This window comes from Glaciecola sp. SC05 (genome assembly GCF_041380235.1).
GTDB lineage: Bacteria > Pseudomonadota > Gammaproteobacteria > Enterobacterales > Alteromonadaceae > Glaciecola.
Window position 1 is genome coordinate 173,015 of sequence record NZ_JBGIYY010000007.1, and the last position, 46,491, is coordinate 219,505.

At 44.8% G+C, this 46,491-nt stretch carries 44 protein-coding genes (1 of these 44 running past the window's edge); 25 read left to right on the plus strand and 19 right to left on the minus strand.

The window, feature by feature from the left end:
* Together thrC and ung are read left to right on the plus strand one after the other, a co-directional pair.
* Positions 1-283, plus strand: partial view of a threonine synthase gene (gene thrC / locus AB9H30_RS08425; protein ID WP_371194214.1) — the 3' end only. 1,007 nt of this gene lie to the left of the window's left edge; the window shows 283 of its 1,290 coding nt (coding positions 1,008-1,290); its start codon lies off the left edge, out of view; its stop codon occupies positions 281-283.
* 7 nt (positions 284-290) lie between these two features.
* Positions 291-968, plus strand: a complete 678-nt coding sequence (gene ung / locus AB9H30_RS08430; protein WP_371194215.1) for a uracil-DNA glycosylase — start codon at positions 291-293, stop codon at positions 966-968.
* Between the two features lie 47 nt (positions 969-1,015).
* Here ung and AB9H30_RS08435 read toward each other — a convergent pair whose 3' ends face one another.
* The 3 genes from AB9H30_RS08435 to tal form a co-directional block, all read right to left on the minus strand.
* Positions 1,016-1,195 carry a DUF3545 family protein gene (locus AB9H30_RS08435; protein ID WP_371194216.1) on the minus strand — a complete coding sequence of 60 codons (180 nt, stop codon included), beginning with the start codon at positions 1,193-1,195 and terminating at the stop codon, positions 1,016-1,018.
* A gap of 247 nt (positions 1,196-1,442) precedes the next feature.
* A complete protein-coding gene (pgi, locus tag AB9H30_RS08440; protein WP_371194217.1) occupies positions 1,443-3,083 on the minus strand; it encodes a glucose-6-phosphate isomerase in 1,641 nt (546 codons plus the stop codon).
* Between the two features lie 34 nt (positions 3,084-3,117).
* Entirely contained in the window at positions 3,118-4,071 is a 954-nt protein-coding gene (gene tal, locus AB9H30_RS08445; RefSeq protein ID WP_371194218.1) for a transaldolase, read from the minus strand.
* A 291-nt stretch (positions 4,072-4,362) separates the two neighbouring features.
* On the opposite strand from tal, the gene yaaA reads away from it, so the two are divergent.
* Positions 4,363-5,136, plus strand: a complete 774-nt coding sequence (gene yaaA, locus AB9H30_RS08450; protein WP_371194219.1) for a peroxide stress protein YaaA — start codon at positions 4,363-4,365, stop codon at positions 5,134-5,136.
* Positions 5,137-5,206: 70 nt separating this feature from the next.
* Positions 5,207-5,836, plus strand: a complete 630-nt coding sequence (locus AB9H30_RS08455; protein ID WP_371194220.1) for a glutathione S-transferase family protein — start codon at positions 5,207-5,209, stop codon at positions 5,834-5,836.
* 50 nt (positions 5,837-5,886) lie between these two features.
* On the opposite strand, the gene AB9H30_RS08460 is transcribed toward AB9H30_RS08455, so the two are convergent.
* Genes AB9H30_RS08460 through AB9H30_RS08475 form a run of 4 tightly spaced genes read right to left on the minus strand, consistent with a single transcriptional unit; the run spans position 5,887 to position 8,468 of the window.
* On the minus strand, positions 5,887-6,330 hold the full coding sequence (locus AB9H30_RS08460; RefSeq protein ID WP_371194221.1) for a DUF4426 domain-containing protein: 444 nt from the start codon (positions 6,328-6,330) through the stop codon (positions 5,887-5,889).
* 29 nt (positions 6,331-6,359) lie between these two features.
* Entirely contained in the window at positions 6,360-6,905 is a 546-nt protein-coding gene (locus AB9H30_RS08465) for a YggT family protein (protein WP_371194222.1), read from the minus strand.
* A 15-nt stretch (positions 6,906-6,920) separates the two neighbouring features.
* On the minus strand, positions 6,921-7,742 hold the full coding sequence (gene proC, locus AB9H30_RS08470) for a pyrroline-5-carboxylate reductase (RefSeq protein WP_371194223.1): 822 nt from the start codon (positions 7,740-7,742) through the stop codon (positions 6,921-6,923).
* 15 nt (positions 7,743-7,757) lie between these two features.
* Positions 7,758-8,468 carry a YggS family pyridoxal phosphate-dependent enzyme gene (locus AB9H30_RS08475; RefSeq protein WP_371194224.1) on the minus strand — a complete coding sequence of 237 codons (711 nt, stop codon included), beginning with the start codon at positions 8,466-8,468 and terminating at the stop codon, positions 7,758-7,760.
* Between the two features lie 40 nt (positions 8,469-8,508).
* Between AB9H30_RS08475 and AB9H30_RS08480 the strand changes: the two genes are divergently transcribed.
* The 3 genes from AB9H30_RS08480 (at position 8,509) to AB9H30_RS08490 (ending at position 11,195) form a co-directional block, all read left to right on the plus strand.
* Positions 8,509-9,540: a type IV pilus twitching motility protein PilT gene (locus AB9H30_RS08480; RefSeq protein WP_371194225.1), complete on the plus strand. Its 1,032-nt coding sequence runs from the start codon at positions 8,509-8,511 to the stop codon at positions 9,538-9,540.
* 30 nt (positions 9,541-9,570) lie between these two features.
* Entirely contained in the window at positions 9,571-10,689 is a 1,119-nt protein-coding gene (locus AB9H30_RS08485) for a PilT/PilU family type 4a pilus ATPase (protein WP_371194226.1), read from the plus strand.
* A 173-nt stretch (positions 10,690-10,862) separates the two neighbouring features.
* On the plus strand, positions 10,863-11,195 hold the full coding sequence (locus tag AB9H30_RS08490; protein ID WP_371194227.1) for a DUF2007 domain-containing protein: 333 nt from the start codon (positions 10,863-10,865) through the stop codon (positions 11,193-11,195).
* Positions 11,196-11,205: 10 nt separating this feature from the next.
* Here AB9H30_RS08490 and ruvX read toward each other — a convergent pair whose 3' ends face one another.
* The 5 genes from ruvX to AB9H30_RS08515 all read right to left on the minus strand — a co-directional run bounded on the left by ruvX (position 11,206) and on the right by AB9H30_RS08515 (position 14,308).
* Positions 11,206-11,634, minus strand: coding sequence for a Holliday junction resolvase RuvX (gene ruvX, locus AB9H30_RS08495; RefSeq protein WP_371194228.1), 429 nt, complete (start codon positions 11,632-11,634; stop codon positions 11,206-11,208).
* The gene (locus tag AB9H30_RS08500) at positions 11,635-12,201 is read right to left on the minus strand and encodes a YqgE/AlgH family protein (protein WP_371194262.1); all 567 of its coding nucleotides are present in this window, start codon (positions 12,199-12,201) and stop codon (positions 11,635-11,637) included. It abuts the gene before it with no gap.
* A 26-nt stretch (positions 12,202-12,227) separates the two neighbouring features.
* Positions 12,228-13,175, minus strand: coding sequence for a glutathione synthase (gshB, locus tag AB9H30_RS08505; protein WP_371194229.1), 948 nt, complete (start codon positions 13,173-13,175; stop codon positions 12,228-12,230).
* Between the two features lie 69 nt (positions 13,176-13,244).
* A complete protein-coding gene (locus AB9H30_RS08510; RefSeq protein ID WP_371194230.1) occupies positions 13,245-13,973 on the minus strand; it encodes a 16S rRNA (uracil(1498)-N(3))-methyltransferase in 729 nt (242 codons plus the stop codon).
* Positions 13,974-14,083: 110 nt separating this feature from the next.
* Positions 14,084-14,308, minus strand: a complete 225-nt coding sequence (locus AB9H30_RS08515; RefSeq protein ID WP_371194231.1) for a hypothetical protein — start codon at positions 14,306-14,308, stop codon at positions 14,084-14,086.
* Positions 14,309-14,540: 232 nt separating this feature from the next.
* Here AB9H30_RS08515 and AB9H30_RS08520 point away from each other — a divergent pair, with 232 nt between their 5' ends.
* Complete coding sequence (locus AB9H30_RS08520; RefSeq protein WP_371194232.1) at positions 14,541-15,368, plus strand: mechanosensitive ion channel family protein; 828 nt, start codon at positions 14,541-14,543, stop codon at positions 15,366-15,368.
* Between the two features lie 114 nt (positions 15,369-15,482).
* Here AB9H30_RS08520 and AB9H30_RS08525 read toward each other — a convergent pair whose 3' ends face one another.
* The gene (locus AB9H30_RS08525; protein ID WP_371194233.1) at positions 15,483-16,283 is read right to left on the minus strand and encodes a M48 family metallopeptidase; all 801 of its coding nucleotides are present in this window, start codon (positions 16,281-16,283) and stop codon (positions 15,483-15,485) included.
* 73 nt (positions 16,284-16,356) lie between these two features.
* Positions 16,357-17,508, minus strand: a complete 1,152-nt coding sequence (gene metK / locus AB9H30_RS08530; protein WP_371194234.1) for a methionine adenosyltransferase — start codon at positions 17,506-17,508, stop codon at positions 16,357-16,359.
* Positions 17,509-17,801: 293 nt separating this feature from the next.
* Between metK and tkt the strand changes: the two genes are divergently transcribed.
* The 4 genes from tkt (at position 17,802) to AB9H30_RS08550 (ending at position 23,052) form a co-directional block, all read left to right on the plus strand.
* Positions 17,802-19,793, plus strand: coding sequence for a transketolase (gene tkt / locus AB9H30_RS08535; protein WP_371194235.1), 1,992 nt, complete (start codon positions 17,802-17,804; stop codon positions 19,791-19,793).
* A gap of 52 nt (positions 19,794-19,845) precedes the next feature.
* Positions 19,846-20,874, plus strand: a complete 1,029-nt coding sequence (gene epd / locus AB9H30_RS08540; RefSeq protein WP_371194236.1) for an erythrose-4-phosphate dehydrogenase — start codon at positions 19,846-19,848, stop codon at positions 20,872-20,874.
* Between the two features lie 18 nt (positions 20,875-20,892).
* On the plus strand, positions 20,893-22,068 hold the full coding sequence (locus AB9H30_RS08545; protein ID WP_371194237.1) for a phosphoglycerate kinase: 1,176 nt from the start codon (positions 20,893-20,895) through the stop codon (positions 22,066-22,068).
* A gap of 84 nt (positions 22,069-22,152) precedes the next feature.
* On the plus strand, positions 22,153-23,052 hold the full coding sequence (locus tag AB9H30_RS08550; protein ID WP_371194238.1) for a fructose bisphosphate aldolase: 900 nt from the start codon (positions 22,153-22,155) through the stop codon (positions 23,050-23,052).
* 34 nt (positions 23,053-23,086) lie between these two features.
* Here AB9H30_RS08550 and AB9H30_RS08555 read toward each other — a convergent pair whose 3' ends face one another.
* From AB9H30_RS08555 to AB9H30_RS08565, 3 genes are read right to left on the minus strand one after another with little or no spacing between them, the layout of a single operon-like run.
* Positions 23,087-24,613, minus strand: a complete 1,527-nt coding sequence (locus AB9H30_RS08555) for an exopolyphosphatase (RefSeq protein ID WP_371194239.1) — start codon at positions 24,611-24,613, stop codon at positions 23,087-23,089.
* Positions 24,614-26,683: a polyphosphate kinase 1 gene (gene ppk1, locus AB9H30_RS08560; protein ID WP_371194240.1), complete on the minus strand. Its 2,070-nt coding sequence runs from the start codon at positions 26,681-26,683 to the stop codon at positions 24,614-24,616.
* 12 nt (positions 26,684-26,695) lie between these two features.
* Positions 26,696-27,259 (minus strand): glycine cleavage system protein R, encoded by a 564-nt coding sequence (locus tag AB9H30_RS08565; protein ID WP_371194241.1) that lies wholly within the window; start codon positions 27,257-27,259, stop codon positions 26,696-26,698.
* A gap of 17 nt (positions 27,260-27,276) precedes the next feature.
* On the opposite strand from AB9H30_RS08565, the gene AB9H30_RS08570 reads away from it, so the two are divergent.
* From AB9H30_RS08570 to prsR, 9 genes are all read left to right on the plus strand, one after another.
* Complete coding sequence (locus AB9H30_RS08570; RefSeq protein ID WP_371194242.1) at positions 27,277-29,427, plus strand: ABC transporter permease subunit; 2,151 nt, start codon at positions 27,277-27,279, stop codon at positions 29,425-29,427.
* Positions 29,420-30,958 (plus strand): phosphate ABC transporter permease PstA, encoded by a 1,539-nt coding sequence (pstA, locus tag AB9H30_RS08575; protein ID WP_371194243.1) that lies wholly within the window; start codon positions 29,420-29,422, stop codon positions 30,956-30,958. Before AB9H30_RS08570 ends, pstA begins: the two co-directional genes overlap by 8 nt.
* Before the next feature lie 13 nt (positions 30,959-30,971).
* Positions 30,972-31,778, plus strand: a complete 807-nt coding sequence (pstB, locus tag AB9H30_RS08580; RefSeq protein WP_371194244.1) for a phosphate ABC transporter ATP-binding protein PstB — start codon at positions 30,972-30,974, stop codon at positions 31,776-31,778.
* A gap of 11 nt (positions 31,779-31,789) precedes the next feature.
* Positions 31,790-32,503 (plus strand): phosphate signaling complex protein PhoU, encoded by a 714-nt coding sequence (phoU, locus tag AB9H30_RS08585; RefSeq protein WP_371194245.1) that lies wholly within the window; start codon positions 31,790-31,792, stop codon positions 32,501-32,503.
* Between the two features lie 133 nt (positions 32,504-32,636).
* A complete protein-coding gene (locus AB9H30_RS08590) occupies positions 32,637-33,932 on the plus strand; it encodes an inorganic phosphate transporter (RefSeq protein WP_371194246.1) in 1,296 nt (431 codons plus the stop codon).
* Positions 33,932-34,843 carry a LysR substrate-binding domain-containing protein gene (locus tag AB9H30_RS08595; protein ID WP_371194247.1) on the plus strand — a complete coding sequence of 304 codons (912 nt, stop codon included), beginning with the start codon at positions 33,932-33,934 and terminating at the stop codon, positions 34,841-34,843. The genes AB9H30_RS08590 and AB9H30_RS08595 overlap by 1 nt, the downstream gene beginning before the upstream one ends.
* Before the next feature lie 91 nt (positions 34,844-34,934).
* Entirely contained in the window at positions 34,935-36,059 is a 1,125-nt protein-coding gene (locus tag AB9H30_RS08600) for a beta-ketoacyl-ACP synthase III (RefSeq protein WP_371194248.1), read from the plus strand.
* Positions 36,060-36,065: 6 nt separating this feature from the next.
* Positions 36,066-38,105: an XrtA/PEP-CTERM system histidine kinase PrsK gene (prsK, locus tag AB9H30_RS08605; RefSeq protein ID WP_371194249.1), complete on the plus strand. Its 2,040-nt coding sequence runs from the start codon at positions 36,066-36,068 to the stop codon at positions 38,103-38,105.
* A 3-nt stretch (positions 38,106-38,108) separates the two neighbouring features.
* On the plus strand, positions 38,109-39,467 hold the full coding sequence (prsR, locus tag AB9H30_RS08610) for a PEP-CTERM-box response regulator transcription factor (protein ID WP_371194250.1): 1,359 nt from the start codon (positions 38,109-38,111) through the stop codon (positions 39,465-39,467).
* 31 nt (positions 39,468-39,498) lie between these two features.
* Here prsR and AB9H30_RS08615 read toward each other — a convergent pair whose 3' ends face one another.
* Together AB9H30_RS08615 and AB9H30_RS08620 are read right to left on the minus strand one after the other, a co-directional pair.
* Positions 39,499-39,801 carry a hypothetical protein gene (locus tag AB9H30_RS08615; RefSeq protein WP_371194251.1) on the minus strand — a complete coding sequence of 101 codons (303 nt, stop codon included), beginning with the start codon at positions 39,799-39,801 and terminating at the stop codon, positions 39,499-39,501.
* Entirely contained in the window at positions 39,761-40,456 is a 696-nt protein-coding gene (locus tag AB9H30_RS08620) for an AAA family ATPase (RefSeq protein ID WP_371194252.1), read from the minus strand. Before AB9H30_RS08620 ends, AB9H30_RS08615 begins: the two co-directional genes overlap by 41 nt.
* Before the next feature lie 178 nt (positions 40,457-40,634).
* Here AB9H30_RS08620 and AB9H30_RS08625 point away from each other — a divergent pair, with 178 nt between their 5' ends.
* From AB9H30_RS08625 to AB9H30_RS08640, 4 genes are all read left to right on the plus strand, one after another.
* Positions 40,635-41,378, plus strand: a complete 744-nt coding sequence (locus AB9H30_RS08625; RefSeq protein WP_371194253.1) for a glutathione peroxidase — start codon at positions 40,635-40,637, stop codon at positions 41,376-41,378.
* Positions 41,359-42,492, plus strand: a complete 1,134-nt coding sequence (locus AB9H30_RS08630; RefSeq protein WP_371194254.1) for an alpha/beta hydrolase — start codon at positions 41,359-41,361, stop codon at positions 42,490-42,492. Before AB9H30_RS08625 ends, AB9H30_RS08630 begins: the two co-directional genes overlap by 20 nt.
* Positions 42,493-43,420: 928 nt before the next feature.
* Complete coding sequence (locus AB9H30_RS08635) at positions 43,421-46,177, plus strand: SpvB/TcaC N-terminal domain-containing protein (RefSeq protein ID WP_371194255.1); 2,757 nt, start codon at positions 43,421-43,423, stop codon at positions 46,175-46,177.
* A gap of 89 nt (positions 46,178-46,266) precedes the next feature.
* Positions 46,267-46,491: hypothetical protein (locus tag AB9H30_RS08640; RefSeq protein ID WP_371194256.1), on the plus strand; the 225-nt coding region annotated here is incomplete at its 3' end.

Sequence of the window (46,491 nt, forward strand, 5' to 3'; positions counted from 1 at the left end):
CGCTATGAAGCAGCTTCAGACGCTTGGCTATATTAGTGAGCCGCATGCAGCCATTGGCTATCGAGGTCTTACTCGTCAGTTACAAGAAGGCGAGGTAGGTATATTTTTAGGAACAGCTCATCCTGCAAAATTTAGAGAAACGGTTGAAAATGTCTTAGGGCAGCCTATTCATTTACCACAAGCACTGGTCGATTGTGCCAGTAAAGCCTCCCTAAATGGCGAACTCAAAGCTGACTATCAAGCCCTTAAAGAATATATGTTTGCAACCCTAGGCGCGAAATAGGCTGGTTATGCAACACGCTCGAAATGCCCTTAATTGGGAAGATTTATTAGCGTCTGAAAAAGCGCAAGAATATTTTACGACTTTAATGCAATTTGTTGCCCAAGAACGCGCATCTGGGCAGACTATCTACCCTCCCAAGCAAGATGTGTTTAATGCTTTTAAATACTGTGAGGTAAGTAATCTTAAGGTTGTAATTATTGGTCAGGATCCCTATCACGGACCAAACCAAGCTCATGGTTTGTGTTTTTCTGTTAGGCGGGGTAATAAAGTTCCTCCGTCTTTGCGCAATATCTATAAGGAGCTTAGTCAAGATATTGAGGGCTTCAACATACCTGAGCACGGTGAGTTGACAGATTGGGCGAAGCAGGGCGTACTATTGCTCAATACGGTTTTAACAGTAAGAGATGGACAAGCGCATTCGCACAAAAATCAGGGGTGGGAAACTTTTACCGATACCGTGATAAGTCGCATAAGTGAAAACCTAGAGGGATTGGTGTTTTTACTTTGGGGCAGTCCTGCACAAAAAAAAGCAAGTTTGATTGACATGTCTAAGCACTATATATTGAGTGCTGCACATCCGTCACCGCTATCGGCACATCGGGGCTTTTGGGGCTGCAAACATTTTAGTGAGACTAATCGAATTTTGAAAAAAAACGATCTAAGCCCCATTCAGTGGCAGGTTTAATACGAACAAAAAAACCTGAAGGATAGGACATCATTCAGGTCTTCTATTTAGCGAGAGAGTTGCTCTAATTCTAATTCAAGGCTCACATCCATATCGGTGAGTTCTTGTTTTAGACGGTATTTTTCTTTTATAGCTTCGATTTCACGCCACTTGCACTTTTTGGCCTTTCCTTTGGTGGGACGAGTTTCTTTATCAATTACAGAAAGAATGTCTACTGAATCCATCATTTGGATGCTCCTGTCAACTACTTCGAACCAGCGGTGACTTGATGTCCATATTACAGCTCATCACCTAATTTCATTAACTAAGCGACACGAGATATGGTCTCGGTTAATGTGTGTTAGTTGTACCATAAAACGCATTATCTTGATATAAATAAAGTTACATTGGTGTTAAATTTTTATTAAGGTGTGAGTGTGTCGCCTCGGCCGAAGCGACCACTGTGCTTGACTTATTAGTCAAGCACAGTGACGCTTATTGATTGTTAATAAAATGTTTAATTAGCTTTTCGGTAGAGGCATCGATCCCGTCCATACTCATGTCGCCTTCAATCATGTCATAAACGTCGTTACCCAATACCTTGCCTAATTCTACACCCCATTGATCAAATGAATTCAAACCCCAAATGCAACCCTGCACTAGCACCTTGTGCTCATACATAGCAATTAATGCGCCAAGGGTTTTAGGGTTGACCTCATTAAATAACAACATATTGCTTGGATGGTTACCCGCCATGGTTTTGTGGGCAGCTAAGTTCAGTTTTTCAGCTTCGTTAAGTGATGATGTATTGAGATCATCTAAGCAATCTTCGAAGCTTTTGCCCTGCATTAGTGCTTGTGCCTGTCCAAAACAGTTCGACGCCAACATATTGTGGTGAGTATCGTCTTGATTGTGCACCTTTAGGGGGAACATAAAATCAACAGGGATTGGTAAGTTGCTCTGATGAATCAACTGATAGAAGGAGTGTTGTCCGTTTGTACCTTCACTGCCCCAAATAATAGGACCCGTGCCGTAGTCTACGGTGCGTCCGTCGAGCGTGGTCGATTTGCCATTACTTTCCATGTCGAGCTGCTGCACATATGCGGGAAATCCGCGCAAGTAATGATAATAAGGCAGTAAGGCGTGGGACTGAGCACCCATAAAATTGCGATACCAAACGCCTAACATGGCTAATATAACGGGCATGTTCTTTTCAAAAGGTGCTTCTTGAAAATGGCAATCCATTTCATAAGCACCTTTTAGTAAGGCCTCGAAGTGCTTATACCCTACTGTCAGGCTAATAGGTAATCCAATGGCAGACCACAAAGAATAACGCCCACCTACCCAATCTCCCATTGGGAATACGTTTTCTTTATCCATGCCAAACTCAACCGCAGCTTTTACATTTGAAGAAACGGCGACAAAATGCTTAGCAATGTCTTTTTGTTCAGTTCCTTGCTGTAAAAACCATGCCTTTGCCGTCAATGTGTTTTGCAAGGTTTCTTGGGTGCTAAACGACTTTGATGACATCACAAAAAGGGTTTGCTCAGCGTCGAGTTGTGCGAGCACATCTTGAATATGACAGCCGTCTACATTCGCAACAAAATGTGTTTTTATGCCTTTTTTCCAATATGGTTTGAGACTTTCAGTGACAATTTTGGGCCCCAAGAAAGAACCACCAATACCGATGCTAACAATGGTATGGATAGGTTTTCCGGTATAGCCTGTATGTTTACCGTTATGCACCATTTCGGTAAATGACTGCACTTTTGCAAGGGTCTCTAGTACCTCAGGCATCACGTTTTTACCATCGACTTTTACCGACTTGCCTGAAAAATTACGCAGAGCAGTATGCAATACTGCTCGGTTTTCAGTCACGTTAATTGCCTTACCAGAAAACATATTTTTTATTTTCTTTTTAAGTTCGCGTTGTTCTGCCAGCTCAAACAATGCATCTAAGACTTCTTGAGTGATCAAGTTCTTAGAATAATCTAGCGTAATGCCGGCGATTCCCAGTGTGTATCTATCAGCACGAGCGGGGTCTTTAATGAACATATCGCGCATATGGTGGCGTTTTACCAGTGGTGCAAGTTTTTCTAGTTCCGACCAAGCCGGCGCATTACGTAGTTTTTGCATGACAGTTTCCGAAGGTAATAGGGTGGACGACAGCTTAAAAGCGTGACTGCAAAATGCTTTCGAGTTTAACTTGGTCGGCCGCAAAATTGCGAATGCCTTCCGCTAGTTTTTCAGTAGCCATTGGATCTTGGTTCATATCCCAGCGAAATGTCGCTTCATCGAGTTTATTCGATGCTGTTTTCGACGGGCCTTTGTCAATTAATACGGGGTTTAATTCCCCCTTAGTTTGACCAAGTTCTTCAAGCAATTGGGGGCTAATAGTCAGTCTATCGCAGCCGGCTAAGGCTACGATTTCGCCAGTATTTCTAAAGCTCGCACCCATTACAACAGTCTTATAGCCGTGATCTTTATAATAATTGTAAATATGACTGACAGATTTTACGCCTGGGTCGTTAGCTCCCTCAAAATCTTCGTTGCTGCTGTTTGCTTTGTACCAGTCTAAAATGCGACCTACAAAAGGCGATATTAAGAATACGCCGGCCTCGGCGCACGCACGTGCCTGCGCAAAACTAAATAGCAAGGTTAAGTTACAGTTTATGCCTTCCTTTTCGAGCACTTCAGCGGCTTTTATACCCTCCCAAGTCGATGCTATTTTAATCAAAATGCGTGATTTATCTACCCCAACCGCATCATAAAGAGCAATCAATTCGTGTGCCTTATCAATGGTAGCTTGGGTATTAAATGACAAGCGAGCATCAACTTCAGTGGAAATACGACCCGGAATCACGCCAACGATTTCTTTGCCAATGGCGACAGCTAAATGGTCACATGCTTTATTGACCTGCACACTTATTTCGTTTGATTGTGTTTTGGCATAAGCAATAGCCGCTTCAATAAGTGATTGGTATTGCGGTAAGGCCGCAGCTTTTAGCAATAATGAAGGATTGGTAGTAGCATCTACAGGCTGATATTTTTTAATCGCCTCGATGTCACCGGTATCGGCAACTACGGTGGTCAATGAGCGTAATGATTGCAAGTGATTTGACATGTATATCCTATGTACGTGGCTTAGACAGTTTCGTGGCTTAAGCATAGCAAGTTCTGAGGGGGTATGACCAGAAATGCATAGCGCTAGCAAAGAGAAATTTTAAGTTGATGCAAGATTGCAGGCTTTGATTGGTCGTAAAACAGTTTAATAGCGTATGCTTTATGGCATATAATCACCCTATAAATGCAAACGAATATCTGATGGAATTGAGCAACAGTCGAAATTCGTCGTTACCAAATGCACTATGTTATCGCACGCTTGGGTTAATCATAAAAAGGAAAAAGAGTCACTATGCTATTGGTCGTTTCTCCTGCAAAAAATATGGACTATCAATCACCTATTCCTGCCGTCACGGCTTCGCAACCGCGCTTAATGGCGCAGACGAAAGCGCTGGTGGGAAAATGCAAAAAGCTATCGCCAGCGGATTTAAGTTCGTTAATGGGGATCAGCGATAAGCTTGCTACCTTGAACGCTAATCGCTTTAATAGCTTTGAATTTCCGTTTAGTGACCGCAATGCGCGCCCAGCCATTTTTGCATTTAACGGAGATGTTTATGCCGGCTTAGATGCGCTGTCATTAGATGATAAAGCCTTAGCATTTGCGCAGTCGCACATGAGGATCCTTTCGGGTTTATACGGAGTCTTGAGACCGCTAGACTTAATGCAAGCCTATCGCCTTGAAATGGGGATTAAACTCAACACCAACAAAGGCAAGTCATTATATGAGTTTTGGGACAAGCAAATTACTGATGTGTTGAACAAAGACCTGCGTGAGCAAGGCGACAATGTATTAGTGAATTTGGCCTCCAATGAATATTTTTCTTCAGTAAAGAAAAAGTCTTTAGATGCATTGGTGATCACCCCACACTTTAAAGATGAAAAAAACGGTGTTTATAAAATCATTAGTTTTTACGCAAAAAAGGCACGGGGCATGATGGCGCGATATATCATTGCGAACCAGTTGACCGAAGCTGCTCAGTTGCAAAACTTTTCTAGTGGTGGCTACCAGTTCGATAGTTCGCAAAGCACACAAACCGACTATGTGTTTACACGCGCCGCCCAATAAGCGCTAGAAAGTATTAATCTAGAAAGTATTAATAATAAGCTGCTATTAGGCAGCATCAAAAGGACAAAACATGCTTAAACTACTGAGTTATCCGGGCACAAGAGGCGTTAGAATTACTTGGGCCTGCGAAGAGTTGGCACTTGACTATGAGTTTCAGGTGGTCAACCTATACAAGGGCGAGCATAAACAACCTGCCTTTTTAGCCATTAGCCCCACAGGCAAAGTTCCGGTTATACAAGATGATGATTTAGTCTTGGCAGAGTCTGGTGCGATTGTTACTTATTTGGCCGATAAGGCGAATAAGTTAATCCCCAAAAGTGGCAGCAAAGCCCGTGCACTGTATGATCAAGCAATGTTCTTTGTGCTAACTGAATTAGAGCAGCCGCTGTGGACCATGGCAAAACACAAGTTTGCTTTTCCTGAAGAAAAGCGCATTCCGGAAGTCATTGCCTTAGGACAATGGGAGTTTGAAAAAGCATTGGCGATATTCAGTAAAATGCTCGGAGACAGTGAGTATCTTGTTGGAAATGAGTTTACGGTGGCCGATATTATTGCAGGGCATACACTGTCTTGGGCAGAGGGCTTTGAACAAACCTTTCCTCAAGAAAATGTTAGCGCATATGCAAAGAGAATATTGTCACGCCCTGGCTTAGCAGCTGCTAGGGACAAAGAAAAGGCGATAAAGGAAGCACTTAGTTAGTAAGTGCTTAGCGCTATTAAACATTACGCATACTGCTGGTCAGTATGCGTCTACTCTTCATACATTTTTTGTTGAAATTTAAGCACCTGAGTGGTGTTGCCTTGCTTGAGCTCAATATTAAATCGCAGCATTTCTTTGTCATCAAAAGAAACGGTGGCGAGGTGGTAAATCGCTTGTCCCTCTTTCACGGTAGTAAAATTAAGATTTTTATTCGTACCGAGTAGGTTTCTAGCACTGCCACTTACTTCTATATCGAGCGCTTCTTTACTTTGTTTGTCGAGCACCGATATATTGACTACGGCTTGAGTGGTCGACCGCGTAATATCGTTAGCACGCGCCACTTCAGGTGTTAAAAAGGTACTTGGGAAGGCTATATAGTGAACTTCCCAGTCACCAAGCGTCTTCTTTTGTTCAGCGCTAGCAGCACTCATCAATAACAAACTACTGAGTAATAGCGCGCAGGTGTAGGCAACGAGTTTAGTCATTGTTTTCATATGTAGTCTCCATTAGTAACGGTCGGCAATTAAATACCAGGACCTAAAATATCGCCAAATAACATTTTGATGGCCTGAATAGCTAAAATAGCAATTAATACAGACAAGTCTAATCCGCCAATGGGGGGAATCACTCGTCTAATAGGCGCTAAGAAGGGTTCGGTCAATTGCATCATGACCAGCTCCATCGGATTATTGCCTTGGCTTACCCAGCTTAGGATGACACGTATCAACAGCACTACGAATATAATGGTGAGTATTTGACTTATTAGCAATGCCAAAGCAGTAATCAGCAGTGGCAGTGCAGGTGGAAACCCGCCTCCAAATATAAGGCTAATTGTAATAACCTTTAAACTAGCTACTGCGAAAGCAAAGACTAAAGTAGCGGTGTCTAAAGCGCCAATCGAAGGGATTAGCCTGCGCAGAGGACCAACAGCGGGTTGGGTCGCTTTAACTACAAATTGACTTACTGGGTTATAAAAGTCTGCTCTTGCTAACTGCAGCCAAAGTCTCAAGATGACCGCCATTAAATATAGATTAAATAGCTGGTCGATTAAAAAGTAGATCGCACTCATATGTCTGTTGTTTCCTTAAAATTCTTTGGCCATTTGCTGGGCACGTGTTACCGCCGCCTGCATCGCTTTTCTGAATATGTGTGCTACCTCGTGTTTTTGCAAGGTCGCAACCGCTTCGGCTGTAGTTCCCCCTTTTGAGCTTACGTTTGCTCTAAGCGTTTCTAAGGAGATTTCTGGATTTGCCTTAATCATCTGGGCACTTCCTAGCATTGCTTGCTGGACTAAGAGTCTAGCATCATCTGGGCTTAAGCCCATACTGATTGCTTCGTCTTGCATGGCCTGTGCAATCAAAAAGAAGTACGCGGGTGAGCTTCCTGCCGCAGCAATAACGGTATCAATATGCTTTTCTTGATCGACTATCAGGGTTTCACCAACATGCCCCATCATAAATGCGGCAAATTCACCATCTTCCTGACTAACATGCTTTGGTGCGTAAATACCGCTCATCCCATAACCGAGCGACGACGGCGTATTCGGCATGACTCTAATTACTTGTTTGTGACCACCTAGCATTTCACTGAGCCGTGCGGTGTTGATACCTGCAGCAATCGATATTACCAGCTTGTTTGCTAAGCCAGTGTCTTGTAAAAAAGTGTCACAAACCGAGGCCATCAGCTGTGGCTTTACGGCCAATACAAGTACCTCAGAAAATTCGACCGCTATTTTATTTTCCTGCGTAATTTCGATACTTAGTGTACTTTTCAATTGTTCTAGTTTGGGCAGGCTAGGATTGCTCGCCATAATCGACGAGGCATCATAGCCATTTGCTACTAAGCCTTCGACAATAGCCTTTGTCATATTTCCTGCGCCGATAAAGCTAATTCTTCTAACGCTCATGTGCCTCCTGTTTATTTATGCTGTGGGTTTGTCTCGAGCGCCAAAAATACCGGTGCCTACTCTTACCATGGTGCTGCCATATTCAATTGCAAGGTTCATGTCGTTGCTCATACCCATCGAAAGGGTATCAAATTCTGGAAAGCTTTTCTGGCAATCTATAAACAGACGCTGCATTTTTTCAAAACTGTTGCGTTGTTCGGCCTCATCTGAAGTGGCTTTGGGAATAGCCATTAAGCCGCGGCAGCGTATTTTCTTCAGTTCAGAAATTTGATTAAGCAATGTAAATACTTCGCTTGCAAGCACTCCAGCTTTGTTTGCTTCATTATCAATATTTACCTGTATGCATATATTTAAGGGTTTTTGATACGCGCCGCGTTGCTCATCTAGGCGCTTGGCAATTTTGAATCGGTCGATACTTTGTATCCAATCAAAATATTCGGCAACAAATTTACTCTTGTTTGACTGTAATGGGCCGATATAGTGCCAAACGATATCGGAATATTGATGAAGCTGTTGAATTTTTTCAACGCCTTCTTGGACGTAATTTTCGCCGAACTCACGGTGTCCATTTTCATACGCTTGCAATATATCGGATACTGGTTTGGTTTTACTTACGGCCAACAAATGAATATCGTTTGCGTCTCGTGAGTACTGCTTTGCGGCAGCCAATATAGATGCGCGAACTTGTTTCAAATTTTCGGCAATGGGTGCAGTTTTTACTGTCATCAAAATTACAATGCCTCTTATATGCTTGGAGAATACAGTTTTGGATATAAACGAATTACTCGCCTTTAGTGTGCAAAACGGTGCCTCAGATTTGCATCTGACCGCTGGCCTACCTCCGCTGATTCGGGTAGACGGCGAAATGCGTCGCCTGAATGTTGACGTGCTATCGCACAAACAGGTTCATAGCCTCATTTACGATATTATGAACGACCGTCAGCGTAAAGAATACGAAGAAATGCTCGAAGTGGACTTTTCTTTTGAAATTCCCGAGCTATCGCGTTTTCGTGTTAATGCATTTAATCAGAATCGAGGCGCGGCAGCGGTTTTAAGAACCATTCCAAGTAAAATTTTGAGTTTAGATGATTTGGGTGCGCCCGATATTTTTAAACGAATCATCAATCAGCCTACCGGTATTATATTGGTTACCGGAGCAACTGGCTCTGGTAAGAGTACCACTTTGGCGGCAATGATTGATTATATTAATGCCCACAAACGCGAACACATACTGACCATCGAAGATCCAATTGAATTTGTACATCAAAACAAAATGTGCGTGCTCAATCAGCGTGAAGTCCATCGAGATACGCATAGCTTTAACGCTGCTTTAAGAAGTGCGCTGAGGGAAGATCCTGATGTGATCTTGGTGGGTGAATTACGTGATTTAGAAACCATACGCCTCGCGATTTCTGCGGCAGAAACAGGCCATCTTGTATTTGGTACGCTGCACACTAACTCTGCGCCAAAAACTATCGATAGAATTATTGATGTTTTCCCTGCCGCTGAAAAATCGATGATCCGTTCCATGCTCTCGGAATCTTTGCGGGCGGTTGTTTCTCAAACGCTGCTCAAAAAAGTTGGCGGTGGCCGAGTTGCTGCTCATGAGATTATGTTGGGTATTCCTGCGATTCGAAACTTAATACGCGAAGATAAAGTGCCACAAATGTATTCGGTCATTCAAACCGGCCAGGCGCATGGTATGCAAACCATGGAGCAGTGTTTACAAAAGCTGGTTGCACAAGGGGTAATTACTCAACAAGAAGCCGCTTCAAAATCAACCGACAAGAATGTTTAGCCGAAAAATAGTTAATAAAGAGAACTCGCTATGATGACCTTAGATGAATGTTTAAAAGCAATGGTAACAAATGATGCTTCAGATTTATTTGTAACCGCCGGTATGCCAATTAGTGTGAAGGTAAACGGTAAATTAAAGCCCATATCTGATACTAAACTATCTAAAGAAGACGCATTGTCGATTGTTCATCAGGCTATGACTGACGATCAAAAAGAAGACTTTAAGCATGAAAAAGAATGTAATTTTGCGGTAAGTTTATTTGATGTGGGTCGCTTTCGTTGTTCTGCATTTTGGCAGCGTGATGCGGCCGGGATGGTTGTCAGAAGAATTGTAATGGAAATTCCAAAGGCAAGTAGCTTAGGCCTTCCTCCTATTCTGAACGACATTATCATGGCTAAAAAGGGTCTTGTGTTGTTTGTTGGCGGCACTGGCACAGGTAAGTCTACTTCACTTGCGGCGTTAATCGGGCATCGGAATGAAAATTCTTATGGCCACATTTTGACAATTGAAGACCCAATCGAATTTTTGCATTCACATCGAAACTGTATTGTCACGCAGCGCGAAGTCGGTATCGATACCTTGTCTTTTGATGAGGCTCTCAAAAGCTCTTTGAGACAGGCGCCTGACGTCATACTTATTGGCGAGATCCGCTCCATGGAAACGATGGAATACGCGATGTCTTTTGCAGATACAGGGCATTTGTGTGTGGCCACGCTGCACGCTAATAATGCGAACCAAGCCATTGAACGAATTATGCATTTAGCGCCTAGCGAGCTTCATGCAAAACTACGTTACGATCTGAGCTTAAACATTCGAGCCATTGTGGCTCAGCAATTGGTGCCTACTGTTGACGGAAAAGGCCGGGTTGCGGCGATTGAAATATTACTAAATTCGCCACTAATTTCTGATCTGATCCAGCGTAATGAAATGGGCGCGCTCAAAGAAGCAATGATGAAGGGAAGGGAGCTTGGTATGCAAACCTTCGACATGGCTTTATATGACTTATTTAAACAAGGTAAAATCAACGAAGAGCAAGCTCTGCATCATGCAGACTCGCCTAATGATTTGCGCTTGATGATTAAATTAGACAGCAAGTCTTTTGGCAGTCCTTTGGGCTCTTTAAGTAACGTTTCAATTGATTTAGATTAGGCCTTATTTTATAAACCGCTTTACTTTGATTGAAAGTCCTTGATAATTTGGGTTTACTTAAACACCATATTATTCAAGTGCTTGGTTACAGTGGTTAGCGAGCGCACTCACGTAATATAGTCATGCAATATAGTCGTGCAATATAGTCATGCAATACATAGGCGCCCCGCTAAATGAAACGCTTTTACAAAGATTTTGATCAATTTAAAGTACGTCAAATTTACATTCTGCTCAGCGATGCAGGCATTCCCTGCACCATCAAAAACGAACTCTTGCAAGGCGCTAGCGGTGAAATTCCGCATCATGAGGCATTGCCAGAAATTTGGTTGTTAGACAATGAGTGGGAAGCCAAAGCTAGCGCATTATTAGCAGAGTTTGAGCAAGATATAAAAGCCGAAGACGTATCAGAATTTGATTGGCTGTGCGCGTCTTGTGAGCAAAGCAATGAGCCGCAGTTCAGAATCTGCTGGCAGTGCCAAAGCCCTCGCGAAGCCCAAATCGATTGATTGATCGAGGCTATTGTTCTTGTGTAGGCTCTACCAACCAGCTTTCGTAAATCAGACACGCCGAAACGCTATCGACTTTTTCTTTGCTTAATTTCTTGTATCCACCAAATTCAAACAACCTGGCTTTTGCCTCTACGGTGGTTAAGCGCTCATCTTGATAGTGCACTTTAAGATTGAATTTATGAGCAAGTCTGCGGCCAAATTTTTTCGCGTTTGCCGTAATGGCTTGAGGGGTGCCATCCATGTTTAAAGGCAAGCCAACGACTAGAGCTGAAGGTTGCCATTCTTTTAAAACTTGTGTTACCACTTCCCAGTCGGGAATACCATCTCTAGCCTGCAGTGCTGCAAGAGGAGAAGCTGTGCCGGTGATGCTCTGACCAACGGCAACACCGATGCTTTTCATGCCAAAATCAAAGGCCAGAATTGTTTGATTATTCACCTATGCATGCCCAGACTGCTGGGTGAGCTGCCAAACGTCAACGCCAAGTTTGTTTACCGCAGCCTGCCATTTTTTATGGATCGGCGTATCGAACAAAATATCATGATCAGCTTGAAGGGTCAGCCACGCATTATCTTGAAGTTCTTGTTCTAATTGTCCTGGCTCCCAACCTGCATATCCTAGTGCAATAATACTGCGCGCTGGACCGCGACTATTGCCAATTACCGATAAGATGTCTTTTGAGGTGGTAACCATGATTTCGGAATTAAGCTGCATGCTCGAATTCCATCCGGTTTGATTGCTGTGCAAAATAAAACCACGGTCTTGATTTACCGGGCCTCCACATACCACAATTTTATCTATTTTATCTTCGTCGATGTTGGCTGAATTGTCTGTTTGCGCAATCAGCTCACGAAACGTCATGCTTGAAGCTTGATTGATGACGATACCCATCGCCCCATTTTCGTTGTGTTCTAACACATATGTGACCGAGCGAGAAAAATACTCATCGTCTAAACAAGGCATGGCTACCAAAAAATGGTTTTGCAAGCTGGTTATTTGTTCAATATTCGCCACAGTGACTGATTACTCCCCTAAAGTCGTTTTTCGATAGCATCAAATAATTTGGCGCACACATTCACAGGATATGCGGCCTCGATTTCACGAACGCAAGTGGGCGATGTAATGTTTATTTCAGTGACTTTATTACCAATCATGTCTAAGCCAACAAACAAAATACCTCGACTGGGCATATCCTTAGCGATAGTTTGCGCTACTAGCATGTCTTCTTTGTTTACTTCTTGGGGAACACCTGAGCCTCCGGCAGCTAAATTTCCACGGGTTTCATTGGCGGCGGGCAAGCGTGCTAAACAATAAGGTATCACTTCGCCATCGATCAACAATATGCGTTTGTCACCTTTGCTTATTTCAGGCATGTAGCGCTGTACCATGGCGTGTTTGTTACCATTGTCGGTTAGCACTTCGCTGATCACCCCTAAATTGGTGCCATCAGGAGTGACTCTAAATATGGACGTGCCGCCCATGCCATCGAGAGGCTTGCAAATAATGTCTTTATGTTTCGCATGAAAGGCTTTGAACGCTGACTTTTGCGAGGTCACTAAGGTATCTGGGATAAACTGGGGGTAAAGCGCAGTAAATAATTTTTCGTTAAAATCTCTTAAGGCCTGCGGTTTGTTAACCACCAATGCCCCTGCTGTTTCTGCAAGTTCCAAAATATGCGTCGCATATAAGAACTCGCTATCAAAGGGGGGGTCTTTGCGCATTAAGATAACGTCCATCTCACCTAGGTTGATGGTTTGTTCGGACAATACTTGATAGTAATCTGTCACAGAGTCGGTAATGCTAATAGTTTGAGAGATTGCGAGTGGCACACCATTATCTATGCTCAAGTGTTTCTGCTGAATATAGTGAATTTGGTATCCGCGGCGCTGAGCTTCTAGCATTAGCGCAAAGCTGGTATCTTTTTTAGTATTAATCGCAGTGATAGGGTCCATCACTACTGCAAGTTTTAAATTCGCCATAATTAAATATCTCTAATCTGTTGGAAAAAACACGGCTTATCGTGTGGTGTTTTAGTCAAAGTCGAAAAGTTAAAGGTCACCATGAAGGGCTTGCAACACAGCAATGCTTGTTACTGCTGCTGTTTCAGTGCGAAGAATACGAGGCCCCATGTTTACCGCAGTATAGCCAATTTGTTCGGCAGTATAGACTTCTTGCTCAGAAAAACCGCCTTCCGGGCCAATAAGTAATTGAAACCCAGTTTCAGAGCGCGCAATACCCGACAGATAATGCTGGCTCGAGGGCGCTAGGATCAGTTTTTTCATGTTTGACTGTTTGCCAATAAAGCGGCTATATGGAACCGGCTGATGCAATATTGGTAGCCGATTTCGCTGCGACTGTTCGCAGGCTCCAATGATGATTTTAAGCCATTGTTCATGTTTTTTAGCCCAGCGGTCTTCGCTTAACTTGACGTTACAAAATTCGGTAATAACGGGCGTAATTTCGCTGACCCCTAACTCTACTGCTTTTTGTAATGCATAATCCATGCGATCGCCCTTTGATACCCCCTGAGCAAGATGCACTGAAAGCGGCGACTCTACATGCAAACTAATTTGCGCGTCGACTAAAGCAGAGCAATGTTTTTTGTGGATGATTGTTATTTGAGAAGGGAAATCTGACCCGTCACCGTTAAAAAGTACAATAGGTGAGCCTTCTTTTAAGCGTAATACGGTGCATATATAATGCGAAAGTGTCGCTTCGAGAATAACCTCGGTGTCGGGCTGAAGAGCTTGATTAGTATAGAATCTAGGAATGCGCATAATTATAAATGAAGGGTAATTAGCGCATTAGTATCGCAAATTAGCTTAGGCGATGTCGATGTAAAAGTAGAAATGAATGCCGAATCGGGTTAAAATCCATCCGATTTTGTTCAAGCAGCCTCTGTGTTACGCGACTTCATGTTGTAAGCGCTACTGTACGAACGTGAAATTGAGTCGCCTGTATTTGCAGACTTATGTTCATCAATTGGTGTGGGTGTTTCGTTTTCTTTTCGAGCATAGACGGTATTTTTACCGCGCGGCTCGGTTAGACAAAATGCGAATAAACCAATAACAATTAAAAATAATAATGTAAGTATAATACCAGAGAATTCCATGCTCTTTTGACTCCGTAATGTCACTGGTCGAATTTATACACCGATCAAAAGGTCATTGCAAGCAAATGTGTTGCAAATTTGCTACACATTTGTTAAATAACTGAAATAACAAAAAAAATTACTTACCATTTATTTTGAAAAATGCGTAAAGTGAAAAAAGTCCAAACAAAATATCACCTCAAACGCGGTGAATTTGGACTAAATTAAACATAAATACAAAGGAAATGTCATCATGTTCGACTTCACAGCAGACGATGCAACAAAATATTTAGATCTTTATATCATTCCATTCGCGATTAACCTTGTTGTCGCAATCATTATATTCGTCATCGGTAAAATGGTGGTTAATATACTGGTTAATTTAGTGGGTAAATTACTTGGTCGTGCCTCTTACGACCCAATGTTAGTCAACTTCTTGAAGAGCATTGTCAAAGCAGTATTGATGCTGTTTGTAATCATTGCTGCCTTAGGTAGATTAGGCATTGATACCACATCATTAATCGCTATCTTAGGTGCTGCAGGTTTAGCTATCGGCCTTTCTTTGCAAGGTTCATTACAAAACTTTGCTGCCGGCGTAATGCTACTAGTATTTAAACCCTTCAAATCTGGCAATTTTGTAGACGCTGGTGGTGCCATGGGTACTGTAAAATCAATCGGTATCTTTACCACCGTTATGAATACGCCTGATAATAAAGAAATTATCGTACCAAACGGCGCGATTTATGGTGGCAATATTACCAATTTCTCTGCTAAAGATACTCGCCGTGTTGACATGGTTTTCGGTATTGGATACGGGGACGACCTTAAGAAAGCGAAAGCGGTCTTAGAAGAAATGGTAATGGCTGATGAGCGTATTCTTAAGGATCCGGCTCCACAAGTTGCAGTTTCTGAGCTTGGCGACAGCAGTGTCAATTTTGTAGTGCGCCCTTGGGTTAACGCAAGCGATTATTGGGGTGTAATGTTTGATTTCACTGAAGCTGTTAAAATCCGCTTTGACGCTGAAGGTATCTCTATCCCGTTCCCGCAAATGGATGTGCATGTTCACAAAAATGCTGAATAGGCTTTTGTCCTCACAAGTATGGGTTAGGTTTGAAACCAAATCCTAGATAGCAAAAACCCAGTGATTTCACTGGGTTTTTTTATGTCTAAAAAAATGTATTGAATACGTGTCTTACTATCTGCAATTAGGTTTTACACTTACCTGATTATACAAAGCTAAGGCTGGTTTCATATTAGCGTTAAGCTTACTAATTCGAGTTTCTGGCGCCGGGTGAGTGGATAATATTTCTAAAGGTCGCTGGCCGCCACTTGCCTTGTTCATATTATTCCACAGCTTGATAGATTCGCGCGGATCAAAGCCTGCTCTAGCCATAAGGTCTAAACCAATAATGTCTGCTTCGCTTTCGTGGGTGCGGCTAAATGGCAGAGTAAGACCAACCTGCACACCCAAGCCCAAGGCCGACATGATGGCAGGGGTTTGTTGAACGCCATTGACGCTCAGGGCTTGATTCACCACCTCTTGGCTAACGCCAATTAAGGTAGATTGACTCATTCTCTCATTCCCATGTTGGGCGATTACATGGCCTACTTCATGGCCGATTACTGCCGCAACCTGATGTTGGTTTTCAGCTACCTTTAAAAGACCCGTATACACACCAATTTTTTTACCAGGCAGGGCAAAAGCGTTCACTTGATCAGATTCAAATACCACCACTTCCCATTCATCAGGAGATGCGTTTTTGTCTAGTTGCTGAATAATGTTATTGGCAATGCACTGTACAAAACGATTGGTGACCGCTTGGGTGGATATTGGCGTTTCTTGCTTCATACCTGCAAATGCTTGAATACCCGATTGCGATAATTGCTGATCACTATAGAGTAATACTTGACTGCGGCCAGTAGGTGAGGTGGTACAAGCGCTCAGTAATGAGGCAGCCACTGCAGTAAGCAGAGCATACTGTATGCGTTTTTTCATTTTATCATCCTTTACAAACTGGCGCTTACTGGCTAAATCAAGTAGGCCGCAAGCGCCATTAATTTGCTGATGATTATAGCTGAGCATCCTCGCGCAATACAGCGGCTTTATCGATTTGTTCCCATGGGAACTCTTCGCGACCAAAGTGACCATAAGCTGCGGTAGGCAGATATATCGGGCGCTCTAAATCGAGCATTTTTATTAAACCATATGGGCGTAAATCAAAATGACGCGCAATTAATTCAATAAGTGCGGGCTCACTAATTTTGCCGGTGCCGAAGGTGTCTACATTAATCGAAGTCGGTTCTACGACTCCAATCGCGTAAGATATTTGGATTTCGCAGCGGTCGGCTAATCCTGCGGCCACAATATTCTTGGCTACATAACGACCAGCATAAGCTGCACTGCGATCCACTTTTGATGGATCTTTACCAGAAAAAGCACCACCGCCGTGACGTGCCATACCGCCATAGGTGTCGACAATGATTTTACGACCAGTTAACCCGCAGTCACCCATTGGGCCGCCGATTACAAAGCGTCCGGTGGGGTTGATATGGTATTTGGTTTTTGCCGTTAGCCACTCAGCGGGCAAAGTGGGTTTAATAATTTCTTCCATTACGGCTTCGCGGATGGTTTTGTTATCGACGCTATCGCAGTGTTGAGTCGACAGTACTACCGCATCGATGGCAACTGGCTTGTTGTTTTCATAGACAAAGGTGACCTGTGATTTAGCATCAGGGCGCAACCATGCAAGCTGACCGTTTTTTCTGAGTTTTGCCTGTTGCTGAACTAAGCGATGCGAATAGGTAATTGGTGCAGGCATCAATACGTCAGTTTCATTGCTCGCATAACCGAACATTAAACCTTGGTCACCGGCACCTTGTTCTTCAGGGGAGGCTTTATCGACCCCTTGATTAATATCCGATGATTGCTTACCAATCGCGTTAAGCACCGCGCAAGATTCGCCGTCAAAGCCCATGTCTGAATGCGTATAACCAATGTCTTTGACCGTCTTACGGGTTAATTCTTCGATATCGACCCAGGCAGTAGTGTTAATTTCACCACCGACAAGCACCATACCGGTTTTTACAAAAGTTTCGCAGGCAACGCGCGCTTTAGGGTCTTCCTTTAGAATCGCATCTAATACGGCGTCTGAAATTTGATCGGCAATCTTGTCTGGATGGCCTTCTGATACTGACTCTGAGGTAAATAAACGTGAAGTCATTTAATTTCCTGAATAATAAATTTAGTTAAATATGCTCACTAATCGCCATTACTAATGGCCGAGCGTGTATATCTATCGGCAACTTTTACGTTGAACTGAGCGGTGATTGTAGTATATTTCCGTCTAGACGTCTAAAAGTCTATTTGATTAATGTTAAATACCCAAAATTGCACAAGCTTGGATCACTTCTTAGGGCATTTGTCGTAATTAATGATTGAAGTGCTCATAGCCCTGAGCCACAATGGGCGCCTTAAAAATACACTGCCAAATTCGGATTATTCAAAGGAGATTACATGTCATCACGCCGCGAACTCGCTAATGCTATCAGAGCCCTAAGTATGGACGCTGTTCAGCAAGCAAAATCTGGTCACCCTGGCGCCCCCATGGGAATGGCGGATATTGCACAGGTTTTATGGTGTGACTATTTATCGCACAATCCGAAAAATCCTAATTGGGCCAACCGCGACCGCTTTATTTTATCTAACGGTCACGGCTCTATGTTGCTTTACTCCTTGCTCCATCTTACCGGCTATGCTTTGCCAATCGAAGAGCTGAAACAGTTTCGTCAACTGCATTCAAAAACACCGGGTCATCCTGAGTATGGATATGCCCCAGGCGTAGAGACCACTACCGGCCCACTTGGGCAAGGTATTTCAAACGCGGTGGGTATGGCCTTAGCTGAAAAAGTTCTAGCCGCGCAGTTTAACCGCGACGATTTTGATATTGTTGATCATTACACTTATGCCTTTTTAGGCGATGGCTGCATGATGGAAGGGATTTCTCATGAAACCTGTTCCATTGCGGGTACCTTAGGTTTAGGCAAGCTCATTGCTTTTTGGGATGATAACGGTATTTCGATTGACGGTGAGGTTGAAGCTTGGTTCAGTGATGACACACCTAAGCGATTTGAAGCATACGGATGGCATGTCATTGCTGATGTTGACGGACACGACCCAGAGCAAATTGCTAAAGCCCTTGAACAAGCAAAACAAGAAACGACTAAACCCACTTTGATTTGCTGTAAAACGACCATTGGATTTGGCTCGCCGAATAAGCAAGGTAAAGAAGATTGTCATGGCGCGCCACTGGGCGAAGATGAAATTGTGCTTACTCGCAAAGCGCTTGGTTGGACATATGGCCCGTTTGAAATTCCAGACGAGATTTATGCTGGTTGGGACGCTAGCAGTAAAGGCGAACAAGCCGAGACGGCATGGCAAGCATTGTTTGCGAAGTATCAACAGGCACACCCTGAATTAGCCAAGGAGTTTGTCCGTCGCAAAACCAATGTGCTACCAGACAATTGGCACAAAGATGTGACCAAATATATTCATGCTCTGCAGGATAACCCGCAGAATATCGCCACTCGCAAAGCCTCACAAAACACTCTGAATGCCTATGGCCCGATGTTACCTGAACTACTTGGTGGTTCGGCAGACTTAGCCGGTTCAAACTTAACCATTTGGAGCGGTTCAAAAGGCGTGACCAGTGAAGATGCCAGCGGAAATTACATATATTATGGTGTGCGTGAGTTCGGCATGTCGGCAATGATGAACGGCATTACACTCTACGGTGGCTTTAAAGCATACGGCGCGACTTTCTTGATGTTTATGGAGTATGCCCGTAATGCCGTGCGCATGGCCGCTATCATGAAACAACCCGTTATTTTTGTGTATACCCACGACTCTATTGGCTTAGGCGAAGATGGCCCAACTCACCAACCGGTTGAACAATTGGTGGCCTTGCGATCTACGCCAAATTTAGATAACTGGCGTCCGTGCGACCAAGTCGAATCAGCGATTGCATGGAAAGCCGCGATTGAGCGCAGCGATGGCCCAACGACTTTAATATTCACACGCCAAGGCTTACCTCAGCAGGCGCGTAATCCTCAGCAGTTATCAGATGCAGAGCGAGGCGGGTATACATTGGTCGACTGCGAAGGCACGCCAGATATTATCTTGATTGCCACTGGCTCAGAGGTGTATTTGGCCGTTGAAGCCGCTGAACAGTTAAGCGCACAAGGTAAGGCAGTAAGAGTGGTTTCCATGCCGTGTACCGACGTATTTGATAGGCAGTCGGCAAGTTACAAAGAACAAGTGTTACCGGCTAGCGTTGTTAAACGCGTGGCTGTAGAGGCGCTAGCTAAGGATACATGGTACAAATATGTTGGCTTAAACGGTGCGGTAATAGGCATGGATACCTTTGGAGAATCTGCGCCGGCTTCAGACTTGTTTAAGCACTTCAATATTACGACTGAAGCTGTAGTAAAAGCAGCATTGAGTTTATAAAAGCGCGTCAAATCACCTCAGGTTATTTGGTGCAAACAAAGGATAGCAACACGTGCTTCGTATAGGCATAAATGGGTTTGGCCGAATCGGCCGCAGTGTATTGCGTGCTTTGTATGAAAATGGCATTGAAGATCGTCTTCAGGTTACCGTGATTAACGAGATTGCGGAGCCTGAGGCGATGGCGCATTTGCTAAAGTATGACAGCACACACGGCCGCTTTAAGCACCAAGTCACACATCTTAAAACAGACCAAAAAAATAAGTTGATCGTCGGTCAAGACGAGATTTCGGTACTGCATCATCACCGCCTACAAGACATAGATTGGGCTGCGCATGATGTTGATATCGTGCTTGAGTGCACAGGTTTCTATGCCACTGCCGAGGATGCACAGGTGCATATTGCCAATGGCGCAAAGAAGGTGTTGTTTTCGCAGCCATGTGGCCAAGATATGGATATAACGATCATTTATGGGGTCAATCATTTAGATCTTGAGCCAAAGCATACTGTGGTGTCTAACGGGTCGTGCACTACCAACTGCATTGTGCCGGTGATTCAGGCCTTAGATAATGCCTTTGGTGTTGAAAGTGGCACGATCACCACGATTCATTCGTCGATGCACGATCAACAGGTAATCGATGCTTATCATCCTGATTTACGGCTAACTAGAGCGGCAAGCCAGTCTATTATTCCAGTAGATACCAAACTTGCGCGCGGTATTGAGCGCATATTGCCCAAGTTTGCGGGTAAGTTTGAAGCCATTGCGGTGCGTGTGCCCACTATTAACGTTACCGCAATGGATTTAAGCGTGACGCTTCGCGATAAAGTTAATGTTGCGCAAGTAAACAGTATACTTGCAAATGCCTCTAAGGATTTCCCGCCAAATATTATTGACTACACTGAAGAGCCGCTGGTGTCGGTAGATTTTAATCACGACCCGCATTCTTGTATTGTAGACGGCACCCAAACACGGGTCAGTCATAAACAGTTGGTAAAAACGCTAGTATGGTGTGACAACGAATGGGGCTTTGCGAATCGAATGATTGATACTGCACTGCAGATGCACGCGGTAGGATACAAATAACTGACTTAGGAGGCTGACATGCCAATTCAAGCAATGACTAACTGCGATTTACACAATAAACGCGTGTTGATCAGACAAGACTTAAATGTACCAATTAAAGATGGTGTGATCACTTCTGATGCCAGGTTAAGGGCCTCTCTTCCAACTATTCAAAGCGCGCTAAAGCAGGGCGCTGCAGTCTTAATTATGTCGCATTTGGGCCGACCCACTGAAGGTAAGTATGAGTCTGAATTTTCGCTGCAGCCCATTGCGAACTATTTGTCTGAGCACTTAGGGGTAAAGGTAAACTTTGTTGCTGACTACTTAGGCAAAGCCGAGGTTTCTGCCCCAGTGGGTGAGGTAACACTGCTTGAAAATGTGCGCTTTAATCAGGGTGAAAAAAGCAACGATGACGTTCTGTCTAAACAATATGCGAGCCTGTGCGACGTGTTTGTAATGGATGCATTTGGCACTGCGCATCGTGCCCAAGCAAGTACACATGGCGTGGCCAAATTTGCCGAGCAAGCCTGCGCAGGACCTCTTTTAGACGCTGAGTTAACCGCATTATCAAAAGCCTTAGATAATCCAAAGCGCCCCCTTGTTGCTATTGTTGGCGGTTCAAAGGTGTCTACCAAATTAACCGTGCTAGCGACCCTAGCGAATAAAGTTGACCAACTTATCGTTGGTGGTGGTATTGCCAATACATTTATTGCTGCGCAAGGTCATGGCGTGGGTAAATCATTGGTTGAAACGAGTCTAATAGATGAAGCAAAGCGCTTGACCGATTTGGCCAAACAGCGCGGCGGTGAAATACCCATCCCGACGGATGTCGTAGTGGGTAAAGAATTTTCTGAAACAGCTGAAGCGATGGTTAAGTCGGTTGATTCGGTTGACGCTGATGATATGATTTTTGATATTGGCCCGCAAACTGCTCAGTATCTTGCTGATATTTTAAAAAATGCGGGCACAATTGTGTGGAACGGCCCGGTTGGTGTATTTGAATTTGATCAATTTGGTGAAGGCACCAAGGCTATCGGTCAAGCGATAGCAGATAGCCAAGCCTTTTCGATTGCTGGCGGCGGTGACACCCTAGCAGCCGTAGATAAATATGGCATTGCTGACAAAGTATCCTATATTTCTACAGGAGGAGGGGCCTTTTTAGAATTTTTAGAAGGCAAAGAGCTCCCGGCTGTGGCAATATTAAACAGACCTTAATCGTATTGATAGCGCTTTGATACGCGTTATAATGACACCTACCAATGTAGTAGACAAAACTTAAGACATAAGGACACACCGACAATGACGACGCAAGCACAGCAAGACATGTTAGCCAAAGTAAAACAAGAAGTGGGTTTTATTGCGGCATTGGATCAAAGTGGCGGCAGCACCCCCAAAGCCCTTGGGCTTTATGGTGTAGATGAAAGTGCCTATAGCAATGACGAGGAAATGTTTGCTTGTGTTCACGCTATGCGTACCCGCATTGTTACCAGTCCTGCGTTTGACGGCAAGCGCGTGTTAGGCGCGATATTGTTTGAAAATACGCTCGATAGAGATATTGAAGGCAAATCTAGCGCCAGGTACCTATGGCAAGAAAAGCACGTGGTGCCATTTTTAAAAGTAGACAAAGGCTTGGCCGACGAAGTAAATGGCACGCAAGTCATGAAGGCTATGCCAGACCTAGACGCTTTACTAGCTAAGGCCAATGCGCAAGATGTATTTGGCACTAAAATGCGTTCGGTGGTTAAACTTGCTAATGCACAAGGAATCGAAGCGGTAGTCGCTCAGCAATTTGAAGTGGGTAAGCAGATCATGGCTGCTGGCTTAGTACCGATTATTGAGCCTGAGGTGGATATTAATAGCCCTGAAAAAGCCTCAGCAGAAGCCATTTTGAAAGAAAGATTGATCGCACATCTCAATACCCTCGCAGCCGATCAGTTAGTCATGTTAAAACTTACTTTGCCCGAGCAAGCGGGTTTTTACCAAGACTGTATCGACCACCCGAATGTCCTAAAAGTGGTTGCCTTGTCGGGTGGATACTCAAGAGATGTCGCGAATAAACGTCTTAGTGAAAATAAGCAGATGATCGCAAGCTTTTCACGAGCCTTAACCGAAGGCTTGAGTGCACAGCAGTCTGATGATGAGTTTAACCACACTATGGACGCTACTATCCAAGCAATCTATGATGCTTCTGCTACCTAAAAGCTGACTGAAAAGTTGAGCTAAAAGTTGACTGCTATCTGGCAGTCAACGTGATTTCTATTTGCTTCAAGTAGTGCATCTCTTTTTCTAAGTCGGCACTTAACAATGCGTTAGCAGATAAGGTCTGCTCATTGAATATCAATTCAAGCTTGCCTTCTTTTGCTAAGCATCGACTTAAAATGTCGTTTGAGACCTGGCGATTTACATTTAATAGAATTCCGAGCCTTAAAATAGCAAGCATTCTGGTGATGCAAATTTCGGTGTATTCAATACTGCTTGGCAGTTCTGTGGCTACGATCTTTTTGCGATGAAAGCGAACAAGCGACGCCATTACTCGTTGTTGATCTTGGTTAAACCCGGGTAAATCAGAATTAGAGAGAATGTAGCCGGAGTGTTTTTGAATCCCTCTTGAATTGACTTGCAATCCTATCTCATGCAAAAGCGCAGACCACCCTAACATAAACCGAAATTTTGCGTCGGTGAGCTGCCATTCAAGCTTGACCTGATTGTAGATAAACATGCAGGTGTTGAGTACCTTGTGCGCATATTGCGTATCAACGTCATAGCGTGTGGCCAAACTTTGCGCGGTTCTCACCCTCACATTTTGCGAGGTCTGTTTGCCCTGTAACTCGGCTAATACACCTTCTCTCAATGCAGCTTGAGAGATTTCAACTTCCTTTAAATTTAGGGATTGAAAAATCGCTAGCATGATACACAAGCCTGGCACAAAAACCGCCTTACGGTCTTCTGTTAAACCTTCAAAGTCGAGTTGATCGCAATGGCCTTTTTCGATACTCCTAGCCACTAGCAACTGTAAGTCATGCTGATTGAAAGGCAGCATTTGCTCGTTTTGGTTTGGGTGCGCCACCATAGAAATGGCTTTTGCAGTACCCGAACTTGCAATGCTCCGCTGCCAGTGGAACTCGCGTAAATTTGCGCATGCTAACTCGAGGTCTTGCTGGGCTGCGGTAATGGCTTTTTCCACAGCAGAACGGGTAATTTTGCCCTCTGGGAAAAATCGTTTTTGATAGCTTACACAACCCATTTGAACACTTTTACACAACTGCGGTGCACTACTTTTTCCAACGGCAAACTCCGTAGAGCCGCCGCCAATATCAATAATAAGTCTGCTGCCTTCGGTACTGCTGTTGCTGGCAATGCCCACATAAATCAATCTGGCTTCTTCAGCGCCAGAGATAATTTCAATGGGAAACGGAAAAACTGTTCGCGCTCGCTTTAAAAATGCATTGGCATTTTTTGCTCTGCGCAGGGTATGTGTCGCAACGATGCGTATTGAATCCCCCGTCACTCCTGAGAGACTCTCAACCATACTTTCAAGGGTATCGAGCCCTCTTTGCATAGCCTCTTCAGACAAGTGAGACTTTTCGTCCAGTCCATCTGCCAATCTAACTTTATGCTTTACCCTATTTACCACTTGGACGGCATCAGCGACCACTCTTGCGACCACTAGGTGGAAGCTATTTGAGCCAATATCAAGAGCGGCGATGGTTTCGGTGGTGCGTTGTTCCGTACTATCAAAAATTTGATATAGGTTTTGCAATTAGTTGGCCTCTTTGGCGGATAGGTACTTGTGGATTTCTATTTGTGAGCGTAGCTTTTTCCGATTGCCACGTTTTACGTATGCGTTCGACTGCGCTTCATCGATAATACGGGCTTTTAGCGTATCTTTAAACTGTAGTTCCAAAATATCTAAAATCATTTGACGGGCGTCAGGATCATTTACCGGGCAGCCAACCTCAATACGATAGTCCATATTGCGCGTCATCCAATCGGCAGATGAAATATATATTTTTCTATCGCCGCCGTTTTCAAAGACCATGATACGCGGATGTTCTAAGAAACGGTCTACGATACTGATAATTTCTATATTTTCACTCATGCCTTTAACACCCGGTATTAAAGAGCACATACCGCGGATGATACCGCGTATTTTTACGCCGGACTGCGATGCACGATATAAATCATCAATCAGCTCGGAGTCTACCAAGTTATTTATTTTAAACGTTATCTGCGCAAAATGTCCCTCAGTGCTGCGCTGAATTTCTTGGCGAATGAGCGATTGAATCTTACTGCGTGCATTAATAGGTGACACCTGCAGTTGATTAAATCTGACCTTTTTATATGGATTTTGAATCATGTCCATTACTTGAATCGCTTCAAGTGCGAGCTCATCGTCGCAGGTAAACAGCGACAGGTCGGTGTATATTTTGGCAGTCTTTTCGTTGAAGTTACCCGTGCCAAAATGGGTGTAGTGTTTCATTTTGCCGCGCTCTTCACGAGTGACGATACACAGCTTACTGTGTATTTTAACGCTAGGGTTACCAAGCACCACTTTTATGCCTGCATCGGTCATGCGCTTGGACCAAGCGATATTGTTTTCTTCGTCAAATCGCGCTCTTAGTTCCACCACCACAGTGACTTTCTTACCATTGTCTACCGCATCGACCAATGAACTAATAATGCGAGATTGTGAAGCAACGCGATAGATGTTTAAGCGAATATGTTTAACCTGTGGGTCAAAGGCGGCTTGGCGAACAAATTCGGTAAAGTGTAAAAAGTCGTGGTAAGGGTAATACAATAAAATATCTTGCTTGGCGATAGCATCAAAGACGGTGTCGTATTGAACAAAGGATTTGTTTCGTAAACGCGGCAAAGGTTTGTGCTCAAGGTAAGCACGGCCAACATTAGGAAAGCTAATAAAGTCTTTGAAATTACGATAATGACCAGCGCTTTGGATGGTATCAATGTTGGATATTCGTAAGCGCTTTCGTAGATCATTGATCATTTCATTGGGCATGCCTTTGTCATGGATAATCCGCACCGGCTCTGCTATTAGTCGCTGCTTCATGCTTTCTGACATTTTCTCAACGTAGCTTTCATCAATCTCATCATTAATGGAGTATTCGGCATCGCGGGTGATTTTGAAAGAATATGCTTCTGCGGTTTCAAATCGCACAAAGCCTTTAAATATTTCTTCTACGCATAGCTTTATCACATCATCGAGTAATATGATCTGTTTCTTAATTTTGCTGCTTTGGGTGGGTAGCACCACAAAACGATTAGTTTGGTTGGTGGGTATTTCTACCACGGCATATTTGGTGTTTCGGCCTGGCCGATATAGCGCTACATCCAAGTACACCGAACTATCGTTTAAACGCTGTATAAGCTCTACTTTGTTATCTAGAAGGATGGGCGCAACGTGCAACAGCACATTGTTTCGAAAGTAATTTTTGACCCATTCTATTTGTTTTTCATCGAGCTGTTGATAGCCCAAAATATGGATGTTGTAGCGCTTTAATTCTTTGGTAACGGTTTTGTGTACATTATCAAATTGGGCAGAAAGCACTTTCACGCGCTGCTGAATTTGATGCAGCAAGTCAATCAGCTCCTCTGCGGTAGTTAGGTCGCCATCATTTTGCGAAATTGTAATCAAGCGTTTTACGTCGGCCACTCTGACGCGGTAAAACTCATCAAGATTATTACTGTAAATACCTAAAAAACGAAATCGTTCAATCAGTGGGGTATTGGTGTCAGCGGCTTCTTGCAGTACTCGTTCATTAAAAGAGAGCCAACTCAACTCCTTTGGAAAGTACATATTTTTGCTTGGCACGTCGATTCTACCTTATTTAAATTCTACAACTAGGTCATCTGTGATTTGCTCAAGGGCTTCCTTCACATCGTCTATGTTCATCTTATCATCACACGCTAAAGTCATTTCGGCAGTAAATATAGGGCTCCCCCAATTTGGTGCGCTCTCGCAAGAAGTCTCCATTTCTTTAATGCTGACGTTAAGATTAGTCAGGCTGTGGCTAATATCGTTCACTATACCTTGGCGATCATTGCCGGTTACCGTGAGCTCTAATATCTGGTTGTTGCCGGTATCGTCAATAGAGGCGGGCACTAAGGTAATTTGGAGACTCGACAGAGTATGGCAAGCTTGTATTAATGCATTGTGGTTTTCTTTGGCCAGCATCACCTCAACAAAGCCGGCAAAATGACCAGATAAGTGACAAAAGCTGCTTTTCATCCAATTGCCGTCGGCGTCTTTGATACACTTTGCTATTTCTTGCACCAATCCAGGTTTATCTTTTCCTACCACGCTTAGCACCATCGCCTGCATATTCATTACCTTTTTATTTGATTCGTATAGCATTATCGCCAACAATATTGCATTCTTATGAATCATAAATCAAAACTGTACCTATGCAACTAAATCCGCAAGAACGCATCAATATAAAGAGACTTCGTACGGATGTAATTGCCAAACACGTAGTCACTTTGTTTGGTTTGTTAGTACTGGCCATGTTCTTGCTGATCATTATTCACATGCTGAGTAATGCGATGCCGCTCCTCAAAACCCCTAAACTGCAATTTAGTAATAGCGTAGCGATACAAACCTTATCTCCAGTGCTATCAGTTCAGCAAATGGGTGATGAAGTAATCAGTATCTCCCAGCACAATTGCAAAGTAGTTTTAAACAAGGCCGATAGTGCTTCTTCGCAAACAGTCGCAGAGTTTCATCACCCCTGCGCCTCGAGTTTTATGCCGGTTAATAATGAGCAGGGATACGAGACTAACTATGCGATGCTGCGGGAAAATGGCTTAGTTGAAATATTCAGCATAAATCATTTGTCCACTAGCTTTGAGCGTCGTTTGGTGGGTTCTTTTGACATCTCTGATTTTGCTCAAGTTAAAGCTAGCTATGGTGTAAGCAACGCACAGTGGACCATCGACAAATACAATAACAATGTTGTTGTTTACACCCAAATTGACCGTCAGCGAATGGTGGTTATTTGGCATCAACTCAATCAACTTGAAGCCGCTAGTATTCAGATTGTTGAACAGGTCGAAAGTTTCAAACCGCTGCCCCGATTTAAGCAAGCTATTGTTGTCTATCAAGGCCAGTCTGTTTTAGTCAACCAGCTTGGTGAAACACTGCAGTTACTGAATGACAACACCTCAACATCGGCAAAAATACTATCGACACCCAATCAGCGAACGGTATTTGTGCCCACACAAGAGGGCGCTTTGGAAGTATGGCGCAGTATAAATGTCGATGGTGACTTTCGGATGGTACGGGCGACTCAGATTCAACATTCTGAGGTGCTGATACCCGAGCACGCAGTGTTTGACCGACAAACCATGCTTGGACTTATTAGTAATTCAGAAAACCAGCTGTTTATTTTCAACAGTGCAACGAACGAAATCGTCAATCAACAAAGTAGCGAGCACCCTATTGATTATTTGCATTGGCACAACCAGCAACTTTTTATCTTTTCTGGCTCTGACGTACATATTTATACATTGCAAAACTCTGCGGGCATCACCACGTGGAAAAGTTTGTTCTCAAAAGTCCAATACGCCGGGTATGAGAGCGAGCAGTATATTTGGCAAACCAGTCAATCGGCTGAATACGCTGAAACTAAATTTTCGTTGGTGCCGCTTATAATTGGTAGTCTAAAGGCCTCCGTTTTAGCGCTTTTTGTGGCGATCCCCCTGGCCCTAGGAGGCGCAATCTATACTGCGTATTTTGCGTCAGCAAGGCTTCGAAGCTGGGTGAAACCCAGCATAGAAATGATTGAAGCTATCCCTTCTGTAATCATTGGTTTTGTGGCGGCAGTGTGGTTAGCGCCTTTTGCAGAACGCTCTCTGATTGCCTTACTTGGCACCCTTGTGTTTTTACCGGGTATTGTAATATTAATGGCGGCATTGCACGGCTATTTAAAGCAAAGCGAATTCTACCTAGCTTGGGAAAAGTATTATTTGGTAGCGGCGTCATTGCTATTTTTAATTTTGCTAGCAGGCGTATTCCAGCTTACATCATTGTTGCAATTACTGATGTTTAGTGGGAACACCAGCGATGCCGGTCTTGTGATTGCCGACTTAACCATTTCCAAAACCACCGTTGTAGTGGCTCTAGCGCTTGGTATTGCGGTGGCGCCAACGATTTATTCACTGGTCGACGATGCGCTGTTTGAAGTTCCTGATGGTGTAAAGCATGCTTCTTTTGCTTTGGGCGCCACTGAGTTGCAAACCTTAGTGAAGGTTGTGTTAGTGGTGGCTTTACCCAGTATTATTTCGGCGATAATGCTCGGTTTAGGACGCGCTTTTGGCGAAACAATGATTGTGTTGATGGTCACCGGAAATACGCCGATTGCCGATTGGGATTTGCTGTCGGGATTGCGTTCACTGACTTCTAATCTGACCATTGAACTTCAAGAATCAAGTGTCGACAGTGCGCATTATCATATATTGTTTTTAACGGCGGTTATATTATTTGCATTTACCTTTGCCATTAATACCGTTGCGGCATTACTAAAACGCCGACTGCAGAGTGCGAGTAAAGATGTTTAGAGGCGCAAACATACGCTTTAGACAAGCAATCTCAGAGACTGCAAGCTTATTGTGTGTATCGGCCTTGCTGCTATTCTTAGTGGCAATTGTGATGTTTATTGCGGTCAAAGGCAGTCAATATTTTGTCCCTCAGTCTGCGTTCGAGGTGTCTCTTGAATTTCCAGGTCAGCGCACGGAAGTGTTTTATCAAGCCAGTAATTTAACCAGCCTAGAGTTAGAAGAGCAATATAACAGTCGTTACAAAGGGCAGTTTTTAGCTGAGCCTGAGAATCGTCCAGAAGTGAGGGTGCGAAGCGCCGATCAGGTTTATCAGGTCGTGAGTAAGTCGGGTCGAACGTATTTTGGTGAGTTTTATGCCTTGCTGTCTTTAGACAATGAAGTATTGCCCTTGTCTGACTTAGATAGTTTAAAGAATACGGTCGACCTTTTACAGAGTAATTTGGTTCAAATTCAAGCCGGCAAATTAAAGGAATTGCATCAGAGTATTGCTCAACTTGATAGCAGTAAAGTCGCGCTTAACGCGCCAGCGAGACAGTCCCTGATGCTCGAGTTTACTCGCTGGCAAGGTTATGCCAACGAGCTTGAATTACAAATTCAACAATATCGAATGCAGTTTACACAGGCCGATGGCAGTATTGTAAATGTGGCATTAAATCAGCTTGATTATCTGTACCAACCTAACCAGCTTAACTGGTTTTCTAAGGTCAACTTTACCCTAGGTAAGATTTGGCAGTTTTTGTCAGATAGACCAAAGCAGGCTTCCACCACTGGCGGTGTCTTCCCCGCTATCTTTGGTACCATCTTAATGGTGGTGTTGATGGCGGTAGTGGTAGCGCCATTTGGCATCATTGCCGCTATTTATCTACATGAATATGCACCAGACAACCGCACCACCAGCTTAATTCGCATTGGGATTAGCAATATGGCGGCGGTTCCGTCAGTGGTATATGGCGTGTTTGGTTTAGGGTTTTTAGTGTATGTGTTAGGCGGCTCTATTGATCAGTTGTTTTACCCGCAAACACTGCCATCTCCGACCTTCGGGACTCCCGGCTTGCTCTGGGCTAGCTTAACTATGGGTTTGCTTACCTTACCGGTGGTAATTGTATCTGCAGAAGAGGGCCTGCAACGGGTTCCAGTAGGACTAAGGGCCGGCAGTTATGCTTTGGGCGCGACTAAGTTTGAAACCATAATGCGGGTGGTAGTGCCGATGGCGAGCCCCGGTATGTTAACAGGTATTATCTTAGCGATTGCAAGAGCGGCAGGCGAGGTCGCACCGCTTATTCTGGTAGGGGCAGTTAAGTTTGCCCCGAATTTACCTATTGATGGTGAATATCCATTTGTTCATCTCGAACGTCAATTTATGCATTTAGGTGTATTTATTTACGACGGGGCATTTCACAATCAAACGCAAACACAGTCTGCATCATTGATGTTCGCGACATGTATGCTGTTGCTAATCATTGTGTTTTTACTGAATATATCGGCTATATTGTTTCGCCATCGACTGCGCAGCAAGTATGAAAGGAACTAAAGGATAAAGTGTCATGCTGAAGTTATTTGAAAGAGACATCCTTTCGGTAGAAGAAATATCTACTTCACAAACCGGCATAGACGTGCGTGATTTATGCGTACATTTAAATGGTAAATTGGTGCTCAATCACATTAACCTGCGTATTCCTAAAAACAAGATCACCGCGATTATCGGCCAAAGTGGCTGTGGCAAAACCACCTTGCTCAACAGCTTCAACCGGATGAACGAACTTAACCGCAACCACACGTGCAATGGCGAGGTGTGGATTGATGATCGCAATATTTACGACAGGCGTGAGCGCGTGTCGATGCTGCGCACGCAAATTGGGATGGTGTTTCAGCGCCCAAATCCGTTTCCAATGAGTATTTACGAAAACGTATGCTTTGGTTTGCGTATTCAAGGTGAAAAAAACCGCCGTAAACTAGACGATAGCGTTGAGCGGGCGCTGAAGAATGCAGCCCTTTGGGAAGAAGTTAAAGACCGTTTGTTTGATTCAGCACTGCTATTGTCGGGCGGTCAGCAGCAGCGTTTAATGATTGCCAGAGCGCTTGCTTTAGAGCCATCGATATTGCTATTAGACGAACCTACTTCGGCATTAGACCCCTTAACAACCCTGCATATCGAAGAGCTTATCAACGCACTAAAAAAACAGTGCACCTTGGTGATTGTTACCCACAATATGCAGCAGGCTGCGCGGGTATCAGACTATGCGGCGTTTATGCACAAAGGTGAGTTGATTGAATACTCAGACAGTGATTCGTTGTTTACGATGCCGGCTAAACAACAAACTGAAGACTACATCACCGGACGTTACGGCTAGGCCATATTAAGATGCGTAGACAAATACAGCTTAACACTCATATTTCGGCTAAGTTTAATCAGGAGCTTGAAAGCTTAAAGCATTCGGTTTTAACCATGGGCGGCGTGCTTGAGCAACAGCTAGTAAACACCCTAGTGGCGCTGAAAGAAAAAGCGCCAAGCTTGGCTGAGCGAGTGGCACTAAACGACAGTAAAGTCGACATTATGGAAACGCAGGTTGAGCAAGAGTGCATGCGCATTATTGCCAAACGAAACCCGACAGCAGGGGATTTACGTTTGATTATGACGGTGTCGAAAACCGCTACCGACTTAGAACGGATCGGTGATGAGATTGCACGAGTTGCCCGCTTAGTTACCTTAAACAAGATTCCTGACTCAGATCTTGTCTTCACCGGTATGCTCGATATTGGTAACCGCAATGTTTCGATGATGCGGGCAACCTTTGATGCCTTTGCGCGTCAAGACGACAAAGCTGCCATTCTCGCGCACCAGCAAGATCGTGACATCGACAGAGTGTACAAAAAGGTGCTGGAACAAACGGCTGCCGAGATTCAGTTAAATCCTGCTGAAATTAACCAATGGATGGATGTTCTTTGGGCCATTCGTTCATTTGAAAGAATAGGTGATCGTTGCAAAAATATTTGTGAATATGTCATTTATTTGACCTATGGGCGCGATATGAATAGTGCATCTATGAAAAAAACCGTTAAAAAATTACTGAAATAAGAAACACTTAAGTGCATATGCTAAATAAACCTGACTTAATAACGGCAGCGTGGTTGCGCGACCTTGGAAATCCGTTTATATTTTTGTCAGCAAATTACCTACTTAAAAATCTACGCAATAGGCATTTTCCCCAATGGATATTTTTGAAAGTTATAGCCTGACACTGGTTGTACTAGCGGCTACCTTCGGTTTCATAATGGCATGGGGAATTGGAGCGAATGACGTTGCCAATGCCATGGGTACTTCAGTTGGCTCAAAGGCAATCACCCTTAAACAAGCTATTTTAATTGCCATGGTGTTTGAATTTGCCGGAGCATATTTGGCCGGTGGCGAGGTTACCTCGACCATCCGCAAGGGCATCATTGATGCCGGATATTTCCAAACGGTCCCTGAATATTTAGTCTTAGGCATGATTGCCTCGCTGCTGGCGGCCGGCATATGGCTAGTCATTGCGTCATATTATGGCTGGCCGGTTTCTACTACTCACTCAATCATTGGCGCGATCGTTGGTTTTACAGCAGTAGGCGTAAGCACAGAAGCGGTACAGTGGATTAAAATCGTCGGGATTGTCGGGAGCTGGGTGGTGACACCGTTAATATCAGGCCTGATTGCTGTTGGCATCTTTTTAAGCGCCAAACGACTTATATTCGATAAAAAAAATCCCTTAGAGAATGCCATTCGCTATGTTCCCATTTATATGGGAATGGCAGGCTTTATTATGTCGTTAGTGACCATTAAAAAAGGCTTAAAACACGTTGGATTAGGGATGCCTGCGGCGCAGGGTTATATGCTTGCGATTGGCATTGGATTGGCGGTTGCGCTGATTGGTGCCTACGTTATTCGCCATGTAAACAAAAAATCCAAGAAGAAAGAACCTTCTTACAACAAAATGACCGTTGAGCAGCAGCAAATTAAAGTAGAAAAAGTATTTGCGGTATTAATGGTCTTGACAGCCTGCTGCATGGCTTTTGCGCATGGTTCAAATGATGTTGCAAACGCAATTGGCCCACTGGCTGCGGTAGTAAGCGTCGTCGCAAATGACGGTGTGATCTTGGAAAGCTCACCTTTAGCCTGGTGGATATTGCCCTTGGGTGGTTTAGGTATTGTAATGGGCCTCGCTTTGTTTGGTTCTCGGGTTATGAAAACGATTGGCTCGGGCATTACTCATCTTACCCCATCTAGAGGTTTTGCCGCTGAACTAGCCGCTGCCACAACGGTCCTAATTGCATCAGGCACGGGTTTACCCATATCCACAACACAAACGCTTGTAGGCGCAGTTTTGGGTGTCGGCATTGTGCAAGGTGTTGCGGCACTAAACGGCAAGGTAATAAGAAACATTGTGGTATCTTGGGTGGTTACACTGCCAGCCGGGGCAGGATTTTCGATTATAATTTTCTTCATTCTCAAGGCGATATTTGGCGTAGCATAATGCGATTTCCAAATCTTAAACACCTTCACTACCTAACGGTTTTGCATAAAGAGCAGCACTTTGCCAAGGCTGCTCAAAAATGCAATGTGAGTCAGTCTACCCTCAGTACCGCTATTCAAAACCTAGAAGAGAACATAGGCAAGCAGTTGCTTGAACGTGAGCATAAAACCTTTGTGTTTACCGATTTTGGCGAGGGCTTAGTCGAGCGCTCTAAGCAGTTATTGGCGCACTCTCAAGACTGGACGAATTATGCGGAGTCGTCTGGTGACTGGCAATCAGGTGTATTAAAACTCGGCGTTATTCCTACAATCGCGCCGTTTATGTTTGAGTCAGTAATTAACCTTATCCACAAGGAGCTCCCTTCCTTGCATCTGCAGATGGTTGAAGACACAACCGATAACCTACTGGCCAGATTATCTGAAGGTGAAGTAGATTTGTTGCTGTTGGCCCTGCCAATGAAAACCCCCGGTTGCAAACAACTGGTCTTAGGAAGAGACCCTTTTCATTTTGTTTCGCACAAAAGCCGAGCGAGTGAGTTAGCAAAAACATTTAACATCGACAACTTGCCCAACGACAGCATCTTTTTATTGCAAAAAGAACATTGCCTAACTGAGCATGCGGTGAGCGCCTGCGGTTTGGCGCACAAAGCACAAGTAAGCTCTTTAACGGCGAGCAGTTTACATACCTTGGTTGCCTTGGTGAACAGTAAAATGGGCTTTTCATTTATGCCCGAAATGGCTCTCGATAAAGGGGTACTAAACGGCACCGACGTGATAGCTATGCCAGCTGAGCATGATGCTTACCGTGAGGTTGGACTAGTTTGGCGAATTGGAACGACACGAATACAATTGTTCAGGAAAGTCGGCACTATGCTCGCCGAATTGCTGCCGCAACCACGAAAAGACCTATAATTCCTCTTATACCCTCGTTTAAGTTATTGAAGTATCAGCTGTCTCACTCTAGTATTAGCCTATCTGCAAAAGCATGCAATCAGGATAACTAATGTCAAAAAAGATGATATTGAGTGGAGTAGGCCTATGGACACCCGAACATAGCATAACGAATGAAGAATTGATTTCCTCCTACAACGCCTACGCTGACCACTTCAATGAAGTAAATAAAGTGCAAATTGAAGAAGGTAGCCTAGCCGCTAAACCTCACTCTAGCGCCGAATTTGTCGAAAAAGCGTCAGGCATCAAAAGCCGATACATTTATGCAAAAGAAGGCGTGCTGGATATTCATCGCATGCGGCCAGTGCTCGAAGAACGTAGCGACGATCAACTGTCACAGCAGGCCGAGATAGCGGTTGAAGCGGCTAAAAAAGCACTGATTAACGCAAATAAAACAGCTTCTGACATTGATGCCGTTATTGTCTCTTGCGCTTACACGCAACGCTCTTACCCTGCAATCGCGATAGAAGTGCAAGAAGCGCTTGGCATTGAAGGTTTCGGCTTTGATATGCTGGTAGCGTGCTCTGCGGCAACCTTTGGCATGCACAGAGCCTATGAGATGGTAGCAGCAGGGACGGCAAGAGCGGTATTGGTAATTAACCCAGAGCTAGTATCTCCACAAATTAACTATACCGACCGAGACAGTCACTTTATTTTCGGCGATGTGGCTACCGCAACTATCGTAGAGTCTGACGAAACCGCCGCTCCAGGTCATGGTTTTGAGCTATTAAGCACCAAAGCGGTGACAAAATTTTCAAACAATATCCGATCAAATTTTGGCTATATTACCCATTCTACTGATGCCGACCCTTATGGTCCTGATAAGCTATTCCATCAAGAGGGTCGCAAGGTATTTAAAGAGGTTTGCCCAATGGCTGCGGAGCATATTACTGAGCACTTGGCTACTCATGGCCTAGTGCCAAGCGACTTAAAGCGTTGGTGGTTGCATCAAGCCAACATTAATATGAACACGCTCATCAGTAAAAAACTATTGGGCCGAGACGCCACCCGCGAAGAAGCGCCCATCGTGCTTGATACATACGCCAACGCAGCATCTGCCGGGTCGGTTATCGCATTTGCGCTGCATCATCAAGATTTAGTGAAAGGTGATTTGGGTATTCTTTGCTCGTTTGGAGCCGGGTATTCCATCGGCAGTTTGTTAGTTCAAAAAAGGTAAGTGTAGGTGTTTTTCAATGTGGGTTATGGCTTAACCGCGGCAGCTTATTTGCTGCTGCTGCTAATGCTGTTTGCAGTTCGAAATGCAGGCATGGCAAAGTACTTATTGATATTTGCCACCTTAACCACGGTATTGTGGTCGATGACTCATGTTGGTTACTTCAGCTTAGAGCTTGGGCAAGAAAACATTCTCAAATACGATTCGGTCCGCCAATGGGCCTGGATGCTGTTTATCGCTGCATGTTTACGCAATCAGTTTTCGAGTTTCTTTAGTTTCATCCGACGCCCTGAAACTTTAGCAATCATGCTGCTTCCCTCATTTGTAGTGTTCGCGGCTGTGTTTGAGTTTTTGCCAAGCACGTGGCAATTTAGTCTGCACACACTGTTGGCTTTGCAAGCTCTGGTATTGCTTGAAATTGTGTATCGTCAGTCAGACAAAGAAAAGTGGGCGTTTAAGCCTTTGGTTTTGTATTTAGGTGCCCTGAGCCTTTTTGATTTTGTTACTTATGCTAACGCGACGATGCTCAATCAGCTTAGTTGGAATTTCTTTGCGGCTAGAGGCTATATTTATGTCGCATTGCTGCCCTTCCTAGTGTTAGCAATTCGCCGCATTCAGCATTGGGGAATCGACATTTTTGTGAGCCGCGAAATAGTCTTGCACAGCACACTATTAATGGTGGCCGGACTATATCTAATGGCCATGGCACTGATGGGCTATGTGGTGAAGTACATCGGTGGAAGCTGGAGTTTACCGGTGCAGGTTGCGCTGGTGTTAGTGTCTTTGATGTTGCTAATAAGCCTATTTATGTCACACCAATTTAGAAACACCATCAAAGTGTTTATCACCAAGCATTTTTACGCCAACCAATATGACTACCGTGAAGAGTGGGTCAAGTTAACAGAGCGTTTAGCAAACAGCGATCAATCAACAAGTGATGTCTATCAAACTGCGCTAGATGCCTACCTTGCCGGCATTGGTTATGCTCAAGGGTGCTTATGCAAAGTCAACGCTGGGCGTATTGAAATAGTGGCATTTACTGAAGGTGAAGTAGAGCTTGATCGCCAACAATTCTTATTAGATATCCCGCCCCTTATTGAGTTTTGTCAGCAAAAACATTGGGTTATTGATTTTGATGAACTCAAGACAAAGCCCGATTTGTACGAAGAAATGCAGCAGCGCGAAAAATTTATGGGTAAGTTTACATACCAGTTAGCGGTGCCGATTTATCAACACGAAGCACTTTGGGGAATTGTGTTTATGCGTGCGCTAGAGCCAGATAAGAAAAGCTTAAACTGGGAACTTCGCGACTACTTGAGCGCACTTACCGATCAAATCACCAATTTTATTTTTCATTCAGAAAGTTCCAAGGCGCTCGCTGAAAATGCACAATTTGCCGCATTTAATCGCATGTCGGCCTTCGTTGTCCACGATTTGAAAAACGTATTGGCACAAATCAACTTGATCCTCTCGAATGCACAACAGCATAAGTCGAACCCTGAATTTATCGATGATACTTTTGAGACGCTCGAATACACCCAAGAGCGCATGGATAAAATGCTCAAACAGCTAACCAATAAAAAAGTAGAGGCTAAGCAAAGCGTTAAAATGACCGATATAGTAGTAGCACTGCAAACTTTGATCACTCAAAAATGCTGTGCGCAAAAACCGTGTCCTGAAATGCTGGCCAAAGACAGTATTGAAATTAGCATTGATGCCGAAAAATTCATCAATGTTATGTATCATCTCATTAGTAATGCGCAACAAGCCACGAATGAGTCGGGCAAGGTCACTGTGGACGTCTGTGCTTTGGAAAATGGCGTTGAGATAAGCATTGAAGACGACGGTACCGGCATGAGCGATGATTTCATTCAACAGCGTTTGTTTAAACCATTCGATACTACGAAAGGTAACGCTGGAATGGGGATCGGCGCGTATGATGCTAAACAGTTTGTTGAAGAATGCGGCGGAAATATTATAGTAAACAGTGAATTGGGCAAAGGGACACAGTTCATTGTTTATTTACCGATTGAGGCAAAGGAAAGATAATACATGGAAAAGATACTAGTTGTAGATGACGACCTAGGGATACAAAAGCAGTTAAAATGGGCACTTAGCGGTGTTGAAGTAATATTTGCTGCAGATAGACCGTCGGCCATAGCACAATTACGTCGTTTTGAGCCCAGTGTGGTGACGCTCGATTTGGGTTTACCGCCTGATCCAGCCAATGCTTCTGAAGGTTTGTTAGCGCTAAAAGAAATTTTAAATTTAGCGCCTGCGACAAAGGTCATCGTAGTAACCGGCAACGATGATAAAGAAAACGCTTTAAAAGCAATAGCGCTGGGTGCTTACGATTATTATCAAAAGCCAATTGATACCGATACCATCAACCTGATCATTCATCGCGCCATAAACCTTGCGAACTTAGAGCACGAAAACCTAATGCTGTCGCGCACGCACGCGGCGATGGGGCGTATCATTGGAAACAGTGATGCCATTCAAGGCGCAAACCGTAAAGCTGAAAAAATAGCGCAAACCGATATTAGCGTGTTGCTGTTAGGCGAAAGCGGAACCGGAAAAGAAGTATTTGCCCGCAGTATTCATGAGCACAGCGCCCGCAAAGATAAACCCTTTGTGGCGATAAACTGCGCATCGATACCCGAAAACTTGCTAGAAAGTGAGCTGTTTGGTTACGAGAAAGGCGCGTTTACCGGGGCGAATAAAACCACTTTAGGCAAGATCGAAACGGGTCAGGGAGGCACTCTGTTTTTAGATGAAATAGGAGATATGCCGCTTGGCTTACAAGCTAAAATGCTGCGGTTTTTGCAAGAGCGCGTGATTGAACGAGTGGGCGGTCGCAGTGAAATCGCAGTAGATGTCAGAGTGATCTGCGCCACGCACCGAGATTTGCAAGGCATGGTTGGCGGCGAAACCTTCCGAGAAGATTTATATTATCGCATTGGTGAAATTAGTATTTTAATTCCGCCACTGAGAGACCGAGACGACGATGTTATATTGTTGGCGAAGACCTTTTTGAATCAGTATCGAGAAGAGTACTCGGCAAAAGTGAAAGGGTTTAGCGAAGATGCAATTAGCGCAATGCTCAGTCATAAATGGCCGGGCAATATTCGAGAGCTGCAAAACAAGTTAAAGTCTGCCGTGGTATTAGCTGAAGGTCAGCTCGTGCAGGCCGATGATTTGGGTTTGTTAGTAAAAGATGAGTCTGCAGATGAGCGTGTGTTCAATTTACGTGAAGTCAGAGAGATAGCCGAAAGCAAGGCGATTCGAAATGCTTACCATCAGGCTGAACAAAACATTTCTAGAGCAGCCGAACTGCTTGGTGTTACCCGTCCTACCTTGTACTCCCTAATTGACAAATATCGACTTGATGATCTAAAAACTCAGACCTAAGTTACCTTGGGTCTGAGTTTATTGTTGGATTTTATTTTAAGCCTTGACCAAACAACCACTGGTCATCGCTGTAATATTGGTCGTGCACCAATAAACGTAATAACCTTGACTTACAAATGCCGGTACGCTTACTAATGCCTGAAAGCTCTTTAGCGCTTTGTTGGGTGAGTGAAAACGTGGCGTTTTTGGTCTTTCCTGCAGCCTCTTGAGGCGGAGTCTTTTCGCCTAGCCCGTAAGCATAGCTTTGGGCACCATCAATAAAACTATCAATATCAACAGGGCTTTGGTGCTCGTTACTTGATGGCGTAGACTTTTTGAGATCTCGTAGGCTCATTGGCTTTCGCTCCTGCTGATATAATCAATTCGTTAAATGCTTGACGCAATTCGTTGGCAGCTTTGCCATTAGGCTCTCTTTCGATTACCGACAAACCATCCTCTTCACTATCATCGTAGATATTTCGGGCATAGGTAACCGCATCAAGCGTGTGAATGCCAAACGAATTACATACGTCTTTTGCCTCTAAGATCCGCCCAACCTGATTCGGTAACGACGGACACTGAGTGATAATGAAGCTAGCGTGCATTTTTGGATTGACCATGCGGCAGGTGCTAAGCAAGTCTTCCATGTGGACAACTGTTTTTAAATCACGTCTTTTCGGACGCAATGGTAATAAAGCTAGGTCGGCAACCGATAGCGATGAGCGCAGGGCTAAGTTGTCTTGGCCGCCGCAGTCGATGACTACATAGTCGTAGTGTTGTTCAAAGCTGAGCAGCTCGTTACGAATTTTTCCGTAAAGCTGAACACAGTTAATACTGGCTAGTTGCGGTTGGCTGTTGCGCTCTTGGATCCAATCAGAGGTGGTTCTCTGTGGGTCGCAATCTACCATTAACAATGAGGCTTTTTGCTCAGTAACTAAGTGAACGGCTAAGTTTTGGGCTAAACAGCTTTTTCCGCTACCGCCTTTTTCTCCGCCTACTAATATAATCATATGGTCTCCTAATGGCTCTAAAATACGTTAAACTATGTACCTGAACCCAAGTGATGCTATCTTTGCTTTACTTCAACATGCACGAAGATTAACAAATATTACTAAGCTGACTAGCGTATCTATTCATACCTATTAATATGTAGGTATACATCTATTTAACTGAACAAAAGGGAAAAACATGAGCAACAGCAACCAACTAAGCAGTCAAGAAGGCAAACATATCCCCGAAGTAAACTGGCAGACTAGAGCGGGAGAAGAATGGAAGGTACTGAAAAGTAAAGATATTTTTGACAATAAAAAGGTTGTGGTGTTTTCATTGCCGGGAGCATTTACCCCTACTTGTTCATCTACTCACTTACCGCGTTTTAATCAGCTAGCGGGTGTCTTTAAAAAGATGGGCGTAGACGAAATTTGTTGTGTTTCGGTTAACGATACCTTTGTTATGAACGCATGGCTGGCCGACCAAGAGGCAAGCAACATTACCGTAATACCCGATGGCAATGGCGAATTTACCGAAGCGATGGGCATGTTAGTCGACAAGGCCGACTTGGGTTTTGGCAAGCGCTCTTGGCGTTATTCTATGCTGGTAAACAACGGCGTGATTGAAAAAATGTTTATTGAACCCAACGTGCCGGGCGACCCCTTTGAAGTATCAGACGCCGATACTATGCTTGCGTACTTAGATCCCAAAGCCAAAGCGCCAGAAGAAGTTTCGCTGTTTACCAAGCCAGGCTGCCCGTTTTGCACAAAAGCAAAAGCGCTATTGACCGAAAAAGGCTACGACTACGAAGAAATCGTATTAGGTAAAAACGCGAGCCTTGCCTCACTTAAAGCCGTTACCGGTCGCGAAACAGTTCCGCAAGTGTTTATCGGTGGTAAGCACATAGGCGGCAGCGACGAGCTTGAAGCCTATTTTGCCTAAGCGCTTGAATCCAACCTTGAAGATGCAATATTTAGCAAATATGGGGTGGGCGAATATGCTCACCCCTGTTGTGAGCATTGTTCGTATGCCTCTGAAAATTTACGCTTTGTTTATATTGTTTTGTGTATCGATGCCACCAATGGCTCAGACACAAAATAGCTTTGTGCAAGGCTTCACTGCTCTTTACGAGCAAGAGTTAGGCTCTGTGAACCGTTGCTCTGAACAAACGCGCAATGAGGTAAAGATATGTTCTAAAACACTCAGAAACGATGGCAACGCGCCGTTTGCTCTGATGCCGAGCAAGCCTAAAGGCACGGTGGTTTTGTTTCATGGTTTAGCCGATTCACCCTATTATTTGCGCTCGATTGCAGAATATCTTTATCAGCAAGATTATGCAGTGATTGTTCCGCTGCTGCCTGGGCATGGCAAACTCGACGCCGATGCCGACATGCAAGACCCAAACTTAAAACAGCGCTGGTATGCCCATGTAGACAACATAATGGCATTGGCTGCAAACAGCAGCGAAAAGGTGTTTGTTGGTGGGTTTTCAGCTGGCGGCACGTTAGCGACGCATTATATGTTGCAACACCCAAGCAAAGTGCAAGGCCTGCTGTTATTTTCAGGCGCACTAGAGTTATCGTCAAGCGCTGAGACCATGTCGAGTATTTGGGGCATGAAAAGCCTTGCAGTATGGCTCGACGGCACATTTGAAACAGATGGGCCTAATTTATATCGCTACCCTAAAGTGGCCAGCTATTCAGGTTTGGTTTTGATGGACGTGATAAAAGAAATTCGCGAGATGCTGGCTGATAAAGCAGCAATGCAAGATATCACAAAACCGATTTTTACCGCTCACTCAATGGCCGATAACATTACGCCATTTACCGGCATTGAAGATTTGTTAACAAAAGTGCCCGGCAACCATACCCAGTTTAAAATAGACAGCGAATTTGATGTTTGCCATTCCGATGTAGTGCTCAGCCCATTGCAAGTTATGACCATGAATTTTAATAAGTCGGCGGTGAATCAATCGGAGCGCTGCGCTGTGCCAAAAGCGAATCCTTTGCACAGTACGATGTTGTCGGTAATGAGTTATTTTGTTGCGGGGCATTAGATTAACGATGTTTTAGTGTGACACGATGCTGTTAAGGACTGCTATACACCCTAACCGTTACAACTTACTATATTTGACTGTCACACGCTCCTGTCGATCTAACATTTGATGAGGATCAGTGCTTTGTGAGAGTTTATATAATCGACATTATTTACAATGTTTAAAGTCCCATACAGCCTTACTTTAAGCAAAAAGTACGTAAACGTTTACAACAATATTTGCAATAAAGACTTGACGAATGATCAATAGGTGATTATTTTTTAAAAAAAAGTCACATGGATGTTACTAAAATGAAATCTAATCGTTTGATTACTCGCAGCCCCCTCGCAGCCCCCTCGCAGCCCCCTCGCAGCCCCCTCGCAGCCCCCTCGCAGCCCCCTCGCAGCCCCCTCGCAGCCCCCTCGCAGCCCCCTCGCAGCCCCCTCGCAGCCCCCTCGCAGCCCCCTCGCAGCCCCCTCGCAGCCCCCTCGCAGCCCCCTCGCAGCCCCCTCGCAGCCCCCTCGCAGCCCCCTCGCAGCCCCCTCGCAGCCCCCTCGCAGCCCCCTCGCAGCCCCCTCGCAGCCCCCTCGCAGCCCCCTCGCAGCCCCCTCGCAGCCCCCTCGCAGCCCCCTCGCAGCCCCCTCGCAGCCCCCTCGCAGCCCCCTCGCAGCCCCCTCGCAGCCCCCTCGCAGCCCCCTCGCAGCCCCCTCGCAGCCCCCTCGCAGCCCCCTCGCAGCCCCCTCGCAGCCCCCTCGCAGCCCCCTCGCAGCCCCCTCGCAGCCCCCTCGCAGCCCCCTCGCAGCCCCCTCGCAGCCCCCTCGCAGCCCCCTCGCAGCCCCCTCGCAGCCCCCTCGCAGCCCCCTCGCAGCCCCCTCGCAGCCCCCTCGCAGCCCCCTCGCAGCCCCCTCGCAGCCCCCTCGCAGCCCCCTCGCAGCCCCCTCGCAGCCACTTGCATAACCTTATTGGTCTTCTTGCAGGCACGTGCTTAATAGTCTCAGGGCTTGCATCGGCGCAGAGCGCGTCAAATATACTTACAAAAGATGTAACATCATCACGCTTTTTCGAACAAAAACCCCCGCTTGTATCGCTTGATAATTGTTACCAACCTTTTGTTAATCCACAGACAGAAGTACTGCAAGAGCAACCGCAACCATTCGCAATTGATGCCTCAAATTCTGCAACATCCGAGCTCGCAGCCAATACTGATGAGGTAGCACACACATCGTGGTGTGGAGGCGGCACGGAGCCACCTATTTCACCACCACCACCGCCGCCACCACCACCACCACCGCCACCTCCCATCACGCCGCCAAGCGGAGCACCAGTGGCTAAACCTATGCCCAGCTTAGCGCAAGCACCTGCTGCAACAGCAAATGCATCAACACCCTCTAACATAGGCGGCAGTGCATTTTGGCAAAAGGGCGGGATGGTGCGAGACCAAGCGTTGGACTATCGCAGTGTGCCTAATTCAAACTTCAATGGTGCTACTGGCGGGCAGGCGAATGTGAGTGGCGGCAGTGCTGCGTATCGCTTAGATATGGTAGTGCCGCCTGGTAGAGCAGGTATGCAACCTGCAGTAAGCTTAAGCTATTCGAGTAAAAGTGGTTACGGTAATGCGGGCGTAGGATTTTCAGTATCCGCAGGCGGCAGTATTAGTCGCTGTCCGCGCACAATTGCTCAAGACAATACTTTAGGTAGCGTGACACTCAATAGTGCCACCGATCGCTTGTGCTTAAATGGCCAACGATTAATCTCTACGAATGGTTACTACGGCGGCAGTTCGGTGACTTATGCTCTGGAATTAGACGACAACACCTTGGTACGCCAGTTTGGCGGGACTATAGACAGCCACGCCGCGTATTTTGAAGTGACATATCCAAATGGTAGCAAAGAAATTTTTGGTGATAACAGCGCGGCTAAAGTAATACCGGCAGGCACTTCAAAAACCTTGAATTGGTTGCTGACTGCGCGCAAAGATGTCAGTGGCAATAATCAGATAAGCTATACCTATGTTGACTACGGCAACGGTGAAAAGCTCCTTTCGCGTATTTACTATACGGGTACGCAGAGCATTCGCGGTGATCGCGAAGTCAGATTTACCTACAAAGCTCGACCATATAAAAATATCTCATTTATTGCTGGCGGCAGAATGGTCAGTTCGCAAATAATTGATAATGTAGCCACGTATTTTCAGAGCAGCATGGTAGATAAATACCAATTTAGCTATAGCAATAGCCAAGCAAGCACGCGCCCATTGCTGCAATCGGTAACGCGTTGTGGCTATACCAACGGTACAATGTGCCAAGCACCTACCACCTTTGAGTGGAGTGATGATCCGGTGGTGTATCGCACAGAATTGCTTGCCACCAATCAAGGACATGCATTAGCTCCACACGTGAGTCAAAAAACCATACCGCGAGGCGATAGAAATGGCGATGGCGTGCGCGATTGGCCATCCTACTTTGTTGATGCGGAGGGCAACTATGTAGGCCCGAATTCCGCAGCGCAAACTCCTTGTCAGTATAGTCATGTGACCATGAGCACAGTGTGCCATTCTCCCGATTTTGATAAAGACGGCCTTACCGACAGTTGGCGAGACGTTAACGGCTCGTTGCAAGTTTTGTATACCAGAGCAAACCAAACCAATGGCGGACGCACTGCTGCGAACACCAATATTCGTATTCAAAACGAAATTGGCCCTTATTTCGCAGCCAGTAAATACATTACTAACATTGCCGATTATACCGGCGATGGATGGGACGATATTATTGTTCATGAAGCCAATAGCGCTGTGAGTTACTGGACGGGTAATACTCGCGTAAGTGGTCGTTTGGTAATGTATAAGCATTCAGGTAACCCCGGTACACCTTATCCAAGCGCTACTGTTTTATATCAACTGCAATCTAAAGAATCCGTGCAGTATGCCGGCGATCTAAATGGCGATGGTTTGGCCGATTTTGCGATTACCGATTTTGTTCGCAATAAAGCCAGCGGCCGTCTTGAAAAACTACTGTTAAGTGAAAGCCTAAGTGGCAACAATGTTCGCTTTAATGCCCAAGCTATGGATTTACCGCCACAAACTTCGTCTCACTTACTAGATAATTTTAGTATGTTAATCGATGTAAACGGCGACGGCTTAGGCGACTGGATTGGCTTTGTAAGTGGTAGTAATTTATTACTGCATGTGAAACTCAATAGAGGCGATGGTACGTTTGAAGGACACTACTCACTGGGGTATACAATGCCTGAGCGTAATATCTTTATAAATGGCCATACCGAGCCAGAAGTGTTACGCGCGCCACGCTTTGTGAGCGGTTTGAAACAAATGGATATTAACCACGACGGTAAAACGGAGTTACTTATTCCGAGCACGCGTTTGGTTACTGGATGCTCGCGTTTATCGAGTACCGGCGGCAGCACATGGTTATGCGGCGATGAGCTTTATGACGATGCAGTGATGCAAGCAGGTACTTTGTTTGCCCCAGGAGAAAGCGCCGATAAAAGTATCTATCGTTTTGACGCCTTGGAGTTTAGGTTACACCCAACGACGTTGCGCTACAGTATTGTTAAACGTCCAACGCCGTTAATTGGCACCGTTGACAGCGTGGTTATTGATGCGTTTGGTAAGGGTCTGCAAGACTTAATATTCGATTATATTGGCGATGGCGGCAACTATAAAACTCTGCCGGTAACCTNCAAGACTTAATATTCGATTATATTGGCGATGGCGGCAACTATAAAACCCTGCCGGTAACCTCAGGACCCATGGCAGGCAAAACAAAAAACCGAGTGTACATGAATCGTAACTATGGCTCGTCAATTACCGCCAGCCCTAGCGTAAACGACTACCATCCTAGTGATTTGGTGCGTAAAGTTGATGATTCTTTAGGTAACACCAGTGAGTTTGCCTATCTGCCGCTGAGCAGTCGTCAGGTAAACAATCTATATTCTGCAAATTATGATGATGTGGTAGATAAAGACCATTTTCATTTCACCTCTAGCATGTACGTGGTGCACAAA

Bases quoted from the DNA above. Each gene is read 5' to 3' on its own strand.
- ung (WP_371194215.1), top strand. From the start codon at position 291: ATGCAACACGCTCGAAATGCCCTTAATTGGGAAGATTTATTAGCGTCT.
- AB9H30_RS08435 (WP_371194216.1), bottom strand. From the start codon at position 1,195: ATGATGGATTCAGTAGACATTCTTTCTGTAATTGATAAAGAAACTCGT.
- pgi (WP_371194217.1), bottom strand. From the start codon at position 3,083: ATGCAAAAACTACGTAATGCGCCGGCTTGGTCGGAACTAGAAAAACTT.
- tal (WP_371194218.1), bottom strand. From the start codon at position 4,071: ATGTCAAATCACTTGCAATCATTACGCTCATTGACCACCGTAGTTGCC.
- yaaA (WP_371194219.1), top strand. From the start codon at position 4,363: ATGCTATTGGTCGTTTCTCCTGCAAAAAATATGGACTATCAATCACCT.
- AB9H30_RS08455 (WP_371194220.1), top strand. From the start codon at position 5,207: ATGCTTAAACTACTGAGTTATCCGGGCACAAGAGGCGTTAGAATTACT.
- AB9H30_RS08460 (WP_371194221.1), bottom strand. From the start codon at position 6,330: ATGAAAACAATGACTAAACTCGTTGCCTACACCTGCGCGCTATTACTC.
- AB9H30_RS08465 (WP_371194222.1), bottom strand. From the start codon at position 6,905: ATGAGTGCGATCTACTTTTTAATCGACCAGCTATTTAATCTATATTTA.
- proC (WP_371194223.1), bottom strand. From the start codon at position 7,742: ATGAGCGTTAGAAGAATTAGCTTTATCGGCGCAGGAAATATGACAAAG.
- AB9H30_RS08475 (WP_371194224.1), bottom strand. From the start codon at position 8,468: ATGACAGTAAAAACTGCACCCATTGCCGAAAATTTGAAACAAGTTCGC.
- AB9H30_RS08485 (WP_371194226.1), top strand. From the start codon at position 9,571: ATGATGACCTTAGATGAATGTTTAAAAGCAATGGTAACAAATGATGCT.
- AB9H30_RS08490 (WP_371194227.1), top strand. From the start codon at position 10,863: ATGAAACGCTTTTACAAAGATTTTGATCAATTTAAAGTACGTCAAATT.
- gshB (WP_371194229.1), bottom strand. From the start codon at position 13,175: ATGGCGAATTTAAAACTTGCAGTAGTGATGGACCCTATCACTGCGATT.
- AB9H30_RS08510 (WP_371194230.1), bottom strand. From the start codon at position 13,973: ATGCGCATTCCTAGATTCTATACTAATCAAGCTCTTCAGCCCGACACC.
- AB9H30_RS08515 (WP_371194231.1), bottom strand. From the start codon at position 14,308: ATGGAATTCTCTGGTATTATACTTACATTATTATTTTTAATTGTTATT.
- AB9H30_RS08520 (WP_371194232.1), top strand. From the start codon at position 14,541: ATGTTCGACTTCACAGCAGACGATGCAACAAAATATTTAGATCTTTAT.
- AB9H30_RS08525 (WP_371194233.1), bottom strand. From the start codon at position 16,283: ATGAAAAAACGCATACAGTATGCTCTGCTTACTGCAGTGGCTGCCTCA.
- metK (WP_371194234.1), bottom strand. From the start codon at position 17,508: ATGACTTCACGTTTATTTACCTCAGAGTCAGTATCAGAAGGCCATCCA.
- tkt (WP_371194235.1), top strand. From the start codon at position 17,802: ATGTCATCACGCCGCGAACTCGCTAATGCTATCAGAGCCCTAAGTATG.
- AB9H30_RS08545 (WP_371194237.1), top strand. From the start codon at position 20,893: ATGCCAATTCAAGCAATGACTAACTGCGATTTACACAATAAACGCGTG.
- AB9H30_RS08550 (WP_371194238.1), top strand. From the start codon at position 22,153: ATGACGACGCAAGCACAGCAAGACATGTTAGCCAAAGTAAAACAAGAA.
- AB9H30_RS08565 (WP_371194241.1), bottom strand. From the start codon at position 27,259: ATGATTCATAAGAATGCAATATTGTTGGCGATAATGCTATACGAATCA.
- AB9H30_RS08570 (WP_371194242.1), top strand. From the start codon at position 27,277: ATGCAACTAAATCCGCAAGAACGCATCAATATAAAGAGACTTCGTACG.
- pstA (WP_371194243.1), top strand. From the start codon at position 29,420: ATGTTTAGAGGCGCAAACATACGCTTTAGACAAGCAATCTCAGAGACT.
- pstB (WP_371194244.1), top strand. From the start codon at position 30,972: ATGCTGAAGTTATTTGAAAGAGACATCCTTTCGGTAGAAGAAATATCT.
- phoU (WP_371194245.1), top strand. From the start codon at position 31,790: ATGCGTAGACAAATACAGCTTAACACTCATATTTCGGCTAAGTTTAAT.
- AB9H30_RS08590 (WP_371194246.1), top strand. From the start codon at position 32,637: ATGGATATTTTTGAAAGTTATAGCCTGACACTGGTTGTACTAGCGGCT.
- AB9H30_RS08595 (WP_371194247.1), top strand. From the start codon at position 33,932: ATGCGATTTCCAAATCTTAAACACCTTCACTACCTAACGGTTTTGCAT.
- AB9H30_RS08600 (WP_371194248.1), top strand. From the start codon at position 34,935: ATGTCAAAAAAGATGATATTGAGTGGAGTAGGCCTATGGACACCCGAA.
- prsR (WP_371194250.1), top strand. From the start codon at position 38,109: ATGGAAAAGATACTAGTTGTAGATGACGACCTAGGGATACAAAAGCAG.
- AB9H30_RS08615 (WP_371194251.1), bottom strand. From the start codon at position 39,801: ATGAGCCTACGAGATCTCAAAAAGTCTACGCCATCAAGTAACGAGCAC.
- AB9H30_RS08620 (WP_371194252.1), bottom strand. From the start codon at position 40,456: ATGATTATATTAGTAGGCGGAGAAAAAGGCGGTAGCGGAAAAAGCTGT.
- AB9H30_RS08625 (WP_371194253.1), top strand. From the start codon at position 40,635: ATGAGCAACAGCAACCAACTAAGCAGTCAAGAAGGCAAACATATCCCC.